Below are 57,671 nucleotides of genomic sequence, written 5' to 3' on the forward strand. Positions count from 1 at the left end.
CCCCGCTCTGCTCGCGGTCCTCCAGCTCGGCCTGGGCGACGGCGGTGCGGAAGGTGACGTCCCACAGCGTGGGGGCCTCGGCCAGGTACGCCTCGCCGCGCGCCAGGTTGCGCAGGAAGGCGCGCTGGGACACCGCCCGGGAGTGGTCGCCGATGGTGGTGTAGAGCAGCGACCAGTCGACCGACAGGCCGACCCGCCGCCACACCTCCTCGAACGCCTGCTCGTCGATCTCGGTGAGCCGGTGGCACAGCTCCACGAAGTTGCGCCGCGAGATCGGCACCTCGGTCTTGCCCGGCTTGGCGGGCGGCTCGAAGTCGGGGTCGTACGGCATGGCCGGGTCGCACCGCACGCCGAAGTGGTTCTGCACCCGCCGCTCGGTCGGCAGGCCGTTGTCGTCCCAGCCGATGGGGTAGAACACGGTCTTGCCGCGCATGCGATGGAAGCGGGCGGTGATGTCGGTGTGGGTGTAGGAAAGGACGTGACCGATGTGCAGGGACCCGGAGACGGTCGGCGGCGGCGTGTCGATGGAGTAGATCTCCTCGCGGGGCCGCGCCCGGTCGAACCGGTAGGTGCCCTGCGCCTCCCAGCAGGCTACCCATACCGCTTCGAGCCCATCGAGAGCAGGTTTCTCGGGCACGGCGGGATAGCGCGATCGCTGTTCGGTCATGCGTCCCTATGGTAGTCCGGGGACCTGCCCGGACGGGCTAGGGTTTTCGCATACGGAAGGGGGAAGGCAGCTATGGCCGACAAGGCGGAGAAGCCGGATCTGGCGTGGCGCGCCATCGGAGGGCTGGTCGCGCTGGGCGTGGGTTTCGCCACGCGCAAGGCCATCGAGTTCGGCTGGCAGAAGGCGACGGGCAAGAAGCCGCCCGCCGACCCCGACTCGCCGGACATCGGCATGGCCGAGGCGATCGGCTACGCCGTGGTGACCGCGGTGGGCATGGAAGTGGCCCGGATCGTGGCGACCCGGGCCGCGGCCAGGCGCTACCGGGCGTGGTCGGCGCGTAGCGAGGCCAAGGCCATCGCCCAGGCCGCCACGCCCAAGGCGTGAGGACCGGCCTCAGGGCGTCTCCAGGGCCTGAAGGAACTCCCCGGCCCAGCGGTCCACGTTGTAGGTGGCCACGCGGCGGCGCAGCGAGCGCATCCGCCTGGCCAGCTCGTGCGGGGTGGAGCGCATCCCGGCGATCATCGCGCGTTTGAGGCCGTCGACGTCGTAGGGGTTCACCAGGAACGCCTGCCGGAGTTCGTCGGCGGCCCCGGCGAACTCACTGAGCACCAGCGCCCCGCGCAGGTCGTGCCGGCAGGCGATGTACTCCTTGGCGACCAGGTTCATCCCGTCGCGCACGGGGGTGACCACCATGACGTCGGCGGCCAGGTAGAGCGCGGCGAGTTCGTTGCGCTCGTACGACTGGTGCAGGTACTGCACCGGCTGGTGGCCGATCAGGCCCTGCTCGCCGTTGATCCTGCCGACCTGCAGCTCGATGTCGTTGCGCAGCCTGCGGTACTCCTCGACGCGCTCCCGGCTCGGGGTGGCGATCTGGACGAAGACGGCGTCGCCCGCGTTGACCGCCCCGTCGGCGAGCAGTTCGCCGAACGCCTTGAGCCGCTGCCCGATGCCCTTGGTGTAGTCGAGCCGGTCCACGCCGAGCAGCACGTGCTCGGGGTCGCCCAGCTCGGCGCGGATCTCCTTGGCCCGCGCGACGATGTGCGGCTCGCGTACCAGGCTGTCCAGTTCGCCGAAGTCCACCGAGATGGGGAACGCCTCGGCGCGGATGACCCGGCCGTCCCGGTAGATCTCGTGCTTCTGGTGTTGCAGGCCGAGCTGGCGGCGGCACAGCCGGATGAAGTTGGAGGCGCCGCCGGGCCGCTGGAATCCGACCAGGTCGGCCCCGAGCAGGCCCTCAAGGATCTCCCTGCGCCAGGGGAGCTGGGTGAACAGCTCCGAGGGCGGGAACGGGATGTGCAGGAAGAAGCCGATGCGCAGGTCGGGGCGCAGCTTCCGGAGCATCGCGGGCACGAGCTGGAGCTGGTAGTCCTGGATCCACACCACGGCGCCGTCGGCCGCGGCGTCGGCGGCGGCGCGGGCGAAGCGCTCGTTGACCGTCCGGTAGGCGTCCCACAGCACCCGTGAGTACACGGGTGTGGCGACCACGTCATGGTAGAGCGGCCACAAGGTGGCGTTGGAGAAGCCCTCGTAGTACAGCTCCACCTCCGCCGCGGACAGCGGCACCGGGATGAGGTGCATGCCGTCGTGGTCGAAGGGGTCCAGGCTCTCGTCGGGTGCGCCGTGCCAGCCCAGCCACGCGCCGTCACGACGTTGCATCACCGGGGCGATGGCGGTCACCAGACCGCCGGGGCTGCGCCGCCATCCCGCGTGGCCGTCACGATCGACGGGCAGGCGGTTGGCGACGATGAGAAACGAGCTGCGGCCCTGCACGCTTCCTCCAATGGTCGGCTACGACCACCTTACGAAAAGGACACACACCGCTTCTGATCGGCTACCGGACGAACGCGTAGGAACGGCATAAAACCCGGCTTCAGGCGGGTCCCAATCCGGCCGCGTCGCAGGTCGCCGCGTACGGCGTGACCTGCAGCATTCCTACCCACGGAACGCGCGAGACGACCTCAGCCGGAGGTGATCTCCCGCCGCGCCGCCGAGGCGCCCTCGGGCAGCGCGCCCCGCTTGCGCAGGTCGTCGCGCACCGCGGTGGCCAGCCGCTTGGTGGCGGCGTGGTTGAGGGTGCCGCCCGCGACCGCGCCGGTCAGGAAGGGACCGAGGGTGGTCAGATGGCGGCCGAGGGTGCGCATCATGCGGTTACGCAGCGCGGTCTTGGCCGCGGTGCCGAGTGCCAGGGTGACCGAGCCGGGCGCGAGGGGGTCGACGCCGCGCTGCTTGGACCACGCGATGGCGAAGGCGAGGGCGCGCTGCCCGCCGTTGCCGGGCACCTCCACGCCGTACACCTCGTGCAGCTCCGCGATGAGCTTGGTCTCGATGGCCGCCACCACGAGCGTCTCAGCGACCAGCTGGGCGGGCGCGGACAGCAGCAGCGGAGGGGCGGCGAACTGGGCCATCGCGAGCGCGCCGCCGACGGCGCCGACGGCCGTCGTGGCCTTCGCCGCGGTGCGGACGAGATCGTCGGCCAGGGCCTCGCCGGTGAGCCCGTAGTGGTGTTCCTCAAGTGTGCGCAGATCGCGTACGGGGACCCGGGGCGCCGTGGCCAGGTAGACGTCGGCCAGCCACCGGCCGCGGCCCGCGCCGGTCTCCTTGGCCTTCCTGCCCGCCGTGACCAGGGCGGCCGTCAGTCGGCCGAGCACTCGCCCGCGTTCGGCGCGGTCCAGCTCGCCGGGCCGGGTCAGCCGGCCCACGAGCACCGCGACCTCGTCGTGCGGCTCGTCGTGCTCGCCATCCTGCGCGTCCCGCGCGGCGGGGTCCCGGTCGTCGTCACGGGACTCGCCGGCACCGGCGGAGCCGTGCTCCAGGCCGTGCCGGGGACGCTCGCCGGTGGACTCGGCGGGTCGATCGGGCGGGCCCGGCTGGACGGAATCGGACGACCCGGGCATGCTCACGGGTTCGTCCGGCGTCCGGCCGGGCTCGCCGACGTCGTCACTCGACGGCCGATCCGCTTTGTCTGTCACGCTGCGGAGCCTCCCTCAAATCCGTCGGGACGATCAGGCGGCGCACTCCCGGCAGATCTGCTCCCCGCCCTTCTCGGCGGCGAGCTGGCTCCTGTGGTGCACCAGGAAGCAGCGCGCGCAGGTGAACTCGTCGGCCTGACGAGGAATCACCCGGAGCGACAGCTCCTCGTTGGACAGGTCCGCACCGGGCAGCTCAAGCGACTCGGCGAGGTCGGTCTCGTCGATGTCGATGCTGCCGGACGACTTGTCCGTACGGCGAGCCTGAAGCTCCTGGAGGCTGTCCTCGTTGAGGTCGTCGTCCGTCTTCCGTGGGCTGTCGTAGTCGGTAGCCATCCTTCTCCATCCCCCTCATCTATCTGTCTGCGCACCGTCGCGCGCTTATAACGTCCGGGAGCCCCATCTTTGTGCCCGAAAGGTCCGAGAGATTTGTGCTTCGGTACCCCGCGATGACAACCACTGAACCTCCCTCACGCGTGTGAGCCGCCGCCAATGGGAGCAGTTAGCCAAATATGGCGGAAACCACAGCATTGACGCCATGCAGCACCGTGTTCGACGGCACATCCAACCACATGTACGGCGCGAACGAGACGCCCCCCGCCGGATGAAGCGCCGGATACGCCCTCAGGTGCACCGCCCGCTCGTCCCACCCCGTATGTCAGCCCTCCCCTCGGGGCCGGTCAGCCCCGCTTGGGCGACCCGCCGGACCCCTGCAGCCGCACGGTGACCAACAGCCCTCCCCCGTCCCGGGGGACCGCGGTCACGTTGCCGCCGTGCGCCGCGACGATCGCGCGCACGATCGACAGCCCCAGGCCCGAACCCTTGGCGGAGTCGACCCGGTCGGCGTTGAGCCGCCGGAACGGCTCGAACAGGCTCGACACCTCGTACGCGGGAACGTGCGGCCCCGTGTTCGCCACCTGAACAACGAGGGCCTCGTCCGCCATTCCCGTGCGTACCCAGATTTTTCCGGACTCGTTGATGTTGTATTTGATCGCGTTCTCGACGAGGTTGGCCACGCAGCGTTCCAGCAGCACCGGATCGCCCGTCGTGGGCGCGGAGGACAGCTCGGTGGTGATCGACACGCCCGCCTCGCGGGCGATCGGCGTGAGCTGTTCCAGCGCCGTCTCAGTGACGTCCTTCACGTCCACCGGCCTGCGCACGCTCAGCTCCCGCTCGCTGCGCGCGAGCAGCAGCAGGCCCTCGATGAGCCGTTCGTTGCGCGCGTTGACCTCCAGCAGCGTGCGGCCGAGGGCCTTGAGGTCTTCTGAGGCGTCCGGATCGGCCAGCGCGATCTCCAGCACGGTCCGGTTGATGGTCAGCGGCGTGCGCAGCTCGTGGGAGGCGTTGCCGACGAACCTGCGCTGGGTGTGGAACGCCTCGTTCAGCCGGGTGAGCATCGCGTCGAAGGTGTCGGCCAGCTCCTTCAGCTCGTCGTCGGCGCCCTTGAGGTCGATCCGCTGATGGGCCAGCGTGCTCTCCGACAGCTTGCGCGCGGTCGCGGTCATCTGGGCCACCGGCCGCAGCGCCCGGTCGGCCACGAAGTAGCCGAGGATCAGCGCGAAGATGCCCACGCCGAGCAGCGCCAGCAGCGAGCGGTTCAGCATGTGCGCGCGGGCCGCGACGACCGCGCCGTCGCGGTGCTGGGCCCACCATTCGACGACCCGGTCCCTCACGTCGGCGGGCATCTCGTTGAGATCGAACGGCGCCATGGGCCAGGCCGACTCGATCGACACACCGACGATCGTGTACATGACGAACAGCAGCATCGCGCCCGCGGCGAAGAACAGCGCGCCGTAGGTGAGGGTCAGCCGCCAGCGGATGCCCAGCCGGGCGGGCAGCTCCCTGACCGTCTCGCGCAGCCCGCGGCTGAGCGGCTGGGCGGCCAGCGGCGGCGGGCCGTCCCAGACGGGCGGGCCGGTCGGTGGCGGCGGCGGGCCGCCGCGCCCGCCGGAGTGCGGGCTGATCATCGGATGGGTCGGCTCCGCGTGCCCGGCCGCGCCGTTCGCCCCGGCGGGGCCCGGCGGCGCGGCGAACTCCGGCCTGGCCGACCCGGGGCCCGCGGACTCCCCCGCGGGCCGGTCCGGTGCGTCACTCACAATCGGTACCCGACTCCCGGCACGGTCTCGATCACCTGGGGCTCGCCCAGCTTCTTGCGCAGCGTCATCATGGTGACCCGCACCACGTTGGTGAACGGGTCGATGTTCTCGTCCCACGCCTTGTCCAGCAGGTCTTCCTGGCTGACCACCGCGCCCTCGGCGCGCATCAGCTCCTCAAGGACCGCGAACTCCTTCTTGGTCAGCGCGACCTCCCGGCCGTCGCGGGTGACCAGGCGCTTGCCCGGGTCCAGCCGTACGCCCGCGCGCTCCAGCACGGGCGGCAGCGCGGGCGCCGACCGGCGGCCCAGGGCGCGCACCCGCGCCACCAGCTCCACGAACACGAACGGCTTGGCCAGGTAGTCGTCGGCCCCCAGGCCGAGCCCCTCGACCTTGTCGTCCACGTCGCCGGAGGCGGTCAGCATGAGGATGCGCGAGGCGGTACGGCCGGCCACCAGCCGCCTGCACACCTCGTCGCCGTGCACCACGGGCAGGTCACGGTCCAGCACGATCACGTCGTAGTCGATGTAACCGGTGCGTTCGAGCGCGCCGCCGCCGTCGTAGGCGACATCGACCGCCATCGCCTCGCGGCGCAGCCCGGTGGCGATCGCGTCGGCGAGCACCCGCTCGTCCTCGACCACAAGCACCCGCATCGGTCTTAGGCACCTCCCGAAGAATCCGCCCGCGCGCCCCCCACAAGGCGCCGGGACGGTGTCCCAATGTCAGCACAGCGACGGTAAGCGCAGGGTAAGCCCGCTACCACCCTAGGAGAGGCGGTGACAGGAAGCACACCGGCAAGTTGTGCGAATGGTGGTTTGAGGAACATATGCCAGTGGGTAGAGCGTGTCCCACACCCCGTGGTGAGGTCTCACCGCTGGGTGGCGTGGCCCTCTCCGCCCCCGAGGAAGAAGGTGAGACATGGGCGAGTTCACCACCACCATCGAACACAGGCTCGACCAGGCCTACCGAGGTCTCCAGGAGGCCAGGTCGGAAGGCGACCACTACCTCGCCGACAGCCTCACCGCCGAGATCGAAGACCTCCGCAGGATCGCCGTGGACAACGGCGTCACGCTCACGCGCTGAACCCGAGCCCGAACCTCAGCCTGGGCCCTGCCACGAAGGGGCCGGTCCGCACCGGGCCGGCCCCTTCGCTCACCCTCGGGCCGCTCGCTACTCGTCGCGTTCCGGATCGAGCCCGGCCAGGGCGTCGTGCAGCTCCTCGAAGAGCCCCGGCGCGGCGCACAGGGTCATGTCCGGGCTGACCGGCCTGCCGTGCATCCCGCCGAGCCGGGCCCCGGCCTCGGTCGCCACCAGGCCGCCCGCGGCGTAGTCCCAGTACTGCGGGCCGCGCTCGTAGTAGGCGTCCACCCGCCCGGCCGCGACCGCGCACAGGTCGGCGGCGGCCGAGCCCGCCCGGCGTACGTCGCGGATCCGCGGCATCAGCGCGGCCAGCACCTCGGCCTGCACGGTGCGGCGGCCCACCTGGTACCCGAACCCGGTGGCGACCAGCGCCCCGGACAGCGGCACCCCGGTGTTGCAGCGCAGCCGCTCGCCGCCCAGCCAGGCCCCGCCGCCGAGCGAGGCGGTGAACACCTCGGCGCGCGGCACGACGTTGACCACGCCCGCCACGATCTCGCCGTCCACCTCGACGGCGATGCTCACCGCCCAGTCCGGCAGGCCGTACACGAAGTTGACCGTGCCGTCGATCGGGTCGACGATCCAGCGCACCGCGCCCTCGCCGGTGGCCCCGCCCTCCTCGCCGAGGATCGCGTCATCCGGACGGGCCTGGTGGACGCGGGCCCGGATCAGCTCCTCCGCGGCCCGGTCCAGGGCGGTGACCACGTCGGTCGGGCTGGACTTGGTCTGCACCACCTCGGGCCGGGCGGGCCGCTTGGCGAGCAGCATCTCGCCGGCCTCGCGGGCGATCTCCGTGGCGAGCCGGGCGAAGTCGGCGGGCGCGGTCATGCCCCCTCCCCCGTCAGCGACGCGGGGGCCTTCCACTCCTCGCCCAGCACGTGCTGGGCGAGGAACGCCAGGACCGTCTCGTACCAGGCCACGATGTTGCCCGGCTTGAGCACCCAGTGGCCCTCGTCGGGGAAGTACAGGAACTTGGAGACCACGGAGGACCGCTGCAGGTCCCACCACAGGTGCAGGCCCTCGCCGATCGGCACGCGGTAGTCGCGGTCGCCGTGGACGACCAGCATGGGCGTGGTGAAGTTCTCCAGCGACAGGTGCGGTGACTGCCTGCGCAGCGCCTCGCCGTCCGGCGGCCCGAACTCCCGCCGCCAGTAGTAGGGGGCGTCGGTCGTGCCGGAGAACTGGCCCATGTGCCACACCGACGCGTGCGTCACGATCGCCTTGAACCTGCCGGTGTGCCCGGCGATCCAGTTGGCCATGTAGCCGCCGAAGGAGCCGCCCATCGCGGCGGTCCGCGTCTCGTCGAGGTCGGGCCTGGCCAGGGCGGCGTCGGTGATGGCCATCAGGTCGGCGAAGGTCCGCGGCCCCCAGTCGCGCCAGCCGCGGCGGATCATCTCCGCGCCGTACCCGGTGGACAGGGCGGGGTCGGGCAGCAGTACGGCGTAGCCGTGCTGGGCCATGATCCACGGGTTCCACCGCCAGGACCAGTCGTTCCAGCTCGCCAGCGGGCCGCCGTGGACCCACAGCAGGAACGGCGCCGGGTTGTCGGCCGACGCCCCCTCGGGCAGCGCCAGCCAGCCGCGGATCTCGGCCCCGTCGTCGGCGGTGGCGGTCACCTCGGTGAGCGTGCCGGGGGCGGCGAGCCGCGGCGCGGGTGAGGGCAGTTCTTCCTCGCGCGCGGTGTCCTCACCCAGGGTGAGGCGGACCGGGGAGGGGGCCTCGTCGATCCCGCTGCGCAGCGCGTACAGCGTGGTCCCGTCGGGGGTGGGGGAAAGCTCCAGGTAGGAGGAGTCGCCGGTCAGCCGTACCGGGTCGGCGCCGTCCAGGGGCACCCGGAAGACGGGCCTGCGGCCGGCGCGGTCGGCGATCACGTGGAGCGCGCGCGAGTCGGGGGTCCAGGCGATGGCGGCGGGCCACAGGCCCTCGCCGAGCGCGCGGCCCTCCCCGGTCGCGAGGTCCAGCACCCAGAGAACGGTGTCGGGCAGCCGGGGGTCGGCCCCGTGGCGGGCGTGGGTCTCCCGCGCGCAGGCGACGTACCGCCCGTCCGGGGAGACCTCGATCGGGCCCATGAAGTCGTAGCCCTCCACCGAGGCCAGGACCCGCCGCTCGCCGCCGCCGACCGGGACGGCGACCAGGTCGATCCGGCTCTCCCCGCCCGGCCGCGGCGTCGTCCAGGTGGTCACCACGGTGGAACCGTCGGGGGTCACGGCGAAGCTCAGTTCGTCCAGCGCGCGGCCCGGCTCGGGGGTCAGGTCCCTGATCTCCTCCAGCCGGTCGCCCACGACGGTGGAGGCGAACAGCCGCGTCTCGCCCGGGCCGAGGTCGTGGTCCCAGTACCGCGCCGGGTGGGCGTCGTGCAGGATGGCGCTGACGCCGGCCTCCTTGCGGGCCTTGCGCCGCTCGGCGTCGCCCGCCTCGGTGCCGGGCAGCACGTCGGCGGCGAACACGACGGCCCCGCCGCCGGACCGCACCGCCTTGATGGCCCCGGCCCTGGCCGCGACGCGGCGGGCCTCGCCGCCCTCGGCGGGCAGCAGCCACAGCGCGGGCACCTCGTCGCCGTCGGCCTTGACCGTCGGGTCCGGCCGCGCGGACACGAACAGCACGTCGCCGGCCGCGGTGAACTCCGCCGCCGCCTCGCCCTTGGCGGACCTGGTCAGCCTCCGGGGCGTGCCACCGGGCGCCACCGGGATGTCCCACAGCGCGGCCCCGTAGGACTTGCCGTCGGGATTCAGCGCCTGCACGACCGCGACGAGCCTCGTGCCGTCCGGCGACAGCCGCAGGCCGACGACGCGCGGCACCCGTACATAATCGCGAATGTCCTTGAACACATCCCTGAAGTCCGTCACGTCCTGAATCTACCGGGCGGTGTCATTCGCGGCACCGCGCGTTCGGGACCGGCCGGGCGATCGGGTTGGATGGGGACATGGCGAATTACGATGCGCTGGTGGTCGTGTCGTTCGGCGGGCCGGAGAAGCCGGACGACGTGATGCCGTTCCTGGAGAACGTCGTCAGAGGGCGGGGTGTGCCCAGGGAGCGACTGCTGGAGGTGGAGGCGCACTACCAGCGGTTCGGCGGGGTGAGCCCGATCAACGACCAGTGCCGGGAGCTGGTGGCGGCGCTCAAGCCCACGCTCGGCGTACCGGTCTACTGGGGCAACCGCAACTGGCACCCCTTCCTCACCGACACGGTCGGGCGGATGGCCGCCGACGGGGTGCGCAAGGCCGCGGCTTTCGTCACGGCGGCCAACGCGGGCTTTTCGAGCTGCCGCCAGTACCTGGACGACATCGCCGGGGCGGTGGGCCAGGTGGAGGGCGCGCCGGAGATCGTGAAGCTGCGGCACTACTTCGACCACCCCGGGTTCATCGCGGCGATGGCCGACCACACCGAGCGGGCGCTCGCGGAGCTGCCCGCCGACCGGCGGGCGACGGCCAGGCTCGTGTTCACCGCGCACAGCGTCCCGGTGACGATGGCGCGCAGCGCGGGGCCTTCCGGCGGCGCGTACGAGGCCCAGTTGCGGGCCACCGCGCGGCTCGTGGCCGAGGCCGTGGGCCGGTCCGGGCAGGACTGGGACCTGGTGTGGCAGAGCCGCAGCGGGCCGCCGCAGGTGCCGTGGCTGGAGCCCGACGTCTGCGACCACCTGACGGACCTGCACGAGGACGGCGTGGAGGCCGTCGTGCTGGTGCCGATCGGGTTCGTCTCCGACCACATGGAAGTGATCTACGACCTCGACGTCGAGGCGGCGGACCGGGCGCGGGAGCTGGGCATGCACCTCACCCGGGCGGCCACGGCGGGCACGCACCCGCGGTTCGTGAGCATGGTGGGCGAGCTGATGGCCGAGCCGGAGCCGTTGATGTGCGCGGGCACCTGCTGCCCGAGGCCGCAGCGGCCGCAGACCGCGGAGCGGGTCGCCGCCGGCTGACGCGCAAGCGAAGGCGAAGGGTAAGGCGAGGTCAGCCGTACTGCCGGGCGTAGCCCTCGGCGACGCCGAGCACCTTGCGCACGTAGCTCCACGAATGGTTGTAGAACCAGACGGCCTTCTCCAGCTTCTTGCCGCCCCGGTTCGCGCCGTTCGCGCAGAGGTAGTTGGCGGCCGAGGGTACGGCGTCGTAGGGGCTCCAGATGTCGGCCTTGCCGTCACCGTCGCCGTCCACGCCGTACGCCTTCCAGGTGGCCGGCATGAACTGCATCGGACCCAGCGCCCCCGCCGAGGACGGGCCGTTGTTGCGCCCGTGGGAGCTTTCCACCTGGCCGATGGCGGCGAGCACGGTCCAGGAGAGGCCCGGGCATACCTTCGCGGAGACCTGGTACAGCTCCAGGTAGCTGCCCGGCCTTCCCACCACCACCCGCTGCGGGGCCTTGGGGGGCGCCGCGTCGTCCTTGGCCGTCTCGGCCGCCTCGGCGGCTTTGATGACCCGCTTCGCGGCCTCGCCCACCGCGGCCACCTGGGAGCCCTCGCCCAGCGCCGTACGGACCTTCGAGGTCAGCGCCTCCGCGTGCTCGTCCGCGCCGTGGACCAGCACCGCCACGCCGGGCAGCAGGCCGAGCCCGCGTCCCACCCGCACGCTGACCAGCCCGTCCACGCCCGGCAGGCCGAGCTCGGCGGATACCCCCAGCCGGAGCCGCGGCCCGTTGTCCACCTGGTAGTCGGTGCCCTGGACCATGCCGAGCCGCCGAACCGCCCGCGCATCGGCCACGACCTCGCCCCTGGCGATGGCGTCCCAGACGCCCGGCTCGCCGGCGACGGCCTTGGGCGTCCAGGCGCGGAACTCGGCGGGGTTCACCGCCAGCAGGCTGATCGCGGTGCCGGAGACCCGGATCGTCCCCGCGTCCACCGCGGCGATCTTCTGGACGTGCTTCAGCGCGGAGATCTTGTGCAGCGTGGCGCGCGGCACCGACGCCTGTGCCACGGCGAAGACCACCGGCGGGGTGGGCGTGACCCCTGGGCCGCCGGTCATCCGCGGCGCGGGGGCGGAGGCGGTGGGCGCGGGAGCCGCGTGCGGGGCCGTGGTCGGGACCATGCGGTCCAGGGCGGTGAGGGCCTTGCCGCCGCCCGCCACGACTCCGTCGGCGCGTACCGAGCCCACGGACCGCTCCGGGCGGAACAGCAGATATCCCGCCACGACGGCCGTGACCACGATCGTCGCGGTCAGCCCGGCCAGGACGACGGGCAGGTAGGAGGACCGGGCGGCGGGGGACATCGGATTCACGTTATCCCACCGTCCGCGCGGTCACCGTCAAATGCGAAAATCCACTTGATTCAAGTCTCAATGGTGCGTCATCGTCCAGAGGGGCATGAGTCTCCCCCTCGCCGCCGGGTCCGGCCCCGCGGCCACCGCGGCCCGGCACGGTTTCAGGTGCCGAGCGCGCGCGGTCGGGTGAAGAAGCGCCGAATTCCACGCCGAGCGCGTGCGGAGGGAGTCGAAGTGGTGGGGGCGTACCGTGGGCTGTTCGACATGCCCGGGGTCAAGGGCTTCGTCATCAGCGGATTCTTCGGACGAATGCCCATGTCGATGCTCGGCATCGGAATCGTCCTGCTCATATCCGGCCTGACCGATTCGTACACCACGGCCGGGGCCGTGTCGGCGACCGTGTCGATCGCGTTCGCCATCGCCGCGCCGCTGTCCGGCCGCCTCGCCGACCGGTTCGGCCAGGGCCGGGTGCTGATCCCGCTGGTGCTCGTGCACGGCGCCGCCCTGGTCGGGCTGATGCTGTGCGCCGGGCTCGGCGCCCCGCAGTGGACCCTGTACGCCACCGGAGTGGTGGTGGGCGCGGCGGCCGTCTCGCTCGGATCCATGGTCAGGGCCCGCTGGACGCACCTGCTCGGCCGTACGCCCAAGCTGCACACCGCCTTCTCCTTCGAGTCGGTGGCCGACGAGGTCATCTTCGTCGCCGGACCGGCCGTGGTCTCCGCCCTGGCCACCGGGGTCAACCTGTACGCCGGGCTGATCGTGGCGCTGGTCTCCACCGTGATCGGCACGCTCTTCTTCGCCCTCCAGCGCGGCACCGAACCTCCGGCGGGCAAGGTCGCCGGGCGCTCGGGCAGCCCGATCACGATCCCCGGCGTGGTCCTGCTGTGCTGCGTTCTGCTCGCGATGGGCGCGGTGTTCGGCTCGGTGGACCTCATCACCGTGGCCTTCGCCGAGGAGCACCACGCCAAGGCGCTGTCGGGGGCGCTGCTGGCGTCGTTCGCGGGCGGGAGCATGGTCTCGGGGCTCTGGTACGGCGCGCGGTCCTGGAAGCTGTCCCTGCGCGGCCGGTTCGTGCGGGCGCTGGTCTTCTTCGCCGTCGCCCTGACCCCGATCGTGCTGATCGGCAACCTGCCGCTGCTCGGCGCGGCGCTGTTCGTGGCCGGGATGGCCATCTCGCCGACGATCATCACCGGGTACAGCATGATCGAACGCCTGGTGCCGCCGCACCTGCTCACCGAGGGCATGGCGTGGCTGTCCACGTCGGTCGGGTTCGGTGTGGCGCTCGGGGCGTGGGCGGGCGGCCGGATGACCGACATGTTCGGCGCGTCCAGCGCCTACGGGTTCTCGCTGGGGGCCGCGCTGCTCGCCGTCGTGATCGGCATCGGGGGCTCCGGACTGCTGCGCGTGTCGGAGGCGCCGAGCACGGCGTGACGCGGGCCGCCGCTTCTCCAACGACTACCTCGGCGTGGTGCTCGGGTGACCCGCGCCTGGATTCGGTAAAGAGCTTCCCCCGGGAAGGGCGCGTCCGCGTGTCCCGTCGCCACCGCCACTCGCGGGCGGGGCACATTCAGGACCGCCTTCCCGCCGCTCAGCCTCTGATCCGATGGAGATCCCGCAGATGGTACTCCTCCGCCGCGCCGTCCAGGACCCGGCCGGCCGTCCCGCCGCCGCGCTCCGGCCGCCCGCCGTGCCCTCGCCGCCCCGTTTCACGCCCCCTTGCGTAAGCCCTCCCCCGGCTTCTTCCGTCAAGTCCGCCGCACGTCGCCGCGCCATCGGGAAGAATCCGTCAGGGACATCCGGCCTCCCCCCGGCCACGGGTGGGATGTAAGCCGATGGAAACGGCGAATGTGACGGGCGTCACATCGGATCGAGCCCCCTCCAGCAAGGCGATGTTCGGACATGCCGGGTACGGTGCTGGAAGGCAACCGGCACACGCGAGAGACTCAAGGGTCCGGGGGAAGATTGAGCTCGACGACGAAGGGACTCGCATGCAGGAGCTCCGGCTCGTCGCGGTGAGCGAGGACGGCACTTACCTCGTGCTGGCGACGGCCGGCCGAGGTACGCGGTTCACGCTTCCCGTAGATGACCGGCTCCGCGCGGCGGTCCGCGGAAACTTCTCCCGTCTCGGCCAGTACGAGATCGAAGTGGAGAGTCCGTTGCGCCCTAAGGAGATCCAGGCCCGAATCCGCGCGGGGGAGACCGCCGAGGAGATCGCCGCCACCGCGGGGATTCCGGTCGAGCGGGTCCGCTGGTTCGAAGGTCCCGTCCTGCAGGAGCGCGAGTACATGGCCCAGCAGGCGCAGCGCGTGGCGGTGCGGCTGCCCGGCGAGTCCTCTCCCGGCCCCACCCTCGGCGAACTGGTCGCCGAGCGGCTGACCCGGCGCGGCGTGCCCGCCGACGAGATCGACTGGGATTCGGCCAAGCGCGACGACGGCCTGTGGCGGGTCAAGCTCGGCTTCGTCTGGAACGGTCACACCCGGCACGCCGAGTGGCTGTTCGACCCGCGCCGCCGGCACATCTCCCCGCACGACGACGAGGCCCTGCGGCTGTCGTCGGCCGACTACGTCGAGCCCGGCGGCGAGGCCGCCGACCCGGTGCCCGACTCCACGGTGACGCCGTTCGTGCCGCGGGTGGCCAAGCTCCAGCCGGTGCCGCCGCTCGCGCCCGAGCCGTCGCCGCCGAAGAGCTTCCCGTCCGTGGTACGCCACGAGCCGCCCCCGCCACCGGACCCCGCGCCGCGCCCGGCCCCTCCGGCGCTGCCACGTACCGCCCCGCCCGCGCTGCCGCGCGCGGAACCGGGCTTCCTCACGCCGCGGCCTGAGCCGCACCGCCAGGCGACCGGCCGCCTCTATGAAGAGGAAAGGGAGATTCCGCCCGCTCCTCCCATACCCGTGCCTCCGGCGGCGCCGGCCCTGCCAGAGGCCGTCCACCGGCCCCGTATCGAGGAACCGCCCGCCAGGGCCATCCCCGCCGAGCCCGCCGAGCACCCCGCGATGCCTCCCGCCGCGCCCGTGGCCGACGATCAACCGGCGGCGGGCGATTCGGCCGTCGCCGAGCCCGAAGCGACGCTGATCCCGGCCGAGCCGTCACCGCCCGCCGAGCCGGAGGTCACGCCGATCCCGGCTCCAGCCGCCCCCGTCCCGGTCGTGGCCGAGCAGGAACCGGCTGTGATCTCCGTACCGCCCGAGTCGCCGGCGGCCCCCGACCCCGCTCCGGTGATCGCCGAGCCGGAGACCTCGACGAGCCCGGCTGTGGCCGAGCCACCGGCGAGCCCCGAGCCCGTCCCCGTCCCGGCTTTGGCCGAGCGGGCCGAGACGACGGTCGTCGCGGCTGCGGATGAGCCCGAGAAGGCGTCGGCGAGCGATGAGTCCGCGCCCGCCGTACAGGAGGCCGCCGCCGAAGCGCCGCCCGAGCCCGAGCCGCAGCAGGACAAGGCGGCGAAGGCCGCCGAACCGAAGCCGGAGCCACGCCCAGGGCCCGCACCCGAGCCGGAGCCGGAGCCGCAACCGGAGCCCAAGCCGGTGGAGAAGGCCGCCGAGACGGCCCCGCCGCCTCCACCGCCCACGCCACCGACGCCCAAGCCCGCTCCCGCGCGCCCCGCCCGAAAGAGCTCAAGGGGACGACGCGCGTCCGTCCCCTCCTGGGACGAGATCATGTTCGGCGCCCGCAAGCAGGACTGACCACCAGCCCCCGGCTGGACGCCACGCCTCTGCCCGAAGATCCACATTACCCCACCGCCCACCCACGCCCCACCTGAACATCCACGCGGTCGCGCCAACATCGCCATGACGGCCCGACCGACTTCACCCCCCCCGGCCGATGGCGGCGTTCACCGCGCCCGCCGTACTGTCGAGCAGGCAGGGCCGCCGGTCGATCGACGTACTCGGTAGCCGTACCGAGGCCGATGGAGGCGCGTACCGTCGAGCGGGTGCGCGGCCAGCCACTGCCATACTCCGCCCGCGCGCGACGGCCAGGGCTCGCTGATCAAGCAGGAGGGCCGGGTTTGGTCGTGAAGGGGGCCAGCCAGTCGGGGGTGACCTCGGCGGCGAAGGCCGGGCCTTCCGCTTCCGCGACGTCGAGGGCCGCGTACCCGCCTGAGCCCGCTCCCACGCCGGCGATCGCCGTGAGCACGCCCGCCTGGCGCTGGAACCACGTCTGGCGCAGGGTCCAGCCGACGACCGCCCGGCGTTCGACCACCGCCTGGCGGCGGCGCAGGGACCCGGAGCGTACGGACAGGCGCGTGCCGTCGTAGGCGTGCCCGAGCGAGCGGTACCGGTCGAGCCCCAGCGGTACGCCCAGTACGGCCGGCAGCAACACGACGCCCGTCGGCGCCCACCACTCCCAGTCCCCCGTCACGAGGGCCGTCACGGCCCCCACAGCCGCCAGGAACAGCCACGGAGCGACCGCGCGGAACATCCTGCGGCGCAGGGCGGCGGCCGGGTGCGAGCGCAGCGGCGCGACGAACTCGCCGACCGCCTCGGCCGTGACGGTCAGCGCGGCCTGGCGCGGCACGACCGGGAGGAGCTGGCCCCGGGTCTGCGAGTCGCCCAGCCCGGTCACGATCGCCCATACCCGCGCCACGCGGGCGGCGCGCTCGGCCGGCGCGTCGACGATCTCGTATCCCCTGACCCGGCGTCGTTCGAGTGAAACGCTGCGCCGGTTGATCAACCCGCGCTCGGCGACCAGGTAGCCGTCCCGGGATCGCAGCGTGAAGTCCCAGTTGAAGACCGCGTACATGACCGCGCCCACGAACGGCATGGCCAGCACGAGCAGGAGCGCCGCCACGACCAGGAGCCAGGGATGCGTCCACAGCCACTTTCCGAGGTCCCAGGCGGCCCGGCGGCCGAACCCGAACTCCTCGCCCCACTGGAAGGCCAGGCCCACCGCACCGGCGGCCAGCGCGAACGGGGTGAGCAGGTACGCGCCGGACAGCGGGCCGTACAGGAGCCACTTTCGCGGCACGGCCGTGTGGATCTGCTCCGGCGTGGAGGGCGCGGCCTCGCCGGGTACGGCCGGCGTCGCCGGGGCCTCCTCCTGGACCGCCTCGGGGACCTGGCCCCTGGCCGCCCTGGCACGGCGCAAAAGTACGCCCTTGAGGCGTTCGGCCTCGGCGGCCGTCACGCCGTTCAGCTCTCCCTCCTGCTTCTCGCCGCCGCCTCTGGCGCCGGTGTCGATCCGCAGGACCGAAAGACCGAGCAGCCGGTGCAGCGGCGGGGTGCTGATGTCCACGCCGCGGACCCGCTCCAGCGGGATCGTCCGCACCGAACGGCTGACCAGCGCACGGGTCAGCTCCAGGCGGTCACCGACGATCTGGTACGTGAACGTCGCCCACCGCACCACCGAGTAGACGACGGTGCCCACCACTCCGAACGCGGCCCACCCGAACGACGCCGGGGAGAACCCGCCCACGAACAGCACGCCGACGAGCGGCACGAACAACGACGGCAGCATCCGCACCGGGTCGATCAGCAGGACCCTCGGACTGAGCCGCGCGGGCGCCGCGACCGCCGCCCCGCCGTTCCCAGGCCGGCCCGCCCCACCGGCCCCCGGCGGCCCGGGCGGCCCCGAAGACGGCGGCCCTTGAAACCCCGCCCCCGGAGCACCGTCACCTCCATGAAACCGACCGGCCCCGTCCCCAGCAGGCGGAACCGAACCACCCTCACCCGCCGAGCCCCCATACGACCCACCGGACGGCGAGGCAAGCCGCTCCCCCGACGACGGAACTCCATCCCCCGCACCCGGCGAAACGGCCCCGCTCTCAGACGATGAGACAGACCGCCCTCCAGGACGCAGAACCCATTGCGATGCCTCTGAGGGCGACACGGACGGCTCCCCCGACGACGGGACCTGCCCCTCACCATGCGGGACCGGCCCACCCCCAGCAGAACCCTCTTCCCGGGCCGGGGTGGGATGGTCGTCCGGGGAGGAGGTCATGTGGCGTCGTCCCTGAGTTCTTCCGCTCGGCGGGCGAGGTCTTCCGCGAGGCGGGCGGCCACCGGGTAGTCGAGGCCCTTGATGCTGGAGGAACCGGCGTAGGAGGCGGTGCGGATCTCCACGGTGGCCAGGCCGAGCATGCGCTCGAACCACCCCTGGGCCTTGTCCACCGTCTGGATGCGGCTCACCGGTACGAAGACCCACTGCCTGCTGATCCACCCGGAACGGGCGTACACGACATCAGCCGTCAGCTCCCACCGGTGTACCGCATAGCGCCACAGCGGCTCGATGACCACGAACGGCGCCATCACCACGACCACCGCCACCGGCAGCAGCCAGGAGTCGGCCGCCAGCCACCCCGGCACCCACCACCACTCCGCGCCGTCGATCCACAGCGCCGCGAGCAGCGAGCCGATCAGCAGCAGGGCGAAGCCGAACAGGGCCTCCAGCACCCACAGCGTGACGGCCTTGCGGGAGACCCGGTTGGCGGGGTCGCGAAGCGGAACGCTCACCGGGCCCTCCCACCGCACGCGGGCGGCGCCTCGCGGGGCGGCGTTCTTGGCATGGTCACCCTGTCAGCCTAAGCGCTCAGTGGGCTGTCAGCGGGATCTCAGCGGCTCGTGCCGCGGCCGGGCGAACGCCTCAGAGAAATGTCAGTGCCCCCTGGCAAGGTGTGACATCGACGATGAAGAGGAGATATCCGATGGGACACGCGATAGAGGCCGAAGGGCTGGTCAAGCACTACGGCGCGACCAAGGCCCTCGATGGCGTCGATCTCGTGGTGCCGCAGGGCCGGTTGCTGGGAGTGCTCGGGCCCAACGGCGCGGGCAAGACGACCGCCGTGCGGGTGCTCGCCACCCTGCTGCGGCCTGACGCGGGCACCGCGCGGGTCAACGGGTTCGACGTGCGGCGAGACGCCCACCAGGTGCGTTCGATGATCGGCCTGACCGGGCAGTACGCCGCGGTCGACGAGATGCTCACCGGCGTGGAGAACCTGCTGATGATCGGGCGGCTGCTCGGGCTGTCCAGGACCGACGCCAGGCGCAGGGCGGCCGAGCTGCTTGAGCGGTTCTCGCTCTCCGACGCGGGCGGGAGGGCCGCCAAGACCTTCTCCGGCGGCATGCGCCGGCGGCTCGACCTGGCGGCCAGCCTGGTGGGCAGGCCCCAGGTGCTGTTCCTCGACGAGCCCACGACGGGCCTCGACCCGCGCAGCCGCAACGAGCTGTGGGACGTGGTGCGCGGCCTGATGGCCGACGGGGTGACGGTGCTGCTGACGACCCAGTACCTGGAGGAGGCCGACCAGCTCGCCGACGACATCGTGGTGTTCGACCACGGCAAGGTGATCGCCTCGGGCACCTCCGACGAACTCAAGTCCCGCACCGGCGCGCAGGTGCTGGAGGTCCGCCCGGCCCAGGCGACCCACCTTGACCTGGTCGCCCAGGTGGTGGGCGACGTGATCGACGACCAGCCGGAGACCTCGGGCGGCAGGGTCACGGCGGCGGTGCACGATCCCGCGGTGGTCCCCGCGATCGTGCGGCGGCTCGACGACCTGGGGGTCGTGGCGTCCGAGCTGTCGCTGCGGCGGTCGAGCCTGGACGAGGTGTTCCTCGCCCTCACCGGCCACCGGGCCGAGGACGAGGCCGGCGCCGACAAGGAAGAGGCGCTGGTATGACCGCCACCCCGAAGACCACCACCCCACCGGCCATTGACCACGATTTCGAAGGGAGCCTCGCGTGACCACCATGAGCACCGCGATGCCGGCCGCGGCCAAGCGGGTCGGCACCGGCGCCACGGTGCGGCAGACCATGACGCTGGCCTGGCGCAGCCTCGTGCAGATCAAGCACAACCCGTGGGAGCTGCTCGACCTCAGCATCCAGCCGATCATGTTCCTGCTGCTGTTCACCTACGTGTTCGGCGGCGCGATCTCCGGCTCCACGGGTGACTACCTGCAGTTCGCGCTGCCCGGCCTGCTCGTCCAGAACGCGCTGTTCTACACGCTTTCCACGGCGATCGGCCTGAACACCGACATCACCAAGGGCGTCTTCGACCGGCTGCGCAGCCTGCCCATCGCGCGCACCGCGCCGCTCGCCGGGCGGATCATCGCCGACACCTTCAAGCAGGTGTGGGCGTTCGCCCTGCTGGTCGGGTTCGGCATGATCCTCGGCTTCCGGGTGACCACGAGCGTGGCCGGGCTGGCCGGCGCGCTCGCGCTGCTCGTGGTGGTCTCGCTGGCGATGGCGTGGCTGTCGGTGCTGATCGGCCTGAAGGCGGCCAACCCGGAGAAGGTGCAGATGATCGCCTTCTCCACGATGATGCCGCTGACCTTCACCAGCAGCGCGCTGGTCCCCTCGCAGACCTTCCCCGGCTGGCTGGAGGCGTGGTCCAACGTCAACCCGGTCACCCATCTGGCCGACGCGATCCGCGGCCTGATGATCGGCGGCGAGGTGGCACAGCCCGCGATGATCTCGCTGCTGTGGGCGCTCGGGTTCGTGGTGGTCTTCGCGCCGCTGGCGATCCGGGTGTTCCGCAACCACGCCTGACCGCAGGGCGCGAGGCCCGGCGGGTTCAGCGCCGGGCGGGCCCAGGGCCGCCTACGGGGGCGCGGGCCAGGGCCAGTACCTCGCCGAGCGGCATCGAACGGCCGCGCTCGAAGCACCGGAAGTGGGTTTCCGGGCCGAGCGCGGCCTTCGTGTTCTCGGTGATCCGCACGTGGTCGAAGTCCACCACCTCGTCGAACCCGCGGATGGTCGCCGCCGCGCCGAGCAGCGTGGCGGCCCGCGCGGGGTCGCCCTCCGCCAGGGCAAGTCCGGCGCAGCCGATGACGGCGCCGCCGACGACCGGTCCGTCCCGGCCGTCCAGCGCGATCTCCAGCGAACGCAGGTGCAGCCGCCGGGAGCGGGCGAGATCGCCCTCCGCCTCGGCGAGCAGCGCGAGCGAACTGGTCAGCAGCGCCCGCAACTGCGGCGGGGCGTTGTCCCCGAGCACGCTCATCCCGGCGGCGTAGTGCCGCCGGGCCGACTCCAGGTCACCGTCCTCGCGGGCGAAGTCGCCGCGCACGCTGTGCACGTTCGCCTCACCGGCGCGGTCGCCCGCCTGGCGGACGATCGCCCACATCTGGTCGAGCACCCGTTCGGCCTCGGCCCGGTCGCCCGTCATGTTGTGCCCGATCGCCAGCCGGGAGCGCAGGTAGGCGGTGTCCTCACGGGCGCCCAACTCGTCGACCACGGCGATGGCATCGCGCATGTCGCGGATCGAGCGCTCCGAGTCGCCGCGCATGATGCCCAGCTCCGACAGGACGGCCATCGCGTTGCCGATCCCCCAGCGGTCGCCGATCTCGCGGAAGCGCCACAGCGCCTCCTCGACGTCGGCCTGTCCCTCGGCGACCCGGCTGCCGTTGATCAGCAGCATGCCGCGGAACAGGCCGCCGATCGCGACCACCCAGGGGTCGGGGTGGCCGATGAGCCGGCCGGTGAGGGCCAGGGCCTCGGCCGCGTCCCTGTTCAGGAACAGCGCGAGGATCATCTCGGCCACCGCGAGCATCGGCGGAAGCGGCTCGGTCAGCCGTTCGCGGGCGATCTCGATCGCGGTCCGCAGCGAGGCGTGCGCCTCCTCCCACAGCACCCCGGCGTCGGCGGCGTTGATGCCGAAGGACATGTGCGCGAGCGCGAGGACCTGCGGGTCGATCGCGTCGTCGTCGCCCGCGGCGAGTCCCAGGGCGGGGTGCGCCCGGTGCGCGCCCTCGGCGCGGTGCCCGATCAGCCACCAGTACCACCCCGCCGTGCCCACCAGCCGCAGGGCCAGCTCACGCTCCCCCGCCTCCGTGGCCCAGCGCAGCGCGGCGGCGAGGTTGTCGCCCTCCGCGGTCAGCTCGCCGATCCGCTTGAGCTGGTCGCGCCCGCGCAGTCCGGGCTCGGCCGCGGCGGCGAACTCGGTGTAGAAGCGGGCGTGGGCCAGGCGTACCCAGTGCTCCTCGCCGGACTCGGCCAGCCGTTCGGTGGCGTAGGCGCGCACGGTCGAAAGCATCCGGTAGCGGTCGGCCTCCGCGATCACCAGCGACTTGTCGACCAGCCTGGCCAGCAGGTCGAGCATGTCGGCGGGGTCGAGACCGCCGCCCGCGCAGACGCGCTCGGCGCCGTCGAGAGTCACGCCGCCGGCGAAGACGGCGAGCCGGGCGGCCAGCGTGCTCTCCGCCTGGTCCAGAAGATCCCAGCTCCAGGACACCACGGCCCGCAGGGTCTGGTGGCGCGGCAGCGCGGTACGGCTGCCGCCGGTGAGCAGCCGGAAGCGGTCCGAGAGCCGGTCGGCGATCTGACCGGCCGACAGCGACCGCAGCCGGGCCGCGGCCAGTTCGATCGCCAGCGGCATGCCGTCCAGGTCGTGGCAGATCCGCAGCACCGCGCCGGCCTCGGCGGCGAGGTCGAACCCCGGGCGTACGGCCGCGGCGCGGTCGGCGAACAGCGCGACCGCCGGGTAGCGCGGAAGCTGGTCGGCGGTGGCGTCGCGGGGCGGGAGGGCGAGCGGCCCGACCGGCCACAGGGCCTCACCGGTGATGCCCAGCGGCTCGCGGCTGGTGGCGAGCACCCGCACCCGGGGGCACCCGGCGACCAGGTGGTCCGCCAGCTTGGCGGCGGCGTCGATCAGGTGTTCGCAGTTGTCCAGGACGATCAGTAGCTCGCGGTCGCCGACCGAGCGCACCAGCCGGGCCGTCGCGTCCTCTCTCGGCCGGCCGGCGCGCGCCGCGGGGGCGAGCGGATCGCGTACGCCGAGCGCGGCGAGCACCGTGTACGGGACCTCGTCGGGGTCGGCGACCGGGGCCAGCTCGGCCAGCCAGGTGCCGCCGGGCATGCGGTCGGCGACGGCCATGGCCGACTGGACCGCGAGCCGGGTCTTGCCCGCCCCGCCCGGCCCGATCAGGGTGACCAGCCGGTGCCCGGCCAGGAGTTCGCCGGTCTTGGCCAGGTCGTTCTCGCGGCCGACGAAGCTGGTGAGGCCGGCCCGCAGGTTGCCGCCGGGCTCTTGCGCGGGCGGCGGCTCGGGGGACGGCTCGGGGGACGGCTCGGGGGACGCGGAGACCACGGCGGGCCGTCGCCGCGGCTCCTGCCATTCCCTGCGGAGCATGGCGAAGTGCAGTTCGGACAGCGCGGGTGAGGGGTCGGCGCCGAGCTGGTCGGCGAACTCGGCGCGGGCCTCCTGGTAGGCGGCCAGCGCCTCGACGTGGCGGCCCAGGCCGTACAGGGCGCGCATCCGCTGGGCGCGCAGCCGCTCGCGCAACGGGTGGGCGGCGATCAGCGCGGGCAGCTCGGCCAGTACCTCGGCGTGCCGCGCGAGCCGGAGGTCGGCCTCCAGCCGGTCTTCGGTCGCGGTCAGCCGGATCGACTCCAGCCGGGTGACCTCGGCCGCGACGACCTCGCTGCCGGCCAGGTCGGCGAACGCCGGGCCCCGCCACAGGGCCAGCGCGGTGCGCAGGATACGCGCAGCCGCCGCGGCGTCGCCCGCGGCCAGGACCTCGCCGCCCTGGGCGGCCAGGCCGGTGAACCGGTGGGCGTCCACATGGCCGGGATCGGCGGCAAGCCGGTAGCCGGAGCCGTCGGCGATCACGGTGCCGGGACCGAGCGCCGAGCGCAGCCGGGAGACGAGCGCCTGGAGGGCGTTGCCGACCCCGGCGGGCGGCCGATCGCCCCACACACCGGCGATCAACGCGTCGAGACCGACCGCGCGGCCGGGATCGATGAGAAGAAGTGCGAGGAGGGCTCGCAGTCGCTGGCCGCCGATCTCGACGGGCTCCCCTTCGCGGTGAACCTCCAGCTTACCGAGGACGGCGAAGCTCATCCGAGTGTCCAAGCTCACCCCCTCCATGTCACGATTGTGGCCGATCCGAACGCCTGGCGCGGCCACCGAACCTCGCGATCCGGTCAGCGCACGCGCCAGATCCGCGTAGCATCATCGGGCATGGGGCAGCCGAGGTCGTCAGCGATCGCGCGCCGGGCCACCCGTTCGGCGGTGGTCGCCGGGGCGCTCGCCGTCGTAACCTCCGCCTGCGGCATCCTGGGCGGCGGCGGCTCCGTACTCGACACCATCAGCGTGTCCAGCTCCCGGATCAGCGAGGGCGCCCCGCTGCCCGCCGAATACTCCTGTACCGGCAAGCGCGGCAATCCGCCGCTGCGCTGGTCCGGAGTACCGACGCCGCGCACCGAGGCGGTGGCCGTCGTCCTGGACAACAACGTCGCCGGGTTCGACGGCGAGGTGCATTGGGTTTTGTTCAACATCGACCCTCGCACCACCGAGCTGGGTGACAACATCGCGCAAAGCATGCCCACCGGAACAGGTCAGTTACGTCTGGCGAACGGCAAGGTTGGCTACTCCCCCCCATGCCGCCCCGATGGCAACTATCGTTTCACCGTCTACGCGCTCGACCGCAAGGTCGAGATCGAAGAGGACGCCCCTCTCTCCGATGCGCTGCAACGCATCGCGGAGCGGACCATCGCTCGGGGCCGCCTGACCGCGGTCCACATCGAGTGACCCGCCGAGCACCGGAGGTAGTAATGGTTACCAATTCTTCACTTAGGGTGTGACAACGCTCATAGTGGTCCGACACAATCAGATCCGTTCGCCGAGCGTTGGTGATCAAGTCAGGCAGGTCGCGTCAATGGCCGCGCGGTCTCACCGGCGCCGCTGGCAGGCCATGGCCTTGAGGGTGGTGCAATGTTCGCGGTCATAGCAAGCCTGGTCGCCGTCGTGCTCGTCGTGCTCGTCGTCGTGGCCATGGGCATGCGGTCGATGAGCCGCCGGGAGAGCGCGCTGCCTGCCGACCGTCGTAAGAAGATGGCCGAGCAGGCGGAGAGCCGCCCCGAGCTCTCCTCCGACGACTTCGCCACCAGAGAGCCCCGCGTCGACTACTTCACCCCCGACTTCAGCCCGATCGACGAGCCGGAGGAGAAGCGCCCGCGCCCGCAGCGCCCCGGCGCGCGTGGCCGGCGCGGCGTGAACGAGTGGGGCGAGGCGGACGACTACGACGAGGACTACTGGAGCAAGGTCCGCGACGACGAGGGCGGATTCGGCGGGTCGATCGCGGCCAAGCGCGGCGCTCCCCGCCCGGTGGGCGCGCCCGATGACGCCCCTCGCGAAGGCGCCGCGCCGCGTGCGCGCGAAGACGCCGCGGGGGCGGACGAACCGACCAGACGTACGCCGGCCGTACCGGCCGCGCGCCCGGGGGGCCTCGCCGACCTGGTAGAGCCGAACCAGCAGTCGCGCCCCCCTTCCGGCCCGGCGCTGGCCGACCAGAAGACCATGATGTTCAACCAGCCGCCGGAGGCCGGTGGCCAGGGCGGCGCCGGCCGCCCCGCGGACCAGGGACGCGGTCCCGCGCGGCCCGCGAACGCGCCTCGCCGTACCGGCGGCACGCCCCGCCGCGGCGCGAGCACGCCCCCGCGGCGCAACTCGCCGCCCGCGCAGCGTTCCGACACCCGCGCCTCCTCCCGTCCGGACCCGCTGGCCGGTCCGCCGCGCCCGGCCTCCCGTCCCGCCCGGCCGGAGGGCCGTCCGGGCGCGGGCGCAGGCAAGGGTGAGCCGCCGTCCGGCGCCCGGCCCGGCAGGCCCGACCCGCTCGCCAGCCCGACCGCCTCGGCCCGCCCCGACCCGCTGACCGGCGCCCCCGACTCGGCGCGCACCGGACGGCCCGACCCGCTCACCGGCACCCCTGACCTGGCCGGCACCGGCCCCGCCCGCGCGGGGCGACCCGATCCGCTGACCGGTGCTCCCGACTCGGCGCGCACCGGGCGGCCCGACCCGCTGGCCGGCACGCCTGACCTGGTGGGCACCGGCCCGGCACGCGGCGGGCGGCCCGATCCGCTGGCCGACCCGCTCGCCGCGCCGCACGGGCAGCGTCCCGGTGGCAGGCCGGATCCGCTGACCGGTCCGCTGCCCGCGGACGTGACCCAGCGCATGCCCCTCCCCAAACCGGACCCGCTCAGCGACCCGCTGGCCGCCGACCCGCTGTCCACGGGCAGGCGGGGACGTCCGGCAGCGGCGTCCGGCCGGACGCGCGAGAACGCGCCCCGGCCCGAGACCGACGCGTCGCCGACGATCGACCCGCTGTCCACGGGCGGCCACCCGCTCTCCCCCGGCCACCTGGCCGCGGGCCGCATCGCCGAAGGCGACCCCTTGTCGACCGGGCCGTTCTCCGGCCGGTCGGCGTCCGCCACGAGCGGGCAGTTCCCCGCGGCCGACGCGTCCCGCCAGGAGGACCGGCACTCCTATTCCTGGAGCGGCACCGCCGACATCCTCGATGATCCCCCGGCCGCGTCCGCGCCTGCCGTACCTGCGTCCGCCAGCGGATCGTGGCCCGCGCCGCCCGTCCAGTCGTTCCCGGCAGTGACCTCTGCCTCCGGCCAGCAGGGCGGCGAGTCCTACCCGACCAACTCCTACGAGGTCCGCGCGGGCTGGGCGATGATCGACGAGTCGGACACCGTGACCGGTCCTTCCCGGGCGATGTCCACGCCCACCGGTCCGAGCAGGACCGTCCCTGCGGGCGGCTACGACTCCCCCGCCGACGACGTTCTCTCCGGCGGCGGCGGCCCGTACGCCGCGCCGGTCCCTGACCGCTATCCCCCCGCGCAGCCCTCTCCGCAGAGCGGCAACTGGCCCTCCTACTCCGAGCTGTACGGCCAGCCCGAGGCCGAGGCGGTCTCCGACGGCTCCGGCAGGACCGGCGGGCGCAGCGGAAACCACCGGGCCCCCGAAACCGACTATCCCGACTATTACCGCTAAGGCTTCGATCTCCCCCCGCGACTTGCAAAGGGTTCCCGCAGCCCACTGAAATTTGTCGGACCCTCGACATAGGGTTCGCACCATGACAGCGAACACTCAGCGTGAGGGATCGGCGACGGGCGGTCACCTCGGCTCCGTGCTCAGACACGACCTGCCCGCCTCTTTGGTGGTCTTCCTGGTGGCCGTGCCCCTGTCTTTGGGAATCGCGGTCGCGTCCGGCGCCCCGCTGATCGCCGGGCTGGTGGCCGCGGTGGTCGGCGGCGTGGTGGGCGGGGCCTTCGGCGGCTCTGCCGTACAGGTCAGCGGGCCCGCGGCCGGCCTGGCCCTGGTCGTCTTCGACCTCGTGCAGACGTACGGCTGGCGGGCCACCTGCACGATCACCCTGCTCGCGGGCGCGCTGCAACTGCTGCTCGGCGTCTTCCGGGTCGCCCGCGCCGCGCTCGCCGTGTCCCCCGCCGTGGTCCACGGCATGCTGGCCGGGGTCGGCGCGGTGATCGCGCTCTCCCAGCTCCATGTGGTGCTGGGCGGCAGCCCGCAGAGTTCGGCGATCGAGAACATCTCCGAGCTGCCCGCGCAGTTGCTCACCGACCACACCGGCGGGGTCTGGGTCGGTGTGATCACCGTGGCCGTGCTGGTGCTGTGGGCCAAGGCGCCGCCGCCGCTGCGCTCGGTGCCCGCGCCGCTGGCCGCGTTGCTGGTCGCGGCCCTGGTCGCCGCGGTCTTCCGATTCGATGTCACCCGCGTGGACCTCGCCGCCAGCATCCAGGGATGGCAGTCGCCGCTGTGGCCGCAGGGCGACTGGCACGCGCTGGCCGGGGCGGTGCTCCTGGTCGCGCTGCTGGCCGGGGTGGAGTCCCTGCTGTGCTCGGTGGGCGTGGACAAGCTGCACGACGGCCCGCGCGCCGACCTGGACCGTGAGCTGACCGGCCAGGGCCTGGCCAACATGGTCAGCGGCGCGCTCGGCGGGCTGCCGGTGGCCGGGGTGATCGTGCGCAGCACCACCAACGTGCGGGCGGGCGGGCGCAGCCGCTGGTCGGCCGTGCTGCACGGGGTGTGGGTGCTGGTGTTCACCGCGTGCCTGGCCTGGGCGGTGCAGCTCATCCCGATGGAGGCGCTGGCCGCGCTGCTGGTCTTCACCGGGATCAAGATGATCGACCTGGGCCACATCCCCAACCTGCGCGGGCACGGCGAGGTGCCGGTGTACGTGATGACGTTCGGCGGGGTGGCGCTGCTCGGGCTGGCCGAGGGCGTGCTGATCGGCCTGGGCCTCGCGGCGCTGCTCGCGCTTCGGCGGCTCACCTGGGTCACCGTCCAGCTCAATCCGCGGCCCGACGGGCGCTGGCACGTGCTGATCGGCGGCTCGCTGACCTTCCTCGGGGTGCCGCGGATCACCTCCGCGCTGCGGCTGCTCCCGCCCGGGGCGGCGGTGGACCTCGACCTCAACATCGACTTCATGGACAACGCGGCCTTCGAGGCCGTCCACGCCTGGCGGCTCGGTCACGAGCGGGGCGGCGGCACCGTCGAGATCGACGAGATGCACGACGAGTGGTACGCGATGGCCGCAGGCGGAGATCGGATGTTCCCGGCGAAGACCCCGCCGCTGATGCCCGAGCGCTGGTGGCTGCCGCGCGCCCAGCGGCGGCGGGCCCTCGGCGCGGCGAACGCCGAGGCCGGGCCGGAGTCGGGGCCCGCGCAGATCACGACCGGCGAGGAGCCGGTACCCGCGCTGCTGGCCGGAGCGGGCGAGTTCCACCGGCGCACGGCGCACCTGGTGCGCCCCTTCCTGACCAGGATGGCCCGCAAGCAGGAGCCGGTGCATCTGTTCATCACCTGCAGCGACTCCAGGGTCGTGCCGACGCTGATCACCGCGAGCGGCCCCGGTGACCTGTTCACCGTGCGCAACCTGGGCAATCTGGTGCCCCGCTACGGCGAGGCGGGCTCGGACGACTCGGTGGTGGCCGCGGTCGAGTACGCCACCCAGGTGCTCGGTGTCCGCACGATCACGGTCTGCGGCCACTCCGGGTGCGCGGCGATGACCACCCTGCTGGAGGGCGGCGGCGACCCGGCGGCCGAGCTGCCCGGCCTGCGGCGCTGGCTGCGGCACGCCGATCCCAGCATGGCGGCGTTCGAGGCGGCGGGCGAGGGCGACCGGTCCCCGGCGCTCGACCGGCTGTGCCGGTCCAACGCCTCGCAGCAACTGGCCAACCTGCGCACGTACCCGGTCGTGGAGGAGCTGGTGACGGAGGGGCGGCTGGAGCTGGTCGCGCTCTATTTCGACATCGCCGCCGCCCGGGTTCACGTTCTGGGGCGTGAAGGGTCCGGTTTCGCCCATTCCGGCGAGGCTTCTTCTGCTCCTGGCATACACCTTGCGCTGGGCGTGAAATCACCTGCTCATCACGGGGGATCGTCCGAAGAATGAGCCCCATGAGAATTTTGATCATTGGCGGCACCGTGTTCCTCGGCCGGGCCATCGTCGCGGAGGCGGTGCGCCGCGGGCATCAGGTCACCACCTTCAACCGGGGCAAGAGCGGCGCCGACGCACCGGGGGTGGAGGCGATCCACGGCGACCGCGAGTCGCCGGCCGACCTCGCCAGGCTCGCCGAGGGTCGCGAGTGGGACGCGGTGATCGACGTCTGCGGTTACGTGCCGCGGGTGGTCGGCGAGTCGGTGCGGGCGCTGTCCGGCCGGGCCGCCACCTACGCGTTCATCTCCAGCATCTCGGCCATCAAGGGCTTCCCGGCCGAGCCGGTGGACGAGACCTCGGCCCTGTTCGACTGCGCGCCCGACGCAGGTCCGGACGACGGCGACTACGGCACGCTCAAGGCCGGCTGCGAGCGGGCCGTGGAGCAGGGCTTCGACGGCAACCGACTGATCATCCAGCCCGGCCTGATCCTGGGCCCGCATGAGAACGTCGGCCGGCTGCCCTGGTGGCTGACCCGCGTCGAGCGCGGCGGGCGGGTGCTCGCGCCCGGCACCCCGGAGGTGTCCATGCAGCTCATCGACGCCCGCGACATCGCCGTCTTCACCCTCGACCAGGCCGAGGCGGGCACCGACGACCGGTTCCTGACCAGCGGGGTCCCTGACACCACCACCTACGGCGGCTGGCTGGCCGAGTGCGTGCGGGTGACCGGGTCCGACGCGGAGCTGGTGTGGGTGGACGACGATTTCCTGCTCGCGCGGGAGGTGAAGTCGTGGACCGAGTTCCCGCTGTGGGTGCCCACCACGCCGGAGATGCGAAACGTGTGGCAGATGTCCTCGGCCAAGGCGGCGGCGGCCGGTCTGCGCTGCCGTCCCATCGCCGAGACGGTGGCCGACACCTGGGCCTGGCTCCGCGAGATCCCCGCCGACCGGCGCGAGTTCGGCACCGCCGCGGTTTCGCACGGCATCGATCCGGACAAGGAGGCCGCGATTCTCGTGGAGTGGGATAACCGCTGATACCTGACATACGGCGCAAGGTTATGTAACTTTCACTTTAAAGTCGGCTTTTAACGGCCGACCGGGCCACGTACTGTGGCAGCAGATGAAGCAGGGAGGCGAGAACCATGGAGACACCAAAGAAACCCGACGCGAAACGGCCGCCCCGAGTCCACGCCAAGCGGCGTAAAGCCCGTGGCGAGGCCGCCGAGATGACCTGGCACAAGCCCGACTACCAGATCGTCGAGGCCTCCATGGAGATGACGGCCTACTTCCTGACCAGGTAATCCCGCCACGACCACGCCTCCGTACCACGCGAGAGGAACCACGCATGCGTTTGCAGGTCCTCGGCACGGCGGCGGGTGGCGGGGTGCCGCAGTGGAACTGCGCGTGCCCCGGTTGTCACGGGGCACGCGCCGATCCACGCCGGCGCCGCCGACACGCGTCGCTGGCACTGGAGGTGGCGCCCGGCAGGTCCTATGTCGTCAACGCCACCCCCGACCTCGGTGAGCAGATCGAGTCCTGCCCATGGCTGCTCCCGGCGCCCGGCACGCGCGAGACGCCGCTGGCCGGCGTAATCCTCACCGACGCCGAGCTCGATCACACGCTCGGCATTCCACGGCTACGCGAAGCGGACAAGCTGGAGATCTGGGCCACGCCCGCGGTGGGCGACGCGGTCGGGCGGCGGCTCGGGCTGGACGGCACGCTCGCGCCGTACGTCGCGCTCGACCGGCGCGATCTCCAGGCGCACCCCATCGCGCTCGGCGGCACCGTCGAGGTGGCCGCCGTGCCCCTGTCGGCCAAACGCCCCCGCTACGCCACGCCCGACGGCACGGACGACGACGCCGGGGCATGGGTGGTGGCGCTGGTGATCTCGGATCGGGCGGCGGGCCGGTCGCTGCTGTACGCCCCCGCCATGGGCACCTGGCCCGCCGCGCTGGACGACGTGCTGCGGCGCTGTGAGGTCGTGCTCATCGACGGCACGTTCTGGGACGACGACGAACCCCGGCGGTCCGGCGCCTCCTCCCGCACCGCCACCCAGATGGGGCACCTGCCCATCGTGGCCACGGCCCCGCGCCTGGCGGCCTTCCCCGGGAGGGTCCTCTACACCCATCTCAACAACACCAATCCGCTGGTCGATCCGGACGCTCCCGAACACGCGGAGCTGGCGGTCTCCGGGGCTTGGGTGGCGGCCGAGGGGACGGTGATCGAGCTGTGAGCGCCGCGGCGTGGACGAGAGACGAGTTCGAGGCGCGGATGCGCGCCGTACCTGAGCGGCGATACCACCACCTGCACTCCTTCAACCTGCGGATGCACGCGGGCGAGCTGAGCAAGGACGAGCTGCGCGGCTGGATACTCAACCGGTTCCACTACCAGCGGCACATCCCGATCAAGGACGCGCTGACCCTCGCCAAACTGGAGACACCGGAGCTGCGCAGGTCATGGATCCGCCGGATTCACGACCACGACGGCACGCGCCCCGGCGAGGGCGGCATCGAACGCTGGCTGCGCCTCGGCGAGGCCGCGGGCCTGCCCCGCGAGCAGTTGCTGTCCGGACAGGACGTGCTGCCCGCCGTACGCCTGGCCGTCGAGGGCTATGTGAACCTCTGCCGCCTCGGCACCCCCCTGGAGGCGGTCGCCGCCTCCCTGACCGAGCTGTTCGCCCCCGACCTGATGCGCAGGCGGATCGACGCCTTCGAGCGGCACTACCCGTGGATCGACCAGGACGGCCTCACCTACTTCAGGATGCGCGTCCCGCAGGGCGCGAGAGACGGCGAGGAGGCGCTGGAGCTGGTGCTGTCCTGGGCGACCGGCCGGGCCGACCAGGAACGCGCGGTGGCGGCCCTCGCCTACAAGTGCGACGTGCTCTGGTCGCTGCTCGACGCGGTCGAACGGGCCTACCGGTGACCGCCCCGCCGTCCCCGCCCGGCCCCGACTGGCGGCCGCGGCTCAAGCGCGCGATCGTGCTGCGCCACGATCCGGTGCGCGACCAGGAGCTGCTGGTCATGCCCGAGCGGATCGTGGTGCTGAACGACGAGGCCGCCGCGGTGGTACGGCTGTGCGACGGCGAGCGCACCGTGGGCGACATCGTGACCGAACTGTCCGGCACCTGGCCCGCCGACGCCGTCGCCGACGACGTGTCCGGCTTCCTGGCGCGCATCCGCGACGAGGGGTGGGTGGGGTGAGCGCCGCCGCGCCCCCGTGGGCGATGCTGGCCGAGCTGACCCACTCCTGCCCGCTGCACTGCGCCTACTGTTCCAACCCGGTGGAGCTGATCGCCCGCGACCGCGAGCTGAACACCGGGCAGTGGATCCGCGTGATGGAGGACGCCGCCGCGATCGGCGTCGTACACGCCCACCTGTCCGGCGGGGAGCCGCTGCTGCGGCCCGACCTGACCGCGATCGTGGCGGCGGCGGCCCGCGCCGGGGTGTACACGCAGCTGGTCACCAGCGGTGCGGGGCTGACCCGCGCGCGGCTGGCCGAGTTGGCTGCGGCCGGGCTGCACAGTGTGCAGCTCTCCGTCCAGGACGCCACGGCCGCCGCGTCCGACCGCATCGCGGGCGGACGGTGGTTCGCCGCCAAGGAGCGCGCCGCCGCGCTGGTCCGCGAGGCGGACCTGCCGCTCGGCCTCAACGTCGTGCTGCACCGGCACAACCTGGACACGGTGGGCGAGATCATCGAGCTGGCCGCGTCCTGGGGGGCCGAGCGGGTGGAGCTGGCCAACACCCAGTTCTACGGCTGGGCGATGCGCAACCGCGACCGGCTGCTGCCCTCCCGCGACCAGCTCCGGCGCGCCGAGGAGACCGTACACGCCTGGCGGGAACGGCTGGCCGGCCGGATGGAGCTGATCTGGGTCGTCCCCGACTACTTCGACGGTGTTGCCAAGCCGTGCATGGGCGGCTGGGGGGCGATCTCACTGACCGTCTCGCCGGACGGGCGGGTGCTACCCTGCCCCGGCGCGTACGTGCTGCCCGGCCTGGACTTCCCCGACGTGCGCGAACACTCGCTGCGCTGGATCTGGGAGGAGTCGGCGGCGTTCAACGCCTACCGCGGCACCGAGTGGATGAGCGGGCCGTGCGCGGGGTGCGCCCGCCGGGACACCGACTTCGGCGGGTGCCGGTGTCAGGCGTACGCGCTCACCGGCGACGCCCGGCGTACCGACCCGGCGTGCTCACTGTCGCCCGACAACCACCTGATCAAGGCCATCGCGACCGGGGACCGGCCGGGCGATGACGCCGGGCCGGTCGCGAACCGCAGGATGCCCCGCGCCCGGTCAGGGCGCGGCGGCGAGGGCGGCTGAGGCGGGCAGCCGCTGGAGGGCGGCGGCGAGCGGGGCCAGCTCGGGGATGCCCTCCGCCTCGGTGAGGGCGGCGGCCAGGGCCGCGTCGTGCGCGGGCCGGGCCTCGTTGAGCAGCCCCCAGCCCTTGTCGGTCAGCTCGCTGTAGATGCCCCTGCGGTCGTCCGCGCACAGGTATCGGGCCAGCAGCCCGCGGTCCTCCAGGCGGTTGACCAGGCGCGTGGTGGCGCTGCCCGACAGCGCGGCGGCGCGGGCGAGCTGCTGCATCCGCATGTGCCAGCCGTCCTGCCGGGACAGGGCCTCCAGCACGGTGTACTCGACCACCGAGAGCCGATGGCCGGACTGCAGGGCCTTCTCCAGCTCGGCGTCGATCAGGGCGTGCAGTGCGGCGAGCGTGCGCCAGCCCTGGGCGCGGATCTGCACGGCGTCATCAGAGATGCCCATGTGTTCCTCCCTGTCCGCCCCCAAGCCTAACCCGGATTGCAATATAACGCGCGTGCAACTATGTTGTTGCGCGCCGATAGTTGCAGGCGCGCTATATAGGCTTCAGACTGGAAGGACGGTCGCACGCATGCCGCTCGGCCTGCTCGCCATCGCCATCGGGGGCTTCGGCATCGGCCTCACCGAATTCGTCATCATGGGACTGCTGCCCGAGGTCGCCGCCGACTTCGGGGTCACCGAGCCGGTCGCCGGCTGGCTCATCTCCGGGTACGCGCTCACCGTGGTCGCCGGCGGCGTCGGGCTGACCGCCGCGGTCGCCCGCGCCGACCGCAAACGGGTGCTGCTGGGCCTGATGGGCCTGTTCATCGCGGGGAACATGCTCTCCGCCCTGGCCTCCGGGTACGAGGTCATGCTGGCCGGGCGGATCGTCGCGGCGCTGGCACACGGGGCGTTCTTCGGCGTGGGGTCGGTGGTCGCGGCGAGCCTGGTCGCCCCGGAGCGCAAGGCCGGGGCCATCGCCATGATGTTCGCCGGGCTGACCACGTCGAACGTGCTCGGCGTGCCGTTCGGCACGTTCATCGGCCAGCAGTTCGGCTGGCGGGCCACGTTCTGGGTGATCACGGTCATCGGCGTCGTGGCGATGGCGGGCGTCGCCGTGCTCGTCCCGCGTCCGCGCGCCGAGACCGCTCCGGTGCGGCTGCGCGAGGAGGTCGCGGCCTTCGCTCATTCGCAGGTGTGGTTCTCGCTGCTGCTGACGGTCCTCGGCTACGGGGGCATGTTCGGCGCGTTCACCTACATCGCCTTCACACTGACCGAGGTCAGCGGATTCGCAGCGAGCGCGGTGCCCTGGCTGCTGGTGCTCTTCGGCGTCGGGCTGTTCGCCGGTAACCTGCTCGGCGGCCGGGCGGCCGACCGCTGGCGGCCGGACCCGACCCTGGCGGTCGTGCTCACCGCGCTGACCGTGGTGCTGACGGTGTTCGCGCTGACGGCGACGAGCCAGGTGATGACGGTCGTGTCGCTGGCGCTGATGGGCGCCTTCGGCTTCGCCACCGTACCGGGTCTGCAGATGCGGATCATGAACTACGCCGGGCGGGCGGAGACACTGGCCTCGGGTGCCAACATCGCCGCCTTCAACCTGGGCAACGCGCTCGGGGCCTGGCTGGGCGGCGTGACCATCGGCGCCGGGCTCGGGTTCACCTCGCCCATCTGGGCGGGGGCGGGCGTCACGCTGGCCGGGCTCGCGGTGCTGGGCGTGGCGGCCAGGTTCGCGGTACGGCGTGAGCACGCCCTCGTCTGACTTGAGTGTGCAGAAGGACGCGGACAGGGGCCCGGCCGCGGCCTAATCTCAGGACCGTCCCGCTCCGGCCCCCTACCCCCGGACGGCCGGGGCGGGACGGCGGCGGAGGCGGCGAGCGGCACGGAGGACAAGTCGGAAGAATCGCTCTAAGATCGATTCTTCACCGTCCGTCCCATACCTGCCGCGGCGAGGGAGTCTGATGGCCGCAACCCCGCTGCCCAGGGTCGACAGCAGCTTCCCCAACAGCGCACGCATCTACGACTACATGCTCGGCGGCAAGGACAACTTCGCCGCCGACCGCGCCGCGGCGCAGCGCATGATCGAGGCGAACCCGTCCGCGCCGTTCACCGCCCGCGCCAACCGCGCCTTCATCAGGCGGGCGGTCAGGTACGCGGCCGTCGAGGCGGGCGTACGTCAGTTCCTGGACATCGGCGCGGGCCTTCCCACCAGGGAGAACGTCCACCAGGTCGCCTTACGGGCGGCGCCGGAGTCCCGGGTGGTGTACGTGGACCACGACCCCGTGGTGGTCGTGCACGGCCAGGCGCTGCTGGCCACCAGCCCGCAGGTCACCATGATCAACCAAGATTTGCGCCGCCCGGACGAGATCCTTTGCCACGCCGAGACCCGGGCCCTGATCGACTTCGACCGGCCGGTGTGCGTACTGCTGGCGGCCGTACTGCACTTCGTCGCCGACCGCGAGGACCCCGCCGCCATAGTGCGGCGGCTGCGCGACGCGCTCGCCCCCGGCAGCCACCTGGTCATCTCGCACACCACCGACGAGTCACCCGCCCTGATCATGAACGCGGCCCGGCGCGGCTTCCAGAACGCGGGCAGCCCGCTCACGCCGCGCCCGAGAAGCGCCGTCCTGGACTTCTTCGAGGGCTTCGAACTGGTCGATCCGGGCCTGGTCCCGGTCGAGGACTGGCGGCCGGACGACGACACCGCCCCCGCCACGGCACAACCCGCCTGGGTCCTCGCCGCGGGCGTCGCCCACAAACCCTGACCGGCCGGATCACCGCAACCACTGGCCGTGATCCGCACGTCTCGCTTTACTTACATGGGAGACGAGGGGGACCGGCGATGCGCCTTGCGATCCACCGCCTCACGGCGGCGCTCATCACACTGGCCGCGACGGCCATGCTCCAACCCCCGGCCACCGCCCACGCAGCCGTACTCGCCACTCAAACAGCGGGCGGAACCGGCACAACAAGTACTCCCGCCACCACCGGCCCACCAGCCGCGGACCGTACGAACGGCAGGACCCTCGCCTCGGACAGACCGGCTGCGGCAGATGCCGCCCGCTTATCTGGCCTACCGGGCAGTGCCCGAACAGCGGCTACAACGGGTACACCTTCCACCGCGGCCACAGCAGACGCGGACCGTACGGCAGGCCGGACCACCCTCACCCCGGCCACCCCCCACAGACCGGCTACGGCAGATGCCCCCGACACGACGGGCAGAACGGGCACGACGGGTGCTCCCACTACCACCGGCACGCCAGACGCGGATGGCACGATAGACACGACCGTCACTACGGCAGATGCCGCCAGCGCAGCAGGCGTACTCGCCACTGCTGAAACGGCAGACAAAACCGGCACGACGGGTACTACCAAGGGCACGCCAGACGCGGACCGCACGACAGGCAGGACCCTCAGCGCGACCATCCCCAGCAGACCGGCTGCGGCGGATGGCCCCGGCGCAGCAGGCGTACCCGACACTACAGAGACAACTGGTACAACAGCGGGCACACCAGACGTGGACCGTACGGACGGCAAGGCCGTTACCGCGGCGGCCCTGGGCTTACCGGGCGCGGCAGGCGTACTCGGCGCTGCGGGCAGAACCGGCACAACGGGTGCTTCCGCTACCGCGAGCAGGGCAGGCGCCGTGGGAACGGCCCGCGCGGTGGAGCTGGCGCCGGTGATGCTGGTGCTGGACGCGTCCGGGTCGATGGCGCAGACGTCGGCGGACGGGCGCAGCAAGATGGCGGCGGCCCGTCGTGCCGTGCACACCGTGGTGGACGGCCTGCCCGCCGACGCCCGGGTCGGCCTGGCCGTGTACGGCACGGGCACCGGCAACACCGCCGCCGACAAACCGGCCGGCTGCCGGGACGTGAAGATCCTGCACGAGGTCGGCACCCCCGGCGCGGAGCTGGTCGCCACCGCCGACCGCGTCGAGCCGCGCGGCTACACCCCGATCGGTCGCGCCCTGCGGACCGCCGCGGGCGCGCTGCCCACCGAGGGGCCGCGCTCGATCGTCCTCGTCTCCGACGGCGAGGACACCTGCGCCCCGCCCGACCCCTGCGAGGTCGCGGAGGAACTTGCCGGTGAGGGCGCCGACCTGCGCGTACACACGATCGGCTTCGACGTGGACGCCACCGCGCGCAAACAGCTCTCCTGCGTCGCCCGCCAGACCGGCGGCTCCTACACCGACGCCGCCGAAGCCGACGACCTCGCTCCCGCCCTGAACCGCGTGACGGGCATCGCGCTGCGCAACTACGAGCCGACCGGCACCCCCGTCACCGGAGGCGAAGGGCCCGGCGACGCCGCGCCGCTGCGGCCGGGCGACCACCTGGACGAGATCGCCCCCGGCCGGTCCAGGCACTACGCGATCGACGTCCCCGCCGGGAACACCGCGCGGTTCACCGCGACCGGCGTCTTCCCCCCGACCTCACCCGCCAGGGAAACGCTCACCCTGGCCCGCTACGCGCCGGACGGCACGCGGTGCGCCTGGAACGACACCGGCCACAGCGCCACCGGCGACCCCGTGATCCCGCTCGCGCGCACCTGGCAGGTCTCCGCCGACCCGGCCGAGGGCGGGCCGTGCGACCGCCCAGGGCGGTTCACCCTCGTGGTGGAGCGCGACTCCGGCCCCGGCGAACCGGTCTGGCTGGAGTTACAGGTCGGCCTGGAGCCGCCGGTGAGCGCCGACCCAGGGCCCGCGCGCGGCTCCGAGGCCGCCTTCGCCGAGCCCGCCGACGAGGGCGAGCCGGCCAAGGTGACCGGCGGCGGGTCGTTCGCCACTGCGGGCACGCTCGACGGCTCGGGGCGGTACGCCGACACGCTCTACCCCGGTGAGTACGTCTTCTACCGGGTGCGCCTGGACTGGGGACAGGGTCTGGCGTACCGGGTCGGGCTGCCGTCGGGCGACGCTCCAGGTTCGCGGCTGCTCACCAAGACCTCCGCGTACGGCCCGGCCCGCGCGCTGATCGCCCAGTCCGGCATCCTCTGGTACGACGGGCGCGCCGCCCGGCTTCCCGCCGACCGCGACGCACTGGCCATCCGCCCGGTCCGCTACCTCAACCGCGAACTCACCGCCGCCAGAGGCCAGGCCCTCCCCGGCTGGTACTACATCGCGATCAAGTACGGCAGCCGCCCCGACCTGCCCGAGTCCGCCCCACCGATCGAGATCGCCCTCGACATCTCAGTGACGGGCACCCCCGAACCGGGCCCGGCCTACGCCACCGCCGCCCCACCCAGCACCCCCCGCACCCCCACCCCGCCACGATCCCCCGCCCCAGCGGCAGACACGTCCAGCACACTCACCGACGCAGGCCCTCTGGCTTGGGTGGGCGTCCCCGTCGCCCTACTCCTCCTCACCGGCCTGATCATCCTCCTGACCCGCCGCCGCTCCCGCTCCCGCTGACCACCACGACAGGCCCCCCGGGGGCCTGCTGCTCGCAACACTGATCGCGCCCGAGACACACCCCCTCCCAATCCCTACGACAGGCTTGAACCGGCGTATCGCTCCCCTACTCCTCCACACCAGGTTGATCACACACCTAGCCCGACGATGCCCTTGCCGACCTCACCCCCAGCACCACTGCGCCTCCAACACGGACCCTTCAGCCGACGAACCGATCCCCGACTCCTCCTCCCCGGCCTGATCCCCCACCCCCGGGCCGAACCCGACCCGTCCACCACGGCCGCCCCCCACGGAGCCGACTCCGTACCCGATACACCGCCGCCCCTGCTGACCAGCATGACAAAGCGCACCCCCTCCCCTCCTGGCACACCGCTCCCCCACCCCAGGGCCGAACCCGTCACATTCACCACGGCCGACCTCCACGGAGCTGACTCCGCTGCCCGTCACGGTGGAACGCACGCCCGACACCCTCGCCCCCGCCTCCTCGCCTCCTGGCCCACCGCCTGAGGCCGGTTTACTGGTACGGTCATGCCATGACGTTCAACTTCCGACGTTGACGACCCGCCGGCGAGACGAGGCGATCCCGTCGCCGGTGATGCGGGGCGGCGTTGTGCCGTCCCGAGTCGCGACGTGGGAGAAGAACGACTCATGCGTGATCACACGCGTCTTCTCGATGTACCGCGTCCCGGTGTCGTGGCCGTACGGTGACGGCCGCGCGCCTGGTGGCGCGTTGTGTGAGCGGGCTGGAGACCGCGGTGGCCCGCGAGGTGCTGGGCGAACGCCTGGGCACCGTCACGTGGATCGGGCACCGTGAGGTCCGGTTCACCGGTTCTGTGGCCGGTTCGACCGCTCTGCGTACGGCGGACGACGCCTTCCTGCTCGCCGCCACGATGCCCGACATCGGGCGCGGCCGGGAGGCGCTGGGCGCACTCACCCGGCTGGCCGAGCAGATCGCAGGCATCGACACCGCGGGGCACGCGGGCGTGGAGGTGTCGGCGTCGTTCCTGGGCAGGCGCAACTTCAGCAGGTACGACCTGGAGGACGCCGCGGGCGCGGCGCTGGCCGTACGGCTGGGCCTGCCGTACCACTCGCGGCGGGACGGCACGCCCCCGCCGCCGGGATACGGCGCGTGGCGGCTCACCCTCGACGGCACCGACGCCACACTGATGCTGCGGGTCGCGCCGCGCCCCCTGCACCGGCGCGCCTACAAGCGGCACACCGTACCGGGGACGCTGCACCCGCCGGTGGCGGCGGCGATGGCCCGGCTGGCCGACATCCGGCCGGGCGACCTGGTGGCCGATCCCTGCTGCGGCGCCGGCACACTGCTCATCGAGGCGGCCCGGCTCCAGCCCGAGGCGGTACCGCGCGGATACGACCTGAACCCCGACGCCCTGCGCGCCGCCCGCGCCAACGCCTCGGCCGCCGGGCTCGGCCGCCCGACCCCCACGGCGACCCACCCGCGCGGATACAGCCTGAAGTTCACAGCGCCGCGCCCCAACGCAGGGCTCAGCGGACCGCTCTTCGAGCCCGCCGACGCCGCTGCCCTCCCCCTGCCGGACGGGAGCGTGGACCGGCTACTCGCCAACCCCCCGTGGGGCGGCCAGGTCCCGCCACGCGGACGCCTGGCCCGCACACCGTCGGCGCTGTGGCCGGAGATCCGGCGGCTACTGCGCCCGGACGGCCGCGCCGTGGTCCTGATCCCCGACACCGCCGAACTGGCCTCGGCCATCGCCCACGGCCTGCTCCCCGCCCACGTCCAGCACGTGAGCCTGTCCGGCGCCCACCCGCACATCGCCGTACTCACCCCCGCACCCCAACCCGGAACGAGGCGATAAATCAGCGGCACAAATTCCGCAACAGCGATAAATTGCCCGACAGTGCAGCCCGTAGCGCAGTGGTCGTCGCGCCTCTTTCGCATAGAGGAGGACGCCGGTTCGAATCCGGCTGGATCTGGGGCGGGTCAAGGCGGCCGGGCATTTGGGGGCCGTGGACAACCGGGTGGATGAGCGGGCGGCGGCGCGGATCGCCGCCGTGGTGTCCGGGGGTCGGCATCGGCTCGTGTATCTCGATCTGAGGCACACGGGCCTCACCAGCAGGGGTGCGCTGCGGTTGCTGGAGGGGGCCGGGCGGGCGTACTCCCCCACTCGGTACGTCCTGGGCGGTGGCGTCGCCTCCCGGGTGAAGCGCGAACTCGCGGCGATGGCGTCCGGTTTGCCGGAGTTGCGGGCGCATCCGGAGGTGGCGGCGATCCGCAGTGTGTACCGGACCGCGCCGCCGGTGGCCGGTCAACGGGAACGCCTGTAGGTCAGGCGGCGCAGCGCGGTCTCGGCGGGGCCGCGGCGGCCGTTCCGGGACAGTGCGGCGGCGAGGAGGACGGTGCCGAGCCAGGTCAGGAGGGCCAGGCCGGACGCCGCCGCGTCGCCGACGCGGGTGGCCAGCCCGCCGAGGTATGGGGTGAAGATCACGACGAACGCCACCGACTGGAGCAGGTAGCAGGTCAGCGACCACTGACCGCACGCCACCAGGGCCCGGACCACCGGACCGCGCTCCAGGCGGGCGGCGAGGAGCCCGGCCAGCGCCGCGTAGGCCAGGCCACCGGCGATGCCGGTCAGGCTGTGCAGCACGTACGCCGAGATGGAGACCGCCTCCGCCGGGGCCCACAGCCGCGTGTCGATCAGTGCCAGCGGGACGGCACCCACCAGCGAGACGACCGTGCCGACCGTCGCGGTCCGGGTCAGCAGCGCGCGATGCGCGCCGGGCTCCTCCAGCACGCGGCGGCGGGCCGCCCACATCCCGAGCAGGAAGGCCGACACGACGCTCATCGCGAAGTAGGTCGGCGTCATCGCCGCCCAGCCCACCAGCCGGGACACGGCGGCCTGGACCGGGTCGGCCATCGCGGCGGGCGTGTCACCCTTGGCGGCGGACACGGTGGCCAGCCCGAACAGCGCCAAGACCACGACGTGCAGGACGAGGCCGACACCGGCCGCCCATAGCAGGGCGCGCTCGCGCCGCCGGATGAACCCGACCAAAACCAGACCCACCAGGCCGTACGCGCCCAGGATGTCGCCGAAGAACAACAGGGCGGCATGGCAGAAGCCGAAGGCCAGCAGCCACCGGCTACGGGCCCGCAGCAACCGCCGCACCTCCCGCCAGTCCCGCCCGGCGGCGAGCTGACGGTCGGCCAGCCGCACCAGGCCGTAGCCGAACAGGGCGGCGAACATCGGCAGCGCCCGGCCGTCCACCAGAAGTATCTGGACCCCGGCCACCAGCCGGTCGAGCAGGCCGCCGTCCAGCGTGTAGCCGCGGAAGCCGCTGGGGTGCCCCGCCAGGTACATGTGCGCGTGGGCGACCGCGATGAGCAGCAGCATCACGCCCCGCGCGAGGTCGGGGGCGAGCGCGCGGCGGCCGACCGGCACGGCCTGTGGCGGCGACGGAGATGGCGGTGCGGCGGGGGGAGAAATGGACATGGCTGTCCCCTTGGTGATAGATACACGACTGTAGCTATCAACAAAGATAGCTACAGTCGTGTAGCTAAAGCAAGGGGTGAAGGTGAGCGCACGAAACCGGCGTCCCCGCGAGGAACTGATCGACGCCATCCACACGTCGGTGCTGGAGGAGGTGGCCGACGTCGGCATCGGCCGCCTGACAATGGACGGCATCGCCAAACGGGCGGCGACGGCCCGCACGACGCTGTACCGCCGCTGGTCCGGCCCCGTCGAAGTACTGCTCGACGCGCTCTACCACATGCACCCGGTCGAGGAGCCCACCCCCGGATCCGACGACCTGCGCGGAGACCTCGTGCGCTCACTCAAGCTCATGGTCACCTGGGCACTCAGCCCGGCGGGCCGCGCGGTCGCGTCCATCCTCACCGACCCCAAGGGGGTCGCGCAGCTCTCCCAGCCGCTGTTCGAACAGGTCTTCGCCCAACGCGGCGGCACCTTCACCAAGACCGTGCTCCGCCACTACGCCGACCGCGGCCACTTCCCCGCCCACCTGCTCACCCCGGTCGTCCTCGACCTCGGCGAGGCCCTGGTCGTCAAACACCTGATCGACACGAGCACGCCACCCGACGACGACTACCTCACCGCCATCGTCGACCAGGCCATCCTCCCCGCCCTCGGCCTACACCCCGAAAGCCGAACCGGCTGACCCGGCTGGACCGCCCCGCAGGCCGCGCTCCAGGACGCTAGGCGAGCGAACCGACGCACTCCCACCAACAACGGCAAACGCGCCCTGATCTTGGAACGCTTCGGAAAGTGTCCGGCCAGGGCCAGGTAAGCCGGACGGGCCGGCCTCCGGGTGGGGCTCAAGGACGCGGGGCAGGCGAACCGGCGCGCTCCCGCTGCTCACGCAAACACGCGATCGCTCAGGGCCGCCCGGAAAGTGCCCGGCCGGGGGACGCTCAAGGAGGACGGGTCAGCCTCTCAGGCCGGGCTCTGGGACGCAGAGCGAGTGAACCGGCGCGCCGCCTCGGGTGCCGTGCCGCCAAGTCGGCCAGTCCAGACCACGGGAAGATTCCACCACTCCGCGGGATACGATCCTTCCCATTACTCATGCGAGCCAAGTTGCCAGGTCCCGTCGATCGACCACCGCCTCAACCGGGTACAGGCGCCTTCCCACGACCCGAACCCGCTCGGCAGGTCCGGCCCTGGCGACCCGGTGCGGCACTTCCATGCGATCGCTTCGATCACCTGCCGGTGACCGGCCCGCCGGCGGATGCGGTTCCAACCTCACAACGAGCGGCAGATCCAGAAGACGCTCCTAATCCGCGTCGGCCGGCTCCAGGAGGACTTCGAGCAGTTCGAGGAGTTGTGCGCGCTGCTCAGGTCGCAGCCGGTCGGTCGCGGGCGCGAGGGTGTGCCGGCACTCGACGAACAGCCGTTGCGTGAGTTCGTGGCCGGCGGGAGTCAGGAACACATCGACGGCACGGCCGTCGTGCGGGTTCTTGCCCCGGGCCAGGAGGCCCCGGCGTTCGGCGCGGTCGATCAGGCCGGACATCGTCGATTTGTCGAGGCCCAGGTACGCGGCCAGTTCGGTCACCCGGGGACGCCGGTCGCGCAGGATGCCGAGCACCCGTAGCTGCGTGAGGGACAGGTCGTGCTCGGCGCTGATCCGGGTGAGTACGGCCGTCACCTGGAAGGTGTTGCGTATCAGGGCGTCGACGAGCGCGTCCACGGAGTCCTCGGAGGTCATGCGCTCATGCTAGTTGACATGGTTGGGATTCCCAATGAAGTTGAGATATAGTTGGTATTACGAATTACTTAACTCATCGAGCAAGATCCGGTACAGCTTGGGCCACACCCGGGCGGTGCTCCGCTCGGCGAAACGACGGTTCACCGTCCACCAGGAGGCGCCGAAGACCGGCGGCGGCCACGCACACGATCGCCGCAGGGACCGAACGACCATCGACCCGCCGCCGTCCGCCACCTCGCGGCCGGGCGAGCGCCGGCGGAACCACCCGCTGGAACAACTCCCACAACTCATCGGGCACCAGTCGCTGGAGGAACGCATCTATGAACGGTTCAACGGCTGGCCCCAAATAGGTCACAACCCAAGCCGACCGCTTCAGCGCCACAAGCGGGCGCTTCGGTTTACTTCGGCGCTTGATATGGTTTGTATTACTAACCATTATCGAGATGCCCTGGCCGGGCACATCGACCGGCGTAAGTCGGAGGACGCGCTGTTCCGGACGACGTGCGGCAACCTGATCCGGCGCGACCACTTCAACGCCGACATCCTCAAGCCCGCGATCCTCGCGGCCGGGGTGCCGGTGGGCATGACGTTCCATGACCTGCTGTACACCTTCGCCACTACGAGTCCCGGAGGCGTCCGAGGGGGCGTGGGCGGGGCTGGGCAACGCCTTCGCCGCCGCGCTCTGACTCAGCTGAATGTGCCCTCTCGGGGGCTTCAAGCTCCCTGCTCAAGGGTTTCGACGCAGGTCAGGGGCAGGGAAGGCGGACGAGTCGGCCTGTAGGCCGGGTTCTGTGCCCGCCCGGAGGGCGGGCGGCGGCCATCCATCTAGGGCCGTCGTTGCCGACGGCCTCAAGCGGTCTACCCGCGCGGCTCGGGCGGGCCGCCCTCGGGCGCCGCGCGCGGAGGCGGTCCTTTCGGGCCGTCCCCTTCTTGACCTTGCTCCAGGTGGGGTTTACCGAGCCGCCCACGTCACCGTGGGCGCTGGTGGTCTCTTACACCACCCTTTCACCCTTACCTCCCGGCAGGCCGGGAGGCGGTCTGCTTTCTGTGGCACTTTCCCGCGGGTCGCCCCGGGTCGGTGTTACCGATCACCCTGCCCTGTGGAGCCCGGACCTTCCTCGGCGGGCCCCCGTTGAAAGGGGCCCGACGCGGCCGCCCGGCCGGCTCGTCCGCCGTGTCCTTCAGCTTATCGGTTGTTTCAGGACAGGTGCGCGGTGTCGTTGAGGGACTTCACCACGGCCGGGCCGTCCGCGTAGTACTCGATCGCCGACAGGCAGGCCAGGTCGAGGTGCATGCGGTAGAGGGCGGCGGGCGGGGCGGCGAGGGCGAGGCGCAGGAAGGTCTTGATCGGGGTGACGTGGGAGACGACGAGGATCGTCTTGCGCGCGTGGTCGGCGAGCAGGCGTTCCAAGGCGTCCTGGACACGATCGGAGACGGACTCGAAGCTCTCCCCGCCGGGCGGGGCGGCGGCGGGATCGGCCAGCCAGGTGGTGAGGTCGTCCGGCCAGTTGCGCTGGACCTCGGTGAACGTGCTGCCCTCCCACGCGCCGAAGTCGGTCTCGCGCAACCCGTCGTCCACGATGACCGGCGCGCCGACGCGTGCGGCGACGATGTCGGCGGTGGCGCGGGCCCTGGTCAGGGGCGAGGTCACGATCACGTCGATGTCGTACGGCTTGCGGGCCAGTCGTGCCGCCGCCGCCTCGGCCTGGGCGACGCCCGTGGGGGTCAGCTCGGGGTCGCCGACGCCGGAGAAGCGGCGCTCGGCCGACAGCGGGGTCTCGCCGTGCCGCAACAGCAGGAGCGTGGTGGCGGCGGTGACCGGCCCCCGCCAGCCGGTCCCCTTGGCCTGGCCGGAGGGGGCCGCGGCCAGCGGGTCGGTGCCGTCCGCGGGGAAGAGGCCGTCGTCTGGGGCGACCTTGCCCGAAGGGGCGGCTTCACCGGAAGGAGCGGCCTTGCCGGAAGGAGCGGCGGACCGTTGGCCGTGGCCGTCGGCGGGGAAGAGGCCGTCGTCAGGGGCGGGCTCGGTGGGGGTTGCCGTGGCGGTCCAGGTCAGGCCCTCGGCGGCGGCGTCCATGGCCTCGTTGGCGAGGCGGTCGGCATGGGTGTTGCGTTCGCGGGGGATCCAGGTCCAGGTGACGCGGAGGCGGCGGGCGAGGCCCGCCGCCTCGATGGCGAGCGGGCGCAGCCCCTCGTTCTTGACCTTCCAGCGTCCGGCCATCTGCTCGATGACCAGCTTGGAGTCCATGCGTACCTCGACCGCCGCGCCCTCGCCGCCGTGCGCCAGCACGCTGCCGAGCCCGGCGATCAGGCCGCGGTACTCGGCGACGTTGTTGGTCGCGACGCCGATCGACTCGGCCGTCTCGGCCACGATCCGGCCGCCGCCGGTCTTCACCACGGCTCCGTAACCGGCCGGGCCGGGGTTGCCGCGCGAGCCGCCGTCGGCCTCGATGATGAAGGGGCCGGTGGTCACAGCCCGGACTCTGCGGTGCGGACGAGGATGCGGCGGCACTCCTCGCAGCGGACGACCTCGTCGGCGGCGGCGGACCTGATCCGGTTGAGGTCGGCGATGGACAGCGACACCTTGCAGCCCTGGCATCGCCCGCCGTGCAGCATCGCGGCGCCCACGCCGTACTGGCCGCGCAGCTTCTCGTACAGGGCGAGCAGGTCGGCCGGGATCTCACCGGCGACGCCCGCGCGCTTGCCGGCGTTCTCCGCGTGGTCCTTGTCGATCTCGGCGAAGGCGGCGTCGCGGCGCTCCTCCGCGGCGGCGCGGACGGCGGCGGCCTCGTCGCGTTCGGCGCCGAGCGTGGCGGCCTTGGCGTCGGAGCCCTCCCGGCGTTCCATGATCTCAAGGACGACCTCTTCGAGGTCGCTCTGCCTGCGCCGCAGTGAGGCGATCTCCGACTGCAGACCGGCCAGCTCCTTGGGCGAACCGACCTGCCCCGAGTCCAGGCGCTGCTGGTCGCGCTCGGCCCGGCTGCGCACCGCGTCGACGTCGCGCTCGGCCTTGGCCTGGTCGCGGGCGAGGTCGCTCGCCTCGGTCTCGGCGGTGATCACCTGGGTGGTGAGGCGGGCCTGGCGGGCCGCGGCCTCGTCGATCTCGGCCAGCTCGGGCAGGGTGCGGCGGCGATGAGCCAGCCGGTCGAGGACGGAGTCGAGCTCCGCGAGCTGGAGCAGTCGCTTCTGGGCTTCCGGGGCTGCTTTCACTTCGTATCCTCGCACTGTGCTGTTGTGGTCCAGGCGTCCGTGACCGTGGCGGAAACGCGCGTCTCAACAGTAATCCCCCGAGCGGCCAGCCGGGACGCGAGCCGGGCGGCGGCATCGGCCAGCCACGGCCACTCGGTGGCCCAGTGGGCCGCGTCCAGCAGCGCCGGGCCGCCCTCCTCGACGAACTCCCCGGCCGGGTGATGCCGCAGGTCGGCGGTGAGGAAGGCGTCGACTCCGGCGGCGCGGGCCGTACCGAGCAGGGAGTCACCGGCGCCGCCGCTCACCGCGACCTTGTGCAGGATCCGATCGGGGTCTCCGGCGACGCGCACGCCCCAGGCGGTACGGGGCAGGCCGCGCGCGGCGCGTTCGGCGAACGCGGCGAGGGTCATCGGCGCGGACAGGCTGCCGATCCGGCCAAGTCCCCGGCGCGGGTCGCCGGGCGCGGGCGACAGCGGGACGAGATCGCCGGTCAGGCCGACCGCGCGGGCCAGCGCGTCGGAGACGCCGGGGTCGGCGACGTCGGCGTTGGTGTGGGCGGTGTAGAGCGCGATGCCGTTGCCGATCAGCGTGTGCACGAGGCGGCCCTTGGCCGTGGTGGCCGCGACGCTGGTGGTGCCGCGCAGGTAGAGGGGGTGATGGACGACGATGAGGTCGGCCCGCCAGTCCAGCGCCTCGGCCGCGACGACGGCGACCGGATCGACGGCGAACAGGATCTTCCCTACGACCGCCTCCGGATCACCGCAGACCAGCCCCACGGCGTCCCACGACTCGGCCCATCCGGGCTCGTACATCGACTCGATCTCCGCGACCACGGCGGCAAGCGTTCCTCCTGGCACGTTGCGCACCCTACCGGGCGTTCATACTGGAAGCGCATCCTGACACGGGAGGGCACAGGAGGGCGGGGTATGCCCACGGTCGCGATCGTAGGCGCCGGTTTCGGCGGGCTGTGCATGGCCATCAGGCTGCGCGCGGCGGGGATCTCGTCGTTCACCGTATATGAGAAGGCGGACCGGGTGGGCGGCACCTGGCGGGACAACACCTATCCGGGCGCGGGCTGCGACATTCCCTCCCATTTGTACTCCTACTCATTCGAGAAGTACCACTCGTGGACGCGCCGATATCCCGACCAAGCCGAAATCCTCGCCTATCTAGAGCACTGCGCTGACAAATACGACGTCAGAAGAAATATCCGCTTCAACACCGAGGTCATCGCCGCCCGCCACGCCGGCGGCCGGTGGCACGTCACCACCCGCCACGGCGACACCGAGCGCACTGACGCCTACGACGTCATGGTGATGAGCGTCGGCCAGCTCAACCGCCCCCGCCTGCCCGACATCCCCGGCATCCCCGACTTCGCGGGCACAAGCTTCCACTCCGCCCGCTGGGACCACGGCCACGACCTCACCGGCCGCGACGTCGCGGTGATCGGCACCGGTTCGTCCGCCGCGCAGTTCATCCCGCACGTCGCCGCGCTCGCCGCCCGCCTCGACGTCTTTCAGCGCACCCCGAACTGGGTGATCCCCAAGCCGGACGTCACCTTCGCCGCGCCCGCCCGGCTCGCCCTGCGCCACCTGCCCTTCCTGCGCCGCGCCTACCGCGGATGGATCTACCGCAAGGCCGAGACCGCGCTCTACCCCGCGCTGCGCGAGGACGGCTGGAGCGCCGGCCAGGTACGCGGCCTCGCGCTGTCCCACCTCGCCCGCCAGGTGCCCGATCCGGCGCTGCGCGCCAAGCTGACCCCCGCCCACCGGATCGGCTGCCGCAGGATCGTCATCGACAGCGCCTTCTACCCCGCGCTGACCCGCGGCAACGTCGAGGTGGTGACCGACCCGATCACCTGCGTCACCCGGCACGGGGTGCAGACCGGGCAGGGCCCGCCGCGCCGCCACGACACGATCATCTACGCCACCGGATTCCACGCGACCGACTTCCTGGCCCCCGTCCGGGTCACCGGCCGCGACGGCATCGCCCTGGCCGAGCGCTGGCGGGACGGCGCGGAGGCGTACCTCGGCATGGCGCTCCCCGGCTTTCCCAACCTGTTCCTGCTCTACGGCCCCAACACCAACCTCGGCCACAACTCGATCATCTTCATGATCGAGTGCCAGGTGCGCTACGTGCTGGCCTGCCTGCCCTATATCCGCAGGCACGGGCACATGGAGCTGCGGCGGGAGGCGATGGACGCCTGGCGGGCCCGGCTGGACCGGGCGCTGGGCGAGATGGTCTGGCAGAGCGGCTGCCAGAGCTGGTACCGCACGGCGTCGGGCCGGGTGACCAACAACTGGCCGGGCACCGCGTCGCTGTACCGGCGGCTGACCCGCGCGCCGCGACCCGGGGCGTACCTCTTCGGGCCCGCCCAGGGGTAACGTCATCCCAGCGGCCGGAGATCATCCGGAGGTCACGGCGAGGGAGGCACCCGACGCGATGCTGGCGGACATGCTGGCCGATCTGAGAGAACTCGTGCTGTGCGAATCCTTCTCGGCCGACCTGGCGGCGGTCGCGCGCAGCGCCGACACGGTCGCCGCCCAGGGCACCCGGATGCTCGGGAGCCGGCCGGAGACCATCGTCATCGACGGGGTCGCGCACCTGAAGTGGGCCTTCGGCGTCCCCCGGGTGCTGGTGCTCGGCCATCACGACACCGTGTGGCCGATCGGCACCCTGACCACGCACCCCTGGTCGGTCACCGGCGGGGTGGCCCGCGGGCCGGGCGTGTTCGACATGAAGTCGGGGCTGGTGCAGGCGTTCCACGCGCTGGCCGCGCTGCCGTCGCTGGACGGCGTGACGCTGCTGGTCACCGGTGATGAGGAGCTGGGCTCGCCGACCTCGCGCCCGCTCATCGAGGACTGCGCCCGGGGCCTGGCCGCCGCGTTCGTGCTGGAGGCCAGCGCGGACGGCGGCGCGCTGAAGACCGCCCGCAAAGGGGTCTCCCGCTATGAGCTGGTGGTGCATGGCAAGGCCGCGCACGCGGGCCTGGAACCCGAGCTGGGCGTCAACGCGGGCATCGAGCTGGCCCACCAGGTCATCGCCATCGCCGGGCTGGCGGAGGGCGCGACGACCATCACGCCGACCCTGCTCAGCGCGGGCACCAGCCCGAACACCGTGCCCGCCGCCGCCCGCATCAGGGTCGATGTGCGGGTGCCCGACCAGGCCGCCCAGGACCGGGTGGACGAGCGGATGCGTGGCCTCACCCCCAGGCTGCCCGGGGCCAGGCTGGAACTGATCGGCGGCCCCAACCGGCCGCCGCTGGAACCGGCGTCCTCGGCCGGGCTGTTCGAGCTGGCCTGCGAGATCGCCGCCGACCTGGGCATCGGGCCGCTGACCGGCACGGCGGTGGGCGGCGGCTCCGACGGCAACTTCACCGCGGGGATCGGCTGCCCGACGCTGGACGGCCTGGGCGCGGTGGGCGGCGGCGCGCACGCCGACCACGAGCACGTGGTGGTGGCCGAGATGCCCGGCCGCAGCGCGCTGGTCCGCGAGCTGATCAGTGCCGTGCTGGCCGGGCGGCGGCCAGGTAGTCGTCCCTGACCCGGCCCCTGGACAGCTTGCCGGTGGGCGTGCGCGGCAGCGCGGTGACGAATTCGATCAGTTTGGGCCGCTTGAACCGGGCGATCCGCGGCTCGCAGTGCGCGAGCAGGGCCGCGGCCAGGTCGGAGCCGGGTTCGGCCTCCAGCGCGGGCTGCACCAGGGCGACCACGTTGTGGCCCCACTCCTCGTCCGGTACGCCGATCACCGCCACGTCGGCGACGGCCGGGTGGGTGATCAGGGCCGCCTCGACCTCGGCCGGGTAGATGTTCACGCCGCCGGAGACGATCAGGTCGGTACGGCGGTCGCACAGGAACAGGTAGCCGTCGGGGTCGAGATAGCCGATGTCGCCGGGGGTGTACCAGTCGCCGCGCATCCGGGCCGCGGTGCCGGCCGGGTCGTCGCGGTACTGGAACCGGTTGCCCGAGGAGCGGACGTAGACCAGGCCGGGCTCGCCGGGCGGGAGTTCGCGGCCGTCGTCGTCGAGGATCCTGGCCTCGAACGTGGGCGTGGGCCTGCCCACCGTGCCGGGCCTGGCCAGCCACTCGGCGGGCTTGACGGCGAAGGGAATGGCCGACTCGGTGGTGCCGTAGTACTCGTAGACCACCGGCCCCAGCCAGTCCATGATCGCCTGCTTCACCGGCACCGGGCAGGCCGCCCCGGTGTGCACCACCTGTGCCAGTGAGGACACGTCGTACTTCGCGCGGACCGCCTCGGGCAGGCGTAGCAGCCGGTGGAACATCGTCGGCACCATCAGTGTGTTGGTGACGCGGTGCTCCTCGATCAGGCCGAGCACCCGCTCGGGGTCGAAGTGCGGCGCGATCACCACGGTGTGCCCCATGTGCAGGGCGAAGAACGAGTGCGCGGAAGGCGCGGAGTGGTAGATGGGGGCGGTGACCAGGTGTACGGCGTCACCGGGCCGCAGGTCGCACACCGCGCCGAAGAACCGCAGGTGCCGCGCGACGTTCTCCTCCGGCTCGCCGTCGCGCAGGACGCGCTGCACGCCCTTGGGCACTCCGGTGGTGCCGGAGGTGTACCAGAGCATGGCCCCGCTCCTCCGGTCGGGCGGCGTGCCGGACGGCATGCCGTGGGCGAGCGCCGCCGCGCCCAGCGCGACCTCCGCGCCCTCGGCGGCACCCGCGCGTACGGCGGGCGCGTACGGCCCGGCCGTGACGACGATCCCCGCGCCGCAGTCGCGCAGGATGTACGCCAGCTCGCCGGTGGTGAGGTGCCAGTTGACCGGGACGTAGTGCATGCCCGTCTGGCAGATGGCGAGCGGCATGGCCAGCGCGTCCACACCGTTGGGCAGCACCCCGGCGACCACGTCGCCGTGGCGGGCGCCACGGGCCCGCAGCCCGTGGGTGACCGCGTTGACCAGGGCCAGCAGTTCGCCGTACGTGGTGACGGTGCCGTCCTGGTCGATCACGGCACGACGGCCGGGGTCGGCGGCGGCGATGCGATAAAAGCCTGTAAGACCGGTTATGTCGCCCATGACTCGCAGCTCCAGCGGCTCGGCGCGCGGCGTGCGCGGTGCTCGCGGTACGGGCCGGCCGGTCGTGCGCCCGGTCGTGGCCCGCTCCTGGCCCACTCGTGGTGCGGATGTGCGTCGCGCTCCTAGATATACCCGAAGCCGGGCACGAGGCAGCGGGCGAATCGCCCGGCGGACATCCGTGCGGCCCTGACCAGCGAAAGGGATCTTCTCCACCTACACCACCAAACCGGAGTTTTACTCCCGGTTAGCGGTGAATCTCCCTGACTCCGAGCAACATACCCCTAGTGTGATCACCTGATTACCGGGGGCTCGGGTGAGCAGAAGGCACAGATGGTCCATCAGGACACGACTGGCTCTCGGCGCCGGTCTCGTGATGGGACTCATCTGCGCCGCGGGGATCGCGGTGGCCCTGATCGGGGTGCGCGACCTCGCCACGGGCGACCGCACCGACGAGATCGCCGGGGCGTCCATCAAGGTGGTCCACCTGCTGCGGGAGGGCCGGCTGACCCCGACGCTGACCGGGCTGGAGGTGCCCGCCGTACAGGTGGTGAACGCGCGCGGGCGGGTCCTGGCCGCGACCCCCGAGATGGCGGGCGCGCCCAGGATGGCCGACTTCGAGCCGACCGAGGACGAGGTGCGCGCCCTGCGGCTGCGCTGCGACGTCCCCGGCTACGTGGGCGAGTGCATGCTGGTGATGAGCTTCCGGGTGCACCAGCCGGAGGGCGACTGGCTGGTGTACGGGGCCGACCACGACGTGCCGTGGTACGTCAGTCCGCTGTTCTCCGCGATGCTCCTCGGCGGGGCGCTGCTGCTCCTGCTGGTGACCACCACGGGCACCTACCGCGTGATCGGCAAGACGCTGGCCCCTGTCGATGCGATCAGATCCGAACTCGACGAGATCAGCGCCACCGACCTGGGGCGGCGGGTGCCCGTGCCGCCGTACCAGGACGAGATCCGCCGCCTCGCCGAGAGCGTGAACCGCACCCTGGACCGCCTGGAGACCCAGGTGGAGAAGCAGCGGAGATTCGCCTCCGACGCCTCCCACGACCTGCGCAGCCCGATCACCGCGATGCGCACGCAGGTCGAGGACGCGCTGCTGCACCCCGGCGACACCGACTGGATCTCCCTGGCCCGCGCCCAACTCGGCAGCCTGGAACGACTGGAGGCGCTGGTCAGCGACCTGCTCATGCTGGCCAGGCTGGACGCGGGCGCGCCCTCACGGCGGGACCGGCTGGACCTGTCGGAACTGGTGCGCGGCGAGCTGGACCGGCGCTGGCGGCGCGTCCGCGTGGTGCGCAAGCTGCAGGACGGCGTCGAGGTGCTCGGCGACCGGCTGCGGCTGGCCCGGCTGCTGACCAACCTGGTGGACAACGCCGAGCGGCACGCAGGGACGGAGATCTGCGTGGTGGTCGGCGACCGGGACGGCCACGCGGTGCTCGAAGTCCTGGACGACGGCACCGGCATCCCGGCCGACCAGCGGGAGGTGGTGTTCCAGCGGTTCACCCGGCTGGACGCCGCGCGCAGCAGGGACGCCGGGGGCACCGGCCTCGGACTGCCGATCGCCAGGGAGATCGCCGAGGAGCACGGCGGATCGCTGACCGTCGAGGACAGTCCGCGCGGCGCGAGATTCGTGGCGCGCTTCCCGTCCGCGCGGCGGTGAGGCGCCGGGTTTCACAGGGCGTCCGGGTCGGCGGGCGTGAGCCGGTCCAGGTCCAGCGCGTCGCCGTCGGGCAGGACCTGGAGGGGTTCCAGCGCGGTGGCCCCGGCTTCGAGGTGATCGCCAAGGTTGGGGATGTCCACGACGATGGCCAGCGGGGCGTACCGCTCGATCAGGTCGCGGGCGGTGCGCTGCCTGACCACCTCGATGGCGTGCTGGACGACCTGGTCCACCGGCCCCTCCGCCGGGGCGGGCCCGTCGCCGCCGGCCGGGGTGGAGGACGTGTCGCCCGCGGCTCCGGGCGCGCGGGGCAGGCCCGCGCCGTCCGTGCCCGGCGCGCCGCGCGGGCGCGGAAGGCGCGGGCCGCCGATGTCGCCCGCGCCGTCCCATGCCGGACCGCCCGGCATGGGCGAGGTCCCCTGCGGGCCCGGCCGCCCGGGCTGGTCGCCCGCGGTCTCATCGGCACCCTCGTCGGGGTGCGGCGGGAAGGACTGGAGGGACCGGAGCCGCTGTGAGGCCACCCGCCGGGCGCGCAGCAGCGTCACGCGCGACTCCGCGGCATCGGTGTCCGGCTCGTCGTCCTCGCCCCTGCCCGGCACCACGACCAGCAGCATGGCGATGGCGACCATGGCCCCGCCCATGACGACGCTCAGCGTCACCGCCTCGCCGTACGCGAGCACCGAAAGCACCGCGACCCACAGCGGCTGGGAGGACAGCAGGACCGCGGCCGGTACGGCGCGCACGTGCGCCTGGCCGTACGTCCTGGCCAGGAATCCCAGCGCGCAGGAGACCACGGCGAGGTGGCCGAGCACCGCCCAGTCGGCCGGACTGCCCGGAAGGGTCAGACCACCCGGCACCGAAAGCACCCCGGTCATGACGGCGATCGTCGCGAGCTGGATTACCGCGATGGCGTAACTGTCGGCCGGACGGTCGGTGGACGTCTGCCCGAGCACCAGAGTGTGCGCGGCGTACAGGGCGGCGGCGAACAAGGTCCCCGACAGCGCGAGGGCCGAGACACCGCTGCCCTCGACGCCCTGGAGCAGCGTGAAGACGCACATCGCGGCGGCCGACAGGGCGACCGCCACCCAGACCCGCCGGGACACGCGCATTCGCAGCAGGATCAGGCCGAGCACGGGCGTCATCACGACGTTGCAGCCGACCGCGAAGCCGGACACCGAGGAGGGAAGGCTGTGCAGGGCCACGGCCTGCGCGATCTGGCCCACCCCGAACAGCACGCCCAGCAGGACCCCCCGTGACCAGGCCGCCCCCGGCAGCCCGCGCAGGCACCGGGGCCTGATCGCGAGCAGGACCAGGGCGGCCAGGCCGTAACGCTCGGTGAGCAGGTCGGTCACCGGCATTCTGATGATCAGATCCTTCATCAGTGGAAACGCCGACCCCCAGGCGGCACTGACGAACAACAGAAGCGAGGCTCCCAACAGGGGGCGGGGAGCTACCACTGCCATACAAGCAGGATTTCACTACCATTCGCGACCACCGTGTCACAGATCGCTCAGCGGTTTGGTCCTGTACCACTCGGAGTGGTTCACCCTCAACCGGGTTTGATACCAGGATCGCGAGATCAGCCCAAAGTAACGACGGAAGTACAGTTCCGGGGGTGTTATCGAATCCCCGGTCCAATTGGCGTATGCGCCTGCCGTGCTATGCGCCTGCGCGATCGGGCCGGTCGGCCCTCTAAAATGTGGTCGTGACTGACGGGCCGGATGACCTGCGTCCGGTGGACCTCTTCGACGAGGGGCTGCCGGTGCTCGATGACCAGACCAGCGACGACACCGACATCGGCTGGGGCGGCCGCCTGGACGGCGACGACGACACCGCCCGCCTGCTGGAGGAGCGCCCGCCGCACTGGGGCTGACCGCCCGCACTGAGGACCCGGCGCTCAGGACCCGGCGCTCAGGACACGGCGCTCAGGACACGGCGCTCAGGACACGGCGCTCAGGACACGGCGCTCAGGACACGATGTCCTTGCGGCCGAACCCGCGGAAGGCGACCGCCACCAGGATCGAGGAGTAGGCGACCGCCACCGCGACGCCCCTGAGCATCCCGCTCAGGTCCGGTTCGGGCGTGAGCGCCGCCAGCCACGCGGTGTTCCAGTACGTCGGCAGAAACTCCCGCAGGCCGCCGAGCGCGTCCACGGCCTGCAGGATGTTGCAGACGATCACCAGGCCGACCGCGCCGCCGACCGCGCCGAGCGGTGAGTCGGTGGTGGCCGAGAGCAGGAACGCCAGCGCCGCCACCACGAGCTGGCAGACCAGCACGTACCCGACCACCAGGGCGAACCTCGGCAGCGCGACGGTCGCCGGGACGATCTCCCCGGTGCCCGGCACCTGCACGTCCGCCCAGCCGAAGACGAGGGTCCCGGTCAGCAGCGCCATCAGCGGCAACGCGCACACCGCCGCCGCAGCGTAGCCGAGCGCGACGATCAGCTTCTGCCGCAGCAGCCGCGCCCTGGGCACCGGGGCGGCCAGCAGGTACCGCAGCGACGCCCAGTTCGCCTCGCCCGCCACGGTGTCGCCGCAGAACAGCGCGACGGCCACGACCAGCAGGAAGCTCGCCGACACCGACAGGGTGAAGACGGCGAAGTTGAGGGCGCCGGTCGTGGCGAGGTCGCTCATCCGCAGCCCGGTCCCCACCGCGCCCTGGCCGGGCCGGGGCTGACCCGCCCCCAGTTGGAAGGCGGCGGCCAGCACCCACGGCAGCACGAGCAGCAGCCCGAACATCACCAGGGTCCGCCTGCGGCGCAACTGCCTGACGAACTCCACCGACAGGGGCAGCGTGCGCCGCGCCGAGTATCCGGGCGCGCCCGCCGTTCCGGTGCTCACGCGTTGTCTCCGATCAGGGTCAGGAAGACGTCCTCAAGGCGGCGGGCCGAGCCGTTCGGCCGGGCCGCGGACTCCAGCAGCTCGCTCACCGGCCCGGCGGTGACCAGCCTGCCCCGGTGCATGACCACGACGTGGTCGCAGGTCTGCTCGACCTCGGCGAGCAGGTGGCTGGACACGATCACCGTGCGGCCCTGCTCGGCGTAGCGGATCAATACCCGGCGCATCTCCCTGATCTGCGGCGGGTCCAGGCCGTTGGTCGGTTCGTCGAGCACCAGCAGGTCGGGCAGGCCGAGCATGGCCTGGGCGATGGCCAGGCGCTGGCGCATGCCCTGGGAGTAGGTCCGCACCGCGCGGTCGAGCGCGCCGCCGAGCCCGGCGATCTCCAGGGCCTCGGCCATCCGCGCGTCGGCCGCGGGGCGACCGGTGGCCCGCCAGTACAGCTCCAGGTTGGCCCTCCCGGTGAGGTGCGGCAGGAAGCCCGGCCCCTCCACGAAGCAGCCGATCCTGGACAGCGCGGGCGCGCCGGGGGTCACCTTCCTGCCGAAGATGCGGATCTCTCCGGCGTCGGGTGTGATCAGGCCCATCAGCATGCGCAAAGTGGTGGTCTTTCCTGCGCCGTTGGGGCCGAGCAGGCCGAGCACCTGCCCGCGGCGCACGGTGAAGCTCAGGTCCGCGACCACCGGCTCGCCGTCGCGGTAGCTCTTGGTGAGGCCGCTGATCCGCAGCGGGACGTCCTCGTCGGGGGCGTCCTCGCCCGCCGTACGGCGGCGCCGCCCGGTGAGCGCGATCAGCGCCGCCACGGCCAGCGCGACCGGCGGCAGCGCCCAGGTCCACCACACCGGCCCCTGGGCCGGGGCCTCCAGCGGCACGCCGGGCAGCGTGAGCGCGCCGCCGCCGGGGGGCAGCGCGATCGTGTGCA

49 protein-coding genes, 1 other RNA gene and 1 pseudogene (2 of these 51 cut by a window edge) are annotated in these 57,671 nt (G+C 72.6%); 26 read left to right on the top strand and 25 right to left on the bottom strand.

Annotated features, from left to right (window positions below):
* Nucleotides 1-667: the 5' portion of a valine--tRNA ligase gene (gene valS, locus DP939_RS12990; RefSeq protein WP_113980920.1), read on the bottom strand. The gene continues 1,847 nt to the left of window position 1, outside the view; the window shows 667 of its 2,514 coding nt (coding positions 1-667); it begins with the start codon at nt 665-667; the stop codon falls past the left edge of the window.
* 72 nt (nt 668-739) lie between these two features.
* On the opposite strand from valS, the gene DP939_RS12995 reads away from it, so the two are divergent.
* Nucleotides 740-1,051, top strand: a complete 312-nt coding sequence (locus DP939_RS12995) for a DUF4235 domain-containing protein (protein WP_113980921.1) — start codon at nt 740-742, stop codon at nt 1,049-1,051.
* Between the two features lie 9 nt (nt 1,052-1,060).
* Here DP939_RS12995 and DP939_RS13000 read toward each other — a convergent pair whose 3' ends face one another.
* From DP939_RS13000 to DP939_RS13020, 5 genes are all read right to left on the bottom strand, one after another.
* Nucleotides 1,061-2,437, bottom strand: a complete 1,377-nt coding sequence (locus DP939_RS13000) for an alpha,alpha-trehalose-phosphate synthase (UDP-forming) (RefSeq protein WP_113980922.1) — start codon at nt 2,435-2,437, stop codon at nt 1,061-1,063.
* 188 nt (nt 2,438-2,625) lie between these two features.
* Nucleotides 2,626-3,636, bottom strand: a complete 1,011-nt coding sequence (locus DP939_RS13005; protein ID WP_318656283.1) for a hypothetical protein — start codon at nt 3,634-3,636, stop codon at nt 2,626-2,628.
* A 33-nt stretch (nt 3,637-3,669) separates the two neighbouring features.
* Nucleotides 3,670-3,969, bottom strand: coding sequence for a DUF4193 domain-containing protein (locus tag DP939_RS13010; RefSeq protein ID WP_111171144.1), 300 nt, complete (start codon nt 3,967-3,969; stop codon nt 3,670-3,672).
* A 344-nt stretch (nt 3,970-4,313) separates the two neighbouring features.
* A complete protein-coding gene (locus tag DP939_RS13015; protein WP_113981152.1) occupies nt 4,314-5,600 on the bottom strand; it encodes a sensor histidine kinase in 1,287 nt (428 codons plus the stop codon).
* Between the two features lie 125 nt (nt 5,601-5,725).
* Nucleotides 5,726-6,379, bottom strand: a complete 654-nt coding sequence (locus DP939_RS13020) for a response regulator transcription factor (RefSeq protein WP_113980923.1) — start codon at nt 6,377-6,379, stop codon at nt 5,726-5,728.
* A 265-nt stretch (nt 6,380-6,644) separates the two neighbouring features.
* Here DP939_RS13020 and DP939_RS46945 point away from each other — a divergent pair, with 265 nt between their 5' ends.
* Entirely contained in the window at nt 6,645-6,809 is a 165-nt protein-coding gene (locus tag DP939_RS46945; RefSeq protein ID WP_199565131.1) for a hypothetical protein, read from the top strand.
* 87 nt (nt 6,810-6,896) lie between these two features.
* On the opposite strand, the gene DP939_RS13025 is transcribed toward DP939_RS46945, so the two are convergent.
* Together DP939_RS13025 and DP939_RS13030 are read right to left on the bottom strand one after the other, a co-directional pair.
* Entirely contained in the window at nt 6,897-7,691 is a 795-nt protein-coding gene (locus tag DP939_RS13025; protein WP_113980924.1) for an inositol monophosphatase family protein, read from the bottom strand.
* Nucleotides 7,688-9,709, bottom strand: coding sequence for a S9 family peptidase (locus DP939_RS13030; RefSeq protein ID WP_225878218.1), 2,022 nt, complete (start codon nt 9,707-9,709; stop codon nt 7,688-7,690). Before DP939_RS13030 ends, DP939_RS13025 begins: the two co-directional genes overlap by 4 nt.
* A 77-nt stretch (nt 9,710-9,786) precedes the next feature.
* Between DP939_RS13030 and DP939_RS13035 the strand changes: the two genes are divergently transcribed.
* The gene (locus DP939_RS13035) at nt 9,787-10,782 is read left to right on the top strand and encodes a ferrochelatase (RefSeq protein WP_113980925.1); all 996 of its coding nucleotides are present in this window, start codon (nt 9,787-9,789) and stop codon (nt 10,780-10,782) included.
* A gap of 31 nt (nt 10,783-10,813) precedes the next feature.
* Here DP939_RS13035 and DP939_RS13040 read toward each other — a convergent pair whose 3' ends face one another.
* Complete coding sequence (locus DP939_RS13040; RefSeq protein WP_113980926.1) at nt 10,814-12,061, bottom strand: lytic transglycosylase domain-containing protein; 1,248 nt, start codon at nt 12,059-12,061, stop codon at nt 10,814-10,816.
* 228 nt (nt 12,062-12,289) lie between these two features.
* On the opposite strand from DP939_RS13040, the gene DP939_RS13045 reads away from it, so the two are divergent.
* The gene (locus tag DP939_RS13045; protein ID WP_225878219.1) at nt 12,290-13,483 is read left to right on the top strand and encodes an MFS transporter; all 1,194 of its coding nucleotides are present in this window, start codon (nt 12,290-12,292) and stop codon (nt 13,481-13,483) included.
* 557 nt (nt 13,484-14,040) lie between these two features.
* The gene (gene sepH, locus DP939_RS13050; RefSeq protein ID WP_113980928.1) at nt 14,041-15,732 is read left to right on the top strand and encodes a septation protein SepH; all 1,692 of its coding nucleotides are present in this window, start codon (nt 14,041-14,043) and stop codon (nt 15,730-15,732) included.
* Between the two features lie 304 nt (nt 15,733-16,036).
* Here the strand turns inward: sepH and DP939_RS13055 are convergent, their stop codons facing one another.
* Both DP939_RS13055 and DP939_RS13060 read right to left on the bottom strand, forming a co-directional pair.
* Complete coding sequence (locus tag DP939_RS13055) at nt 16,037-17,503, bottom strand: PH domain-containing protein (RefSeq protein WP_113980929.1); 1,467 nt, start codon at nt 17,501-17,503, stop codon at nt 16,037-16,039.
* Nucleotides 17,504-17,982: 479 nt separating this feature from the next.
* Complete coding sequence (locus DP939_RS13060; protein ID WP_113981154.1) at nt 17,983-18,498, bottom strand: PH domain-containing protein; 516 nt, start codon at nt 18,496-18,498, stop codon at nt 17,983-17,985.
* 191 nt (nt 18,499-18,689) lie between these two features.
* Between DP939_RS13060 and DP939_RS13065 the strand changes: the two genes are divergently transcribed.
* Both DP939_RS13065 and DP939_RS13070 read left to right on the top strand, forming a co-directional pair.
* The gene (locus DP939_RS13065; RefSeq protein WP_113980930.1) at nt 18,690-19,658 is read left to right on the top strand and encodes an ATP-binding cassette domain-containing protein; all 969 of its coding nucleotides are present in this window, start codon (nt 18,690-18,692) and stop codon (nt 19,656-19,658) included.
* 70 nt (nt 19,659-19,728) lie between these two features.
* Nucleotides 19,729-20,526, top strand: coding sequence for an ABC transporter permease (locus DP939_RS13070; RefSeq protein ID WP_113981155.1), 798 nt, complete (start codon nt 19,729-19,731; stop codon nt 20,524-20,526).
* Nucleotides 20,527-20,551: 25 nt separating this feature from the next.
* Here the strand turns inward: DP939_RS13070 and DP939_RS13075 are convergent, their stop codons facing one another.
* The gene (locus DP939_RS13075; RefSeq protein ID WP_158578556.1) at nt 20,552-23,833 is read right to left on the bottom strand and encodes an AfsR/SARP family transcriptional regulator; all 3,282 of its coding nucleotides are present in this window, start codon (nt 23,831-23,833) and stop codon (nt 20,552-20,554) included.
* Nucleotides 23,834-23,935: 102 nt separating this feature from the next.
* On the opposite strand from DP939_RS13075, the gene DP939_RS13080 reads away from it, so the two are divergent.
* The 9 genes from DP939_RS13080 (at nt 23,936) to pqqE (ending at nt 33,467) form a co-directional block, all read left to right on the top strand.
* Nucleotides 23,936-24,505, top strand: coding sequence for a YbhB/YbcL family Raf kinase inhibitor-like protein (locus tag DP939_RS13080; protein ID WP_113980932.1), 570 nt, complete (start codon nt 23,936-23,938; stop codon nt 24,503-24,505).
* Nucleotides 24,506-24,688: 183 nt separating this feature from the next.
* Nucleotides 24,689-26,752: a hypothetical protein gene (locus DP939_RS13085; RefSeq protein ID WP_113980933.1), complete on the top strand. Its 2,064-nt coding sequence runs from the start codon at nt 24,689-24,691 to the stop codon at nt 26,750-26,752.
* Nucleotides 26,753-26,834: 82 nt separating this feature from the next.
* Entirely contained in the window at nt 26,835-29,171 is a 2,337-nt protein-coding gene (locus DP939_RS13090; protein WP_113980934.1) for a SulP family inorganic anion transporter, read from the top strand.
* Between the two features lie 5 nt (nt 29,172-29,176).
* Entirely contained in the window at nt 29,177-30,187 is a 1,011-nt protein-coding gene (locus DP939_RS13095; protein ID WP_113980935.1) for an NAD-dependent epimerase/dehydratase family protein, read from the top strand.
* A 107-nt stretch (nt 30,188-30,294) separates the two neighbouring features.
* The gene (gene pqqA / locus DP939_RS13100) at nt 30,295-30,453 is read left to right on the top strand and encodes a pyrroloquinoline quinone precursor peptide PqqA (RefSeq protein ID WP_111170180.1); all 159 of its coding nucleotides are present in this window, start codon (nt 30,295-30,297) and stop codon (nt 30,451-30,453) included.
* A 44-nt stretch (nt 30,454-30,497) separates the two neighbouring features.
* Complete coding sequence (pqqB, locus tag DP939_RS13105; protein ID WP_113980936.1) at nt 30,498-31,385, top strand: pyrroloquinoline quinone biosynthesis protein PqqB; 888 nt, start codon at nt 30,498-30,500, stop codon at nt 31,383-31,385.
* Nucleotides 31,382-32,074: a pyrroloquinoline-quinone synthase PqqC gene (gene pqqC / locus DP939_RS13110; RefSeq protein WP_199565133.1), complete on the top strand. Its 693-nt coding sequence runs from the start codon at nt 31,382-31,384 to the stop codon at nt 32,072-32,074. Before pqqB ends, pqqC begins: the two co-directional genes overlap by 4 nt.
* Nucleotides 32,071-32,352 (top strand): pyrroloquinoline quinone biosynthesis peptide chaperone PqqD, encoded by a 282-nt coding sequence (pqqD, locus tag DP939_RS13115; RefSeq protein ID WP_113980937.1) that lies wholly within the window; start codon nt 32,071-32,073, stop codon nt 32,350-32,352. Before pqqC ends, pqqD begins: the two co-directional genes overlap by 4 nt.
* A complete protein-coding gene (pqqE, locus tag DP939_RS13120) occupies nt 32,349-33,467 on the top strand; it encodes a pyrroloquinoline quinone biosynthesis protein PqqE (protein WP_199565134.1) in 1,119 nt (372 codons plus the stop codon). Before pqqD ends, pqqE begins: the two co-directional genes overlap by 4 nt.
* Here pqqE and DP939_RS13125 read toward each other — a convergent pair.
* Nucleotides 33,441-33,908, bottom strand: coding sequence for a MarR family winged helix-turn-helix transcriptional regulator (locus tag DP939_RS13125; RefSeq protein WP_113980938.1), 468 nt, complete (start codon nt 33,906-33,908; stop codon nt 33,441-33,443). The genes pqqE and DP939_RS13125 overlap by 27 nt on opposite strands.
* 127 nt (nt 33,909-34,035) lie before the next feature.
* On the opposite strand from DP939_RS13125, the gene DP939_RS13130 reads away from it, so the two are divergent.
* The 5 genes from DP939_RS13130 (at nt 34,036) to DP939_RS13155 (ending at nt 41,148) form a co-directional block, all read left to right on the top strand.
* A complete protein-coding gene (locus tag DP939_RS13130; RefSeq protein ID WP_113980939.1) occupies nt 34,036-35,202 on the top strand; it encodes an MFS transporter in 1,167 nt (388 codons plus the stop codon).
* 199 nt (nt 35,203-35,401) lie between these two features.
* On the top strand, nt 35,402-36,205 hold the full coding sequence (locus tag DP939_RS13135) for an SAM-dependent methyltransferase (RefSeq protein WP_113980940.1): 804 nt from the start codon (nt 35,402-35,404) through the stop codon (nt 36,203-36,205).
* Nucleotides 36,206-37,086: 881 nt separating this feature from the next.
* Entirely contained in the window at nt 37,087-38,844 is a 1,758-nt protein-coding gene (locus tag DP939_RS13140) for a vWA domain-containing protein (RefSeq protein WP_158578557.1), read from the top strand.
* A gap of 734 nt (nt 38,845-39,578) precedes the next feature.
* Nucleotides 39,579-40,679, top strand: a complete 1,101-nt coding sequence (locus tag DP939_RS13145; RefSeq protein ID WP_199565135.1) for a TRM11 family SAM-dependent methyltransferase — start codon at nt 39,579-39,581, stop codon at nt 40,677-40,679.
* A gap of 151 nt (nt 40,680-40,830) precedes the next feature.
* Complete coding sequence (locus DP939_RS13155; RefSeq protein WP_113980943.1) at nt 40,831-41,148, top strand: hypothetical protein; 318 nt, start codon at nt 40,831-40,833, stop codon at nt 41,146-41,148.
* Here DP939_RS13155 and DP939_RS13160 read toward each other — a convergent pair.
* Entirely contained in the window at nt 41,130-42,311 is a 1,182-nt protein-coding gene (locus DP939_RS13160; RefSeq protein WP_113980944.1) for a DUF418 domain-containing protein, read from the bottom strand. The genes DP939_RS13155 and DP939_RS13160 overlap by 19 nt on opposite strands.
* 82 nt (nt 42,312-42,393) lie before the next feature.
* Between DP939_RS13160 and DP939_RS13165 the strand changes: the two genes are divergently transcribed.
* Nucleotides 42,394-42,993 carry a TetR/AcrR family transcriptional regulator gene (locus DP939_RS13165; protein ID WP_225878220.1) on the top strand — a complete coding sequence of 200 codons (600 nt, stop codon included), beginning with the start codon at nt 42,394-42,396 and terminating at the stop codon, nt 42,991-42,993.
* Between the two features lie 398 nt (nt 42,994-43,391).
* Here the strand turns inward: DP939_RS13165 and DP939_RS49290 are convergent, their stop codons facing one another.
* From DP939_RS49290 to DP939_RS13195, 7 genes and pseudogenes are all read right to left on the bottom strand, one after another.
* On the bottom strand, nt 43,392-43,562 hold the full coding sequence (locus DP939_RS49290) for a transposase (protein ID WP_113980946.1): 171 nt from the start codon (nt 43,560-43,562) through the stop codon (nt 43,392-43,394).
* 43 nt (nt 43,563-43,605) lie between these two features.
* Nucleotides 43,606-44,037: a MarR family winged helix-turn-helix transcriptional regulator gene (locus tag DP939_RS13175; protein WP_113980947.1), complete on the bottom strand. Its 432-nt coding sequence runs from the start codon at nt 44,035-44,037 to the stop codon at nt 43,606-43,608.
* A gap of 72 nt (nt 44,038-44,109) precedes the next feature.
* Nucleotides 44,110-44,359 (bottom strand): annotated as a pseudogene (locus DP939_RS47800) (IS5/IS1182 family transposase); the annotation flags it as partial.
* A gap of 440 nt (nt 44,360-44,799) precedes the next feature.
* Nucleotides 44,800-45,205, bottom strand: an RNA gene (gene rnpB / locus DP939_RS13180) — RNase P RNA component class A.
* A gap of 30 nt (nt 45,206-45,235) precedes the next feature.
* Nucleotides 45,236-46,507 carry a bifunctional RNase H/acid phosphatase gene (locus tag DP939_RS13185; protein WP_225878221.1) on the bottom strand — a complete coding sequence of 424 codons (1,272 nt, stop codon included), beginning with the start codon at nt 46,505-46,507 and terminating at the stop codon, nt 45,236-45,238.
* Nucleotides 46,504-47,244, bottom strand: coding sequence for a zinc ribbon domain-containing protein (locus DP939_RS13190; protein ID WP_113980948.1), 741 nt, complete (start codon nt 47,242-47,244; stop codon nt 46,504-46,506). Before DP939_RS13190 ends, DP939_RS13185 begins: the two co-directional genes overlap by 4 nt.
* Nucleotides 47,241-48,080 carry a Nif3-like dinuclear metal center hexameric protein gene (locus tag DP939_RS13195; RefSeq protein WP_113981159.1) on the bottom strand — a complete coding sequence of 280 codons (840 nt, stop codon included), beginning with the start codon at nt 48,078-48,080 and terminating at the stop codon, nt 47,241-47,243. The genes DP939_RS13190 and DP939_RS13195 overlap by 4 nt, the downstream gene beginning before the upstream one ends.
* A gap of 69 nt (nt 48,081-48,149) precedes the next feature.
* On the opposite strand from DP939_RS13195, the gene DP939_RS13200 reads away from it, so the two are divergent.
* Together DP939_RS13200 and DP939_RS13205 are read left to right on the top strand one after the other, a co-directional pair.
* Entirely contained in the window at nt 48,150-49,607 is a 1,458-nt protein-coding gene (locus DP939_RS13200) for a flavin-containing monooxygenase (protein ID WP_113980949.1), read from the top strand.
* A gap of 70 nt (nt 49,608-49,677) precedes the next feature.
* Complete coding sequence (locus DP939_RS13205) at nt 49,678-50,766, top strand: M20 family metallopeptidase (RefSeq protein WP_113981160.1); 1,089 nt, start codon at nt 49,678-49,680, stop codon at nt 50,764-50,766.
* Here the strand turns inward: DP939_RS13205 and DP939_RS13210 are convergent.
* Nucleotides 50,723-52,255 (bottom strand): AMP-binding protein, encoded by a 1,533-nt coding sequence (locus DP939_RS13210; RefSeq protein WP_113981161.1) that lies wholly within the window; start codon nt 52,253-52,255, stop codon nt 50,723-50,725. The two genes, DP939_RS13205 and DP939_RS13210, sit on opposite strands and share 44 nt — an antisense overlap.
* A 373-nt stretch (nt 52,256-52,628) precedes the next feature.
* On the opposite strand from DP939_RS13210, the gene DP939_RS13215 reads away from it, so the two are divergent.
* Nucleotides 52,629-53,915: a sensor histidine kinase gene (locus DP939_RS13215; RefSeq protein ID WP_113980950.1), complete on the top strand. Its 1,287-nt coding sequence runs from the start codon at nt 52,629-52,631 to the stop codon at nt 53,913-53,915.
* An 11-nt stretch (nt 53,916-53,926) separates the two neighbouring features.
* On the opposite strand, the gene DP939_RS13220 is transcribed toward DP939_RS13215, so the two are convergent.
* Nucleotides 53,927-55,375, bottom strand: coding sequence for an EamA family transporter (locus DP939_RS13220; RefSeq protein ID WP_113980951.1), 1,449 nt, complete (start codon nt 55,373-55,375; stop codon nt 53,927-53,929).
* A 242-nt stretch (nt 55,376-55,617) separates the two neighbouring features.
* Between DP939_RS13220 and DP939_RS46950 the strand changes: the two genes are divergently transcribed.
* Nucleotides 55,618-55,785 (top strand): hypothetical protein, encoded by a 168-nt coding sequence (locus tag DP939_RS46950; protein WP_199565137.1) that lies wholly within the window; start codon nt 55,618-55,620, stop codon nt 55,783-55,785.
* A 94-nt stretch (nt 55,786-55,879) separates the two neighbouring features.
* Here DP939_RS46950 and DP939_RS13225 read toward each other — a convergent pair whose 3' ends face one another.
* A complete protein-coding gene (locus tag DP939_RS13225; RefSeq protein WP_113980952.1) occupies nt 55,880-56,752 on the bottom strand; it encodes an ABC transporter permease in 873 nt (290 codons plus the stop codon).
* Nucleotides 56,749-57,671 carry the end of an alpha/beta fold hydrolase gene (locus DP939_RS13230; protein WP_113980953.1) on the bottom strand. It continues 1,636 nt past the right edge of the window, so only the last 923 of its 2,559 coding nucleotides appear in the window; its start codon lies off the right edge, out of view — the gene reads right to left on this strand; its stop codon occupies nt 56,749-56,751. The genes DP939_RS13225 and DP939_RS13230 overlap by 4 nt, the downstream gene beginning before the upstream one ends.

The sequence above is a fragment of the Spongiactinospora rosea genome (genome assembly GCF_003315795.1).
In the GTDB taxonomy this organism is placed as follows: Bacteria; Actinomycetota; Actinomycetes; order Streptosporangiales; family Streptosporangiaceae; genus Spongiactinospora; species Spongiactinospora rosea.

Excerpts from the sequence above, each read along its gene's own strand:
- DP939_RS12995 (WP_113980921.1), top strand. The coding sequence starts at position 740 with ATGGCCGACAAGGCGGAGAAGCCGGATCTGGCGTGGCGCGCCATCGGA.
- DP939_RS13010 (WP_111171144.1), bottom strand. The coding sequence starts at position 3,969 with ATGGCTACCGACTACGACAGCCCACGGAAGACGGACGACGACCTCAAC.
- DP939_RS13015 (WP_113981152.1), bottom strand. The coding sequence starts at position 5,600 with ATGATCAGCCCGCACTCCGGCGGGCGCGGCGGCCCGCCGCCGCCACCG.
- DP939_RS13020 (WP_113980923.1), bottom strand. The coding sequence starts at position 6,379 with ATGCGGGTGCTTGTGGTCGAGGACGAGCGGGTGCTCGCCGACGCGATC.
- DP939_RS46945 (WP_199565131.1), top strand. The coding sequence starts at position 6,645 with ATGGGCGAGTTCACCACCACCATCGAACACAGGCTCGACCAGGCCTAC.
- DP939_RS13025 (WP_113980924.1), bottom strand. The coding sequence starts at position 7,691 with ATGACCGCGCCCGCCGACTTCGCCCGGCTCGCCACGGAGATCGCCCGC.
- DP939_RS13035 (WP_113980925.1), top strand. The coding sequence starts at position 9,787 with ATGGCGAATTACGATGCGCTGGTGGTCGTGTCGTTCGGCGGGCCGGAG.
- DP939_RS13040 (WP_113980926.1), bottom strand. The coding sequence starts at position 12,061 with ATGTCCCCCGCCGCCCGGTCCTCCTACCTGCCCGTCGTCCTGGCCGGG.
- sepH (WP_113980928.1), top strand. The coding sequence starts at position 14,041 with ATGCAGGAGCTCCGGCTCGTCGCGGTGAGCGAGGACGGCACTTACCTC.
- DP939_RS13055 (WP_113980929.1), bottom strand. The coding sequence starts at position 17,503 with ATGCTGCCGTCGTTGTTCGTGCCGCTCGTCGGCGTGCTGTTCGTGGGC.
- DP939_RS13065 (WP_113980930.1), top strand. The coding sequence starts at position 18,690 with ATGGGACACGCGATAGAGGCCGAAGGGCTGGTCAAGCACTACGGCGCG.
- DP939_RS13070 (WP_113981155.1), top strand. The coding sequence starts at position 19,729 with ATGAGCACCGCGATGCCGGCCGCGGCCAAGCGGGTCGGCACCGGCGCC.
- DP939_RS13080 (WP_113980932.1), top strand. The coding sequence starts at position 23,936 with ATGGGGCAGCCGAGGTCGTCAGCGATCGCGCGCCGGGCCACCCGTTCG.
- DP939_RS13085 (WP_113980933.1), top strand. The coding sequence starts at position 24,689 with ATGTTCGCGGTCATAGCAAGCCTGGTCGCCGTCGTGCTCGTCGTGCTC.
- DP939_RS13090 (WP_113980934.1), top strand. The coding sequence starts at position 26,835 with ATGACAGCGAACACTCAGCGTGAGGGATCGGCGACGGGCGGTCACCTC.
- DP939_RS13095 (WP_113980935.1), top strand. The coding sequence starts at position 29,177 with ATGAGAATTTTGATCATTGGCGGCACCGTGTTCCTCGGCCGGGCCATC.
- pqqA (WP_111170180.1), top strand. The coding sequence starts at position 30,295 with ATGGAGACACCAAAGAAACCCGACGCGAAACGGCCGCCCCGAGTCCAC.
- pqqB (WP_113980936.1), top strand. The coding sequence starts at position 30,498 with ATGCGTTTGCAGGTCCTCGGCACGGCGGCGGGTGGCGGGGTGCCGCAG.
- DP939_RS13125 (WP_113980938.1), bottom strand. The coding sequence starts at position 33,908 with ATGGGCATCTCTGATGACGCCGTGCAGATCCGCGCCCAGGGCTGGCGC.
- DP939_RS13130 (WP_113980939.1), top strand. The coding sequence starts at position 34,036 with ATGCCGCTCGGCCTGCTCGCCATCGCCATCGGGGGCTTCGGCATCGGC.
- DP939_RS13135 (WP_113980940.1), top strand. The coding sequence starts at position 35,402 with ATGGCCGCAACCCCGCTGCCCAGGGTCGACAGCAGCTTCCCCAACAGC.
- DP939_RS13160 (WP_113980944.1), bottom strand. The coding sequence starts at position 42,311 with ATGTCCATTTCTCCCCCCGCCGCACCGCCATCTCCGTCGCCGCCACAG.
- DP939_RS13175 (WP_113980947.1), bottom strand. The coding sequence starts at position 44,037 with ATGACCTCCGAGGACTCCGTGGACGCGCTCGTCGACGCCCTGATACGC.
- DP939_RS13200 (WP_113980949.1), top strand. The coding sequence starts at position 48,150 with ATGCCCACGGTCGCGATCGTAGGCGCCGGTTTCGGCGGGCTGTGCATG.
- DP939_RS13205 (WP_113981160.1), top strand. The coding sequence starts at position 49,678 with ATGCTGGCCGATCTGAGAGAACTCGTGCTGTGCGAATCCTTCTCGGCC.
- DP939_RS13210 (WP_113981161.1), bottom strand. The coding sequence starts at position 52,255 with ATGGGCGACATAACCGGTCTTACAGGCTTTTATCGCATCGCCGCCGCC.
- DP939_RS13215 (WP_113980950.1), top strand. The coding sequence starts at position 52,629 with ATGGGACTCATCTGCGCCGCGGGGATCGCGGTGGCCCTGATCGGGGTG.
- DP939_RS13220 (WP_113980951.1), bottom strand. The coding sequence starts at position 55,375 with ATGGCAGTGGTAGCTCCCCGCCCCCTGTTGGGAGCCTCGCTTCTGTTG.